The 56,448-nt window shown below is 33.3% G+C and carries 68 protein-coding genes (2 of these 68 only partly in view); 54 read left to right on the plus strand and 14 right to left on the minus strand.

What is annotated here, in order from left to right:
- Together OEW74_RS05565 and OEW74_RS05570 are read left to right on the plus strand one after the other, a co-directional pair.
- Nucleotides 1-616, plus strand: partial view of a rhodanese-related sulfurtransferase gene (locus tag OEW74_RS05565; RefSeq protein ID WP_265427557.1) — the 3' portion only. The gene continues 740 nt to the left of window position 1, outside the view; 616 of the gene's 1,356 nt are visible here — the last part of the coding sequence; its start codon lies beyond the left edge, outside the window; it ends in the stop codon at nt 614-616.
- A 206-nt stretch (nt 617-822) separates the two neighbouring features.
- Entirely contained in the window at nt 823-1,398 is a 576-nt protein-coding gene (locus OEW74_RS05570; RefSeq protein ID WP_265427558.1) for a 5-formyltetrahydrofolate cyclo-ligase, read from the plus strand.
- On the opposite strand, the gene OEW74_RS05575 is transcribed toward OEW74_RS05570, so the two are convergent.
- Entirely contained in the window at nt 1,347-1,928 is a 582-nt protein-coding gene (locus OEW74_RS05575) for a hypothetical protein (protein ID WP_265427559.1), read from the minus strand. The two genes, OEW74_RS05570 and OEW74_RS05575, sit on opposite strands and share 52 nt — an antisense overlap.
- Nucleotides 1,912-3,078 (minus strand): hypothetical protein, encoded by a 1,167-nt coding sequence (locus OEW74_RS05580; RefSeq protein ID WP_265427560.1) that lies wholly within the window; start codon nt 3,076-3,078, stop codon nt 1,912-1,914. Before OEW74_RS05580 ends, OEW74_RS05575 begins: the two co-directional genes overlap by 17 nt.
- A gap of 184 nt (nt 3,079-3,262) precedes the next feature.
- Between OEW74_RS05580 and OEW74_RS05585 the strand changes: the two genes are divergently transcribed.
- Nucleotides 3,263-3,493, plus strand: coding sequence for a hypothetical protein (locus OEW74_RS05585; protein ID WP_102978820.1), 231 nt, complete (start codon nt 3,263-3,265; stop codon nt 3,491-3,493).
- 78 nt (nt 3,494-3,571) lie between these two features.
- Here OEW74_RS05585 and OEW74_RS05590 read toward each other — a convergent pair whose 3' ends face one another.
- The 6 genes from OEW74_RS05590 to OEW74_RS05615 all read right to left on the minus strand — a co-directional run bounded on the left by OEW74_RS05590 (nt 3,572) and on the right by OEW74_RS05615 (nt 9,232).
- Complete coding sequence (locus OEW74_RS05590) at nt 3,572-4,339, minus strand: TrmH family RNA methyltransferase (RefSeq protein ID WP_265427643.1); 768 nt, start codon at nt 4,337-4,339, stop codon at nt 3,572-3,574.
- 166 nt (nt 4,340-4,505) lie between these two features.
- Nucleotides 4,506-5,996: a DNA recombination protein RmuC gene (rmuC, locus tag OEW74_RS05595; protein ID WP_265427561.1), complete on the minus strand. Its 1,491-nt coding sequence runs from the start codon at nt 5,994-5,996 to the stop codon at nt 4,506-4,508.
- 169 nt (nt 5,997-6,165) lie between these two features.
- Nucleotides 6,166-6,897: a hypothetical protein gene (locus OEW74_RS05600; protein WP_265427562.1), complete on the minus strand. Its 732-nt coding sequence runs from the start codon at nt 6,895-6,897 to the stop codon at nt 6,166-6,168.
- Nucleotides 6,898-6,908: 11 nt separating this feature from the next.
- Nucleotides 6,909-7,412, minus strand: a complete 504-nt coding sequence (locus OEW74_RS05605; protein WP_265427563.1) for a YciI family protein — start codon at nt 7,410-7,412, stop codon at nt 6,909-6,911.
- 68 nt (nt 7,413-7,480) lie between these two features.
- Nucleotides 7,481-8,659 carry a nicotinate phosphoribosyltransferase gene (pncB, locus tag OEW74_RS05610; protein ID WP_265427564.1) on the minus strand — a complete coding sequence of 393 codons (1,179 nt, stop codon included), beginning with the start codon at nt 8,657-8,659 and terminating at the stop codon, nt 7,481-7,483.
- A 96-nt stretch (nt 8,660-8,755) separates the two neighbouring features.
- Nucleotides 8,756-9,232, minus strand: coding sequence for a Dps family protein (locus OEW74_RS05615; RefSeq protein WP_074230950.1), 477 nt, complete (start codon nt 9,230-9,232; stop codon nt 8,756-8,758).
- Nucleotides 9,233-9,626: 394 nt separating this feature from the next.
- Between OEW74_RS05615 and rpsL the strand changes: the two genes are divergently transcribed.
- The 8 genes from rpsL (at nt 9,627) to OEW74_RS05655 (ending at nt 18,153) form a co-directional block, all read left to right on the plus strand.
- Complete coding sequence (gene rpsL, locus OEW74_RS05620) at nt 9,627-10,040, plus strand: 30S ribosomal protein S12 (RefSeq protein ID WP_031503575.1); 414 nt, start codon at nt 9,627-9,629, stop codon at nt 10,038-10,040.
- 23 nt (nt 10,041-10,063) lie between these two features.
- Nucleotides 10,064-10,540, plus strand: coding sequence for a 30S ribosomal protein S7 (rpsG, locus tag OEW74_RS05625; RefSeq protein ID WP_034677991.1), 477 nt, complete (start codon nt 10,064-10,066; stop codon nt 10,538-10,540).
- A gap of 6 nt (nt 10,541-10,546) precedes the next feature.
- Entirely contained in the window at nt 10,547-12,664 is a 2,118-nt protein-coding gene (gene fusA, locus OEW74_RS05630; protein ID WP_265427565.1) for an elongation factor G, read from the plus strand.
- A gap of 17 nt (nt 12,665-12,681) precedes the next feature.
- Complete coding sequence (gene rpsJ, locus OEW74_RS05635) at nt 12,682-12,987, plus strand: 30S ribosomal protein S10 (protein ID WP_002661363.1); 306 nt, start codon at nt 12,682-12,684, stop codon at nt 12,985-12,987.
- 185 nt (nt 12,988-13,172) lie between these two features.
- Nucleotides 13,173-14,000 carry a GLPGLI family protein gene (locus OEW74_RS05640; RefSeq protein WP_265427566.1) on the plus strand — a complete coding sequence of 276 codons (828 nt, stop codon included), beginning with the start codon at nt 13,173-13,175 and terminating at the stop codon, nt 13,998-14,000.
- Between the two features lie 136 nt (nt 14,001-14,136).
- A complete protein-coding gene (locus tag OEW74_RS05645; protein WP_265427567.1) occupies nt 14,137-16,323 on the plus strand; it encodes a TonB-dependent siderophore receptor in 2,187 nt (728 codons plus the stop codon).
- A 128-nt stretch (nt 16,324-16,451) separates the two neighbouring features.
- Nucleotides 16,452-16,937, plus strand: a complete 486-nt coding sequence (locus OEW74_RS05650; RefSeq protein WP_265427568.1) for a low affinity iron permease family protein — start codon at nt 16,452-16,454, stop codon at nt 16,935-16,937.
- Between the two features lie 376 nt (nt 16,938-17,313).
- Nucleotides 17,314-18,153 carry a GLPGLI family protein gene (locus OEW74_RS05655; RefSeq protein ID WP_265427569.1) on the plus strand — a complete coding sequence of 280 codons (840 nt, stop codon included), beginning with the start codon at nt 17,314-17,316 and terminating at the stop codon, nt 18,151-18,153.
- Nucleotides 18,154-18,196: 43 nt separating this feature from the next.
- On the opposite strand, the gene OEW74_RS05660 is transcribed toward OEW74_RS05655, so the two are convergent.
- The 3 genes from OEW74_RS05660 to OEW74_RS05670 all read right to left on the minus strand — a co-directional run bounded on the left by OEW74_RS05660 (nt 18,197) and on the right by OEW74_RS05670 (nt 22,481).
- Entirely contained in the window at nt 18,197-20,899 is a 2,703-nt protein-coding gene (locus OEW74_RS05660) for a hypothetical protein (protein WP_265427570.1), read from the minus strand.
- 197 nt (nt 20,900-21,096) lie between these two features.
- Nucleotides 21,097-22,068 (minus strand): hypothetical protein, encoded by a 972-nt coding sequence (locus OEW74_RS05665; RefSeq protein ID WP_265427571.1) that lies wholly within the window; start codon nt 22,066-22,068, stop codon nt 21,097-21,099.
- The gene (locus OEW74_RS05670) at nt 22,068-22,481 is read right to left on the minus strand and encodes a hypothetical protein (RefSeq protein ID WP_265427572.1); all 414 of its coding nucleotides are present in this window, start codon (nt 22,479-22,481) and stop codon (nt 22,068-22,070) included. The genes OEW74_RS05665 and OEW74_RS05670 overlap by 1 nt, the downstream gene beginning before the upstream one ends.
- 241 nt (nt 22,482-22,722) lie before the next feature.
- On the opposite strand from OEW74_RS05670, the gene rplC reads away from it, so the two are divergent.
- The 30 genes from rplC (at nt 22,723) to OEW74_RS05820 (ending at nt 37,981) form a co-directional block, all read left to right on the plus strand.
- Nucleotides 22,723-23,349 (plus strand): 50S ribosomal protein L3, encoded by a 627-nt coding sequence (gene rplC / locus OEW74_RS05675; RefSeq protein ID WP_265427573.1) that lies wholly within the window; start codon nt 22,723-22,725, stop codon nt 23,347-23,349.
- Nucleotides 23,340-23,969 (plus strand): 50S ribosomal protein L4, encoded by a 630-nt coding sequence (rplD, locus tag OEW74_RS05680; protein ID WP_265427574.1) that lies wholly within the window; start codon nt 23,340-23,342, stop codon nt 23,967-23,969. The genes rplC and rplD overlap by 10 nt, the downstream gene beginning before the upstream one ends.
- A gap of 3 nt (nt 23,970-23,972) precedes the next feature.
- Nucleotides 23,973-24,263 (plus strand): 50S ribosomal protein L23, encoded by a 291-nt coding sequence (gene rplW / locus OEW74_RS05685; protein WP_047442263.1) that lies wholly within the window; start codon nt 23,973-23,975, stop codon nt 24,261-24,263.
- Nucleotides 24,264-24,285: 22 nt separating this feature from the next.
- Nucleotides 24,286-25,107 (plus strand): 50S ribosomal protein L2, encoded by an 822-nt coding sequence (rplB, locus tag OEW74_RS05690; protein WP_265427575.1) that lies wholly within the window; start codon nt 24,286-24,288, stop codon nt 25,105-25,107.
- A 2-nt stretch (nt 25,108-25,109) separates the two neighbouring features.
- Nucleotides 25,110-25,388: a 30S ribosomal protein S19 gene (gene rpsS / locus OEW74_RS05695; protein WP_055861765.1), complete on the plus strand. Its 279-nt coding sequence runs from the start codon at nt 25,110-25,112 to the stop codon at nt 25,386-25,388.
- 2 nt (nt 25,389-25,390) lie between these two features.
- Nucleotides 25,391-25,789, plus strand: a complete 399-nt coding sequence (gene rplV, locus OEW74_RS05700) for a 50S ribosomal protein L22 (RefSeq protein ID WP_066679843.1) — start codon at nt 25,391-25,393, stop codon at nt 25,787-25,789.
- An 8-nt stretch (nt 25,790-25,797) separates the two neighbouring features.
- A complete protein-coding gene (gene rpsC / locus OEW74_RS05705) occupies nt 25,798-26,535 on the plus strand; it encodes a 30S ribosomal protein S3 (RefSeq protein ID WP_265427576.1) in 738 nt (245 codons plus the stop codon).
- Between the two features lie 104 nt (nt 26,536-26,639).
- Complete coding sequence (gene rplP / locus OEW74_RS05710) at nt 26,640-27,065, plus strand: 50S ribosomal protein L16 (RefSeq protein ID WP_265427577.1); 426 nt, start codon at nt 26,640-26,642, stop codon at nt 27,063-27,065.
- 12 nt (nt 27,066-27,077) lie between these two features.
- A complete protein-coding gene (gene rpmC, locus OEW74_RS05715) occupies nt 27,078-27,263 on the plus strand; it encodes a 50S ribosomal protein L29 (protein WP_265427578.1) in 186 nt (61 codons plus the stop codon).
- 14 nt (nt 27,264-27,277) lie between these two features.
- A complete protein-coding gene (rpsQ, locus tag OEW74_RS05720; protein WP_065400323.1) occupies nt 27,278-27,532 on the plus strand; it encodes a 30S ribosomal protein S17 in 255 nt (84 codons plus the stop codon).
- Between the two features lie 2 nt (nt 27,533-27,534).
- The gene (gene rplN, locus OEW74_RS05725; RefSeq protein ID WP_034684837.1) at nt 27,535-27,903 is read left to right on the plus strand and encodes a 50S ribosomal protein L14; all 369 of its coding nucleotides are present in this window, start codon (nt 27,535-27,537) and stop codon (nt 27,901-27,903) included.
- 22 nt (nt 27,904-27,925) lie between these two features.
- Entirely contained in the window at nt 27,926-28,252 is a 327-nt protein-coding gene (gene rplX, locus OEW74_RS05730; RefSeq protein ID WP_062650905.1) for a 50S ribosomal protein L24, read from the plus strand.
- Between the two features lie 13 nt (nt 28,253-28,265).
- Nucleotides 28,266-28,817 (plus strand): 50S ribosomal protein L5, encoded by a 552-nt coding sequence (rplE, locus tag OEW74_RS05735; RefSeq protein ID WP_265427579.1) that lies wholly within the window; start codon nt 28,266-28,268, stop codon nt 28,815-28,817.
- Between the two features lie 3 nt (nt 28,818-28,820).
- The gene (gene rpsN, locus OEW74_RS05740; protein ID WP_047442254.1) at nt 28,821-29,090 is read left to right on the plus strand and encodes a 30S ribosomal protein S14; all 270 of its coding nucleotides are present in this window, start codon (nt 28,821-28,823) and stop codon (nt 29,088-29,090) included.
- A gap of 149 nt (nt 29,091-29,239) precedes the next feature.
- A complete protein-coding gene (gene rpsH / locus OEW74_RS05745; protein WP_034678025.1) occupies nt 29,240-29,638 on the plus strand; it encodes a 30S ribosomal protein S8 in 399 nt (132 codons plus the stop codon).
- A gap of 17 nt (nt 29,639-29,655) precedes the next feature.
- Nucleotides 29,656-30,201, plus strand: a complete 546-nt coding sequence (gene rplF / locus OEW74_RS05750) for a 50S ribosomal protein L6 (protein WP_265427580.1) — start codon at nt 29,656-29,658, stop codon at nt 30,199-30,201.
- A gap of 14 nt (nt 30,202-30,215) precedes the next feature.
- Nucleotides 30,216-30,569, plus strand: a complete 354-nt coding sequence (gene rplR / locus OEW74_RS05755; RefSeq protein ID WP_074230967.1) for a 50S ribosomal protein L18 — start codon at nt 30,216-30,218, stop codon at nt 30,567-30,569.
- An 18-nt stretch (nt 30,570-30,587) separates the two neighbouring features.
- The gene (rpsE, locus tag OEW74_RS05760) at nt 30,588-31,109 is read left to right on the plus strand and encodes a 30S ribosomal protein S5 (protein WP_034678028.1); all 522 of its coding nucleotides are present in this window, start codon (nt 30,588-30,590) and stop codon (nt 31,107-31,109) included.
- A 10-nt stretch (nt 31,110-31,119) separates the two neighbouring features.
- A complete protein-coding gene (gene rpmD, locus OEW74_RS05765; protein WP_265427581.1) occupies nt 31,120-31,296 on the plus strand; it encodes a 50S ribosomal protein L30 in 177 nt (58 codons plus the stop codon).
- A gap of 95 nt (nt 31,297-31,391) precedes the next feature.
- Nucleotides 31,392-31,841 (plus strand): 50S ribosomal protein L15, encoded by a 450-nt coding sequence (gene rplO, locus OEW74_RS05770; RefSeq protein ID WP_265427582.1) that lies wholly within the window; start codon nt 31,392-31,394, stop codon nt 31,839-31,841.
- 9 nt (nt 31,842-31,850) lie between these two features.
- Nucleotides 31,851-33,230, plus strand: a complete 1,380-nt coding sequence (gene secY / locus OEW74_RS05775; protein WP_265427583.1) for a preprotein translocase subunit SecY — start codon at nt 31,851-31,853, stop codon at nt 33,228-33,230.
- 3 nt (nt 33,231-33,233) lie between these two features.
- Complete coding sequence (infA, locus tag OEW74_RS05780) at nt 33,234-33,449, plus strand: translation initiation factor IF-1 (protein ID WP_029297754.1); 216 nt, start codon at nt 33,234-33,236, stop codon at nt 33,447-33,449.
- Nucleotides 33,450-33,562: 113 nt separating this feature from the next.
- Complete coding sequence (rpmJ, locus tag OEW74_RS05785) at nt 33,563-33,679, plus strand: 50S ribosomal protein L36 (protein WP_007839480.1); 117 nt, start codon at nt 33,563-33,565, stop codon at nt 33,677-33,679.
- Between the two features lie 3 nt (nt 33,680-33,682).
- Nucleotides 33,683-34,060: a 30S ribosomal protein S13 gene (gene rpsM / locus OEW74_RS05790; protein ID WP_034678036.1), complete on the plus strand. Its 378-nt coding sequence runs from the start codon at nt 33,683-33,685 to the stop codon at nt 34,058-34,060.
- A 12-nt stretch (nt 34,061-34,072) separates the two neighbouring features.
- Nucleotides 34,073-34,462, plus strand: a complete 390-nt coding sequence (rpsK, locus tag OEW74_RS05795; protein WP_066679832.1) for a 30S ribosomal protein S11 — start codon at nt 34,073-34,075, stop codon at nt 34,460-34,462.
- A gap of 19 nt (nt 34,463-34,481) precedes the next feature.
- Nucleotides 34,482-35,090, plus strand: coding sequence for a 30S ribosomal protein S4 (rpsD, locus tag OEW74_RS05800; RefSeq protein WP_265427584.1), 609 nt, complete (start codon nt 34,482-34,484; stop codon nt 35,088-35,090).
- A gap of 33 nt (nt 35,091-35,123) precedes the next feature.
- Nucleotides 35,124-36,119, plus strand: a complete 996-nt coding sequence (locus OEW74_RS05805; RefSeq protein ID WP_074230972.1) for a DNA-directed RNA polymerase subunit alpha — start codon at nt 35,124-35,126, stop codon at nt 36,117-36,119.
- Nucleotides 36,120-36,125: 6 nt separating this feature from the next.
- On the plus strand, nt 36,126-36,653 hold the full coding sequence (gene rplQ / locus OEW74_RS05810) for a 50S ribosomal protein L17 (protein ID WP_265427585.1): 528 nt from the start codon (nt 36,126-36,128) through the stop codon (nt 36,651-36,653).
- A 277-nt stretch (nt 36,654-36,930) separates the two neighbouring features.
- The gene (locus tag OEW74_RS05815; protein ID WP_265427586.1) at nt 36,931-37,146 is read left to right on the plus strand and encodes a bacteriocin-like protein; all 216 of its coding nucleotides are present in this window, start codon (nt 36,931-36,933) and stop codon (nt 37,144-37,146) included.
- Between the two features lie 10 nt (nt 37,147-37,156).
- On the plus strand, nt 37,157-37,981 hold the full coding sequence (locus OEW74_RS05820) for a GLPGLI family protein (protein ID WP_265427587.1): 825 nt from the start codon (nt 37,157-37,159) through the stop codon (nt 37,979-37,981).
- Between the two features lie 204 nt (nt 37,982-38,185).
- Here the strand turns inward: OEW74_RS05820 and OEW74_RS05825 are convergent, their stop codons facing one another.
- Nucleotides 38,186-38,614 carry a hypothetical protein gene (locus OEW74_RS05825; RefSeq protein WP_265427588.1) on the minus strand — a complete coding sequence of 143 codons (429 nt, stop codon included), beginning with the start codon at nt 38,612-38,614 and terminating at the stop codon, nt 38,186-38,188.
- A 178-nt stretch (nt 38,615-38,792) separates the two neighbouring features.
- Between OEW74_RS05825 and OEW74_RS05830 the strand changes: the two genes are divergently transcribed.
- The 13 genes from OEW74_RS05830 (at nt 38,793) to OEW74_RS05890 (ending at nt 53,271) form a co-directional block, all read left to right on the plus strand.
- Entirely contained in the window at nt 38,793-39,425 is a 633-nt protein-coding gene (locus OEW74_RS05830; RefSeq protein ID WP_265427589.1) for a response regulator transcription factor, read from the plus strand.
- A gap of 5 nt (nt 39,426-39,430) precedes the next feature.
- A complete protein-coding gene (locus tag OEW74_RS05835; RefSeq protein ID WP_265427590.1) occupies nt 39,431-40,258 on the plus strand; it encodes a hypothetical protein in 828 nt (275 codons plus the stop codon).
- A 5-nt stretch (nt 40,259-40,263) separates the two neighbouring features.
- Nucleotides 40,264-40,893 carry a hypothetical protein gene (locus tag OEW74_RS05840; RefSeq protein WP_265427591.1) on the plus strand — a complete coding sequence of 210 codons (630 nt, stop codon included), beginning with the start codon at nt 40,264-40,266 and terminating at the stop codon, nt 40,891-40,893.
- Nucleotides 40,890-41,675, plus strand: a complete 786-nt coding sequence (locus OEW74_RS05845) for a sensor histidine kinase (protein ID WP_265427592.1) — start codon at nt 40,890-40,892, stop codon at nt 41,673-41,675. Before OEW74_RS05840 ends, OEW74_RS05845 begins: the two co-directional genes overlap by 4 nt.
- 137 nt (nt 41,676-41,812) lie before the next feature.
- Nucleotides 41,813-42,139, plus strand: coding sequence for a hypothetical protein (locus OEW74_RS05850; protein WP_265427593.1), 327 nt, complete (start codon nt 41,813-41,815; stop codon nt 42,137-42,139).
- Nucleotides 42,140-42,163: 24 nt separating this feature from the next.
- Nucleotides 42,164-42,478 carry a hypothetical protein gene (locus OEW74_RS05855; RefSeq protein WP_175620701.1) on the plus strand — a complete coding sequence of 105 codons (315 nt, stop codon included), beginning with the start codon at nt 42,164-42,166 and terminating at the stop codon, nt 42,476-42,478.
- Nucleotides 42,479-42,519: 41 nt separating this feature from the next.
- On the plus strand, nt 42,520-43,617 hold the full coding sequence (locus OEW74_RS05860) for a hypothetical protein (RefSeq protein ID WP_265427594.1): 1,098 nt from the start codon (nt 42,520-42,522) through the stop codon (nt 43,615-43,617).
- A 237-nt stretch (nt 43,618-43,854) separates the two neighbouring features.
- On the plus strand, nt 43,855-45,147 hold the full coding sequence (gene eno, locus OEW74_RS05865) for a phosphopyruvate hydratase (RefSeq protein ID WP_265427595.1): 1,293 nt from the start codon (nt 43,855-43,857) through the stop codon (nt 45,145-45,147).
- Nucleotides 45,148-45,236: 89 nt separating this feature from the next.
- Nucleotides 45,237-46,523: a citrate synthase gene (locus OEW74_RS05870; protein WP_265427596.1), complete on the plus strand. Its 1,287-nt coding sequence runs from the start codon at nt 45,237-45,239 to the stop codon at nt 46,521-46,523.
- Nucleotides 46,524-46,802: 279 nt separating this feature from the next.
- A complete protein-coding gene (locus OEW74_RS05875) occupies nt 46,803-47,717 on the plus strand; it encodes a dimethylarginine dimethylaminohydrolase family protein (protein ID WP_265427597.1) in 915 nt (304 codons plus the stop codon).
- A 64-nt stretch (nt 47,718-47,781) separates the two neighbouring features.
- Nucleotides 47,782-48,705, plus strand: coding sequence for a citrulline utilization hydrolase CtlX (gene ctlX / locus OEW74_RS05880; protein WP_265427598.1), 924 nt, complete (start codon nt 47,782-47,784; stop codon nt 48,703-48,705).
- A gap of 10 nt (nt 48,706-48,715) precedes the next feature.
- Nucleotides 48,716-51,142 carry a WG repeat-containing protein gene (locus OEW74_RS05885; protein ID WP_265427599.1) on the plus strand — a complete coding sequence of 809 codons (2,427 nt, stop codon included), beginning with the start codon at nt 48,716-48,718 and terminating at the stop codon, nt 51,140-51,142.
- Nucleotides 51,143-51,510: 368 nt separating this feature from the next.
- Nucleotides 51,511-53,271 (plus strand): discoidin domain-containing protein, encoded by a 1,761-nt coding sequence (locus OEW74_RS05890; protein ID WP_265427600.1) that lies wholly within the window; start codon nt 51,511-51,513, stop codon nt 53,269-53,271.
- Nucleotides 53,272-53,401: 130 nt separating this feature from the next.
- On the opposite strand, the gene OEW74_RS05895 is transcribed toward OEW74_RS05890, so the two are convergent.
- Together OEW74_RS05895 and OEW74_RS05900 are read right to left on the minus strand one after the other, a co-directional pair.
- Nucleotides 53,402-54,271, minus strand: a complete 870-nt coding sequence (locus tag OEW74_RS05895; protein WP_265427601.1) for an alpha/beta hydrolase — start codon at nt 54,269-54,271, stop codon at nt 53,402-53,404.
- Nucleotides 54,272-54,345: 74 nt separating this feature from the next.
- On the minus strand, nt 54,346-56,448 hold the 3' portion of the coding sequence (locus OEW74_RS05900) for an outer membrane beta-barrel family protein (RefSeq protein WP_265427602.1). Its footprint extends 180 nt past the window's final position; only the last 2,103 of its 2,283 coding nucleotides appear in the window; the start codon falls outside the window, past its right edge; it ends in the stop codon at nt 54,346-54,348.

The following is a 56,448-nucleotide window of genomic DNA, read 5'->3' on the forward strand; positions in this document are numbered from 1 at the left end:
CTTTGTGTTTGATCATAGATTAGGAGAAAGAATTACTGACGATATTATTTCTCAGTGTCACCAATGTGGAAAACCTTGTGATAATCACACTAACTGTGCTAATGATGCTTGTCATTTATTATTTATACAATGTGATGATTGTAAAACGGCGATGGAAAACTGTTGTTCTACAGAATGTTTAGAAATAACCCATTTGCCTGTTGAAGAGCAAGTGACATTAAGAAAAGGATTGCAGGTTGGAAATAAAGTCTTCAGAAAAGGAAAATCTGATGCTTTAACCTTTAAAAAGTCAGGTGATTTGCCAAATAAACCTTTAGCAAAAGTTGATTCTAAAAATATTCGTCAGAAAATTGCCGTTAAAAAAACATTGATTGGGAAAGCCGAACATTACTATACAAAATCAAAGATTGCACAATTTTTAATTGAAAATAATGAAGTTTCAGTTGGTGATAAAGTTTTAATCTCTGGTCCTACTACAGGTGAACAGGAAATTACAATTACAGAAATGTTTGTTGATGGAAGCTCTTGCGAAATAGCACAAACAGGGGATCAAATTACTTTTGAACTTCCGTTCAGAGTTCGTTTGTCAGATAAAATATATAAAATTTTAGGATAGTTCATTCTTAGATTTATGATGATATAAGGTTGCGCTCCTCCGGAGCGCAACCTTTTTTTTGCTGAATTAAATTAAATGTCGTTAGAAAACTCCGTAGGAGTTTTATCTGTGTAGAATAAAGTATTATGGCTAAATTTTGCGCTCCTTAGGAGCGCTATCTCTTTAGCAGTCTTAATTCTATAACGTTATTTTTTATAAATTTGAAAATGAAAAAATCAGAACTCAGAAAAATATATCTTGAAAAAAGAAAGGGATTGTCGCAAGATGAAGTTTCCCATTTGTCTGAAAGAATTTTTCAAAATTTCATCAATTATTTTAAACCAGTTTCTGATCAAAAAATCCATATTTTCATTCCGATTGAAAAGTTTAAAGAAATTGATACCCAGATTTTTATTGATTACTTTTTAAGCCGAAATATCAAAGTTTTTGTTCCTAAAATCGTCGATACAAAATTAATTTCTGTTGAGATTTTCTCTGATACCCAATTTGAAACGAATAATTGGGGGATTTCTGAACCTGTTTCAAACGAAGATTCTAAAGTTTTAGATTTCGATTTTGTGATTACTCCTTTACTTTACTGTGATTTTAAAGGAAACAGGGTAGGGTATGGAAAGGGTTTTTATGACCAATTCTTTGAAAATATTTCAAAAGATTCAAAAAAAATCGGAGTTAATTATTTTAACTCCGATGATATGATTGATGATGTCTGGGAAAATGATATTCCCTTAGATTACCTTGTCACTCCTACAGAAGTGCTGTCTTTTTCCAGCAAGTCTGAATAAAATTTAATAAAATAAAACTTAAATTCTTTATTCTTTTCTGTGGCTTTAGAAACAAGCGTATATTGTGCGCTTCTTTCAAAGTTGCCAATCGATTTATTTTTGTCGCCAATATATTCTACATTAAATTTTGCGAAATCTAAAGTGTCTTTATCGTTGATTTTCTTAAAAACATTAATGTTACTTACCTTTACCTTTTTCACTTTTAGGCTTTCAAGTTCTTTAAATAACCCTTGAAAAGTGGTAGAATCTGATTTTTGAAAATACTTCTCAATTTTAGAATAAATAGCGGTGTCTATTTCGGTCTTTTTATTTCCGGAAAGATAAAGTGTAGACAAATCAAGCACGTCCTGTACTTTTTGTAAAGTAATAGAATTAATCGCTTGTGTACTGTCCATTTGTACAGTGATATTGTTTGTATTTCTTAGCTTTTCAAGATCGCTTACGTTGTTGTTTTCTTCTTTTTTAGTACAGGCAATCATGATAACGCCCAGAAGTATCGTTAAAAACAAAAAGTTATTTATTGTTTTCATGGTTTGAGATTTTAAATTTGATAGATACTATTTTTCCTTTATCTTTTTTCATTTCAATAACGTTCAGGTTTTTTAATGAAGTGGTCGGTGTGGTTACCAAAGTAATATAATCCTGCTTATCTAAAGTTTCAAGACCATAAATATCACTGTCATATACCTGCGTTATAGTAGCTGTGTTGCTGATGAGGTTTTCCAGCTGTTTTCTTTTCTGTTTAATGAGCTGCTCAGAATTTTCTCCGTTAATATCTTTTATAGAAAAATAATAGAGCGCCATCTTATAATCATCCGGTTTTAGCTCTATGGTTTCTTCTTCAGGTGCATTTTCAAGATTTCTGTTGACTTCAAGATCTTCATAAACTGTAGAACTGATTTTCATTTTTAAAGTTTTATCCTTTGTTGGATAGATGAAACATTCTCCAGGTTTAATTCTGTATAGAATAGGTGATTCGTTTTCTTTAATCACTTTAATTTCAATATCACGCTGAACATTTAAGTTTCTGTCGGCATCCGTAAAACAATATTTATAAGTTTTTTGAAAAATTTCATCCTTAAAACCTAAAAGACCCAATAAAATAACAAAAACTGATGCTACGGCAATCCACGCAGTTCTTTGATAGTTCTTTTTAGGAGGTTTTATTTCTGATATTTTAGAAGATTCTGAAATAATTTGTTTTTTTTCAATTATCTGATTTTCAGTGTTGTTTTTTTGTAAAACGGTATTTTCCTCGCTGTTGGGTTCGGTTTTTTTAACTTCTTCTTCGGTTTTAGGTAAGTTTAATGCACTTGAAACTGTTTTTTCTAATTCTTTCAATTCATCATCGCTCAAATCCTTGTCTTCACTTAATAATTCTCCTGCAAAAAGGTGGTTCTTTTTAAAGTCATACCATGAGTCGTAACCCGCATAAATACTCAATAAATTAAGCATATCAATACGTGGTAATTTTGACACCGGAGAAGATTTAAAATAAGTGTAAAAAGATTTTTCACTGATGTTACCTTTGGCCTTTTTTCTAAGATCTTCCTGAAAATAGATAATATCAATACCCTTCCACTTAGATATTTCATCATAAGAAGGGGTGTATTCTTTCAAATATTGAGCTTGAACGTCCTTTTTGAGCTGCTCAAAATGTAAGAGGTCTAAATCTGTCACTTTATAAAAAAGTAGTTAAATTGTTGATTATCAGTATCTGTTATTTGTAAAACTGTTTTACAAAGTTATTACAATTATTTTTCATAAACAAATTTTACATCTGCTATACCTTTGTCTTGTTCAAATAACCGAACAGAGAAAAAGATTTAAAAAACAATATTAACAAAATTAAATTTAATTTATTATGAAAAAGTCATTATTCGTAGCTGCTATCGCTGCAATCTCTTTAGTTGCTTGTAAAAAAGGTGAAGCTACAACTTCTACTGATTCAATCGAAGCTAACAAAGATTCAGTTGTTGCTAACATCGATTCTACTGCTAACGCTGCTGGAGATTCAATCAAAGCTACTGCTGATTCTGCTAAAACTGAGGTTAAAGCTGCTGCTGATTCTGCTAAAACTGCAGTTAAGCACTAATCAGTTACTACTGAAAATAAAAGAACCGTTTCGCTCAGCGAGACGGTTTTTTTATGTCTTATTATTTAAAAAAAACTTCTAAGATTTTTTCTGTCTTAAAGCTTCGTAACATGTAATGGCTACAGCATTACTCAAATTTAATGAGTCAATACTTCCGGTCATAGGTATCAATGTATTCTGACCTTTACCATACCAGAAATCACTCAATCCCGAATGTTCTGTACCAAATAAAACTGCAGAACGTTTTGTGAAGTCTCGCTCAAACATATCTTTGGATGTCTCATCCATAATAGTTGTATAGATATTGAAGTTGTTTTTTTGTAGAAATTCGTGAACATCGTTATTATCAGCCTGAAAAACTTCCATTCCGAAAAGGCATCCTACGCTAGATCGGATAACATTAGGGTTATAGAAATCTGTTTTTCCATCCGCAACAATTAAAGCATCAATTCCAAAAGCTTCACAGCTTCTTAAAATTGCACCTAAGTTTCCTGGTTTTTCAACACCTTCAACGATAATAACTGTTGAATTTTCTTTTGGCTGAAAACTGTTTAAATGGGTTTCTTTGGTTTTATAAACACCGATGATGCCTTCTGAAGTTCCACGATAAGCAATTTTTTCGTAGACTTTATCACTCACCAAATGAATCTTCTCTTTAGGAGTGCTTCCTTTGAAAATGTTTTCACAGATATAAAATTCTACAGCTTCAAAATTATATTTCTGAGCTCTTTCGTTTTCCTGTTGTCCTTCTACTACAAATACGCCTGATTTTTTACGAAAACGGTTGTCTGTAAGAAGTTTGGTAATGTGTTTTATCTTTTCGTTTTGAAAACTTTCGATGATCATAAATGGGGAATGATTGATAATTGATGCAAAAATAAGATTTACATCAGACTTATCAATCATTGATCACCTATAATCGTTTAAATGTAAATTGTGAATGGTCAATTCGCTTCGCTCATTAATTTTAATTCAAAACAAAACTGACAATTGACAATTAACTATTAGTAATTTATTCATCACTTATACCATTGATTAAACTTTGTGGGAGTTCTTTTTTATTTTTAATTCCTAAAGATTTTAGTTTCTGAGTTTGAATAATGAGATTGTCATTTCCTGTATATAGTTGCTTGTAAGCATCATTGTAAACACTTTTTGCCAAGTCTAAATTTTTTCCAACCTTTTCAAGATTTTCTACAAAACCTGCGAATTTGTCGTATAATTTAGCACCACGCTCGGCAATTTCCAGGGAATTTCTGTTTTGATATTCTCTTTTCCAAAGGTCAGCGATCAATTTTAATGAAGTAATCAGGTTACTCGGATTTAAAAGTAGAATTCTTTTTTCGTAAGCAAAATTCCAAAGATTTTGGTCAGCCTGCATTGCAGCGATATAAGCGGGTTCACTTGGAATAAACATCATGACAAAGTCTAAAGATTTTCCGTAATCGTCATACGCTTTTTGACTCAATTGACTGATGTGGGTTTTAATAGAAGATAAATGTTGACTGACTTTTATTTGATAAATATCCGAATCTGTTTCATCAACCAGTTCCGTAAAAGCAGTAAGAGAGACTTTAGAATCGATAATTACATTTCTTTCGTCGGGATATTTTACAACCGCATCTGGACGCATTTTTTTACCTGAAAACTCCGAAAACAAAGCTTTGTTGTCTTCGTCACGAAGTTCATGCTCCAGAAAATATTCCCTTCCTTTTACCAATCCTGATTTTTCTAAGATACTTTCCAGAATCATTTCGCCCCAATTTCCCTGAGTTTTACTTTCGCCTTTCAATGCCTTGGTGAGTTTTTTGGCATCTTCAGAAATTTGTTGGTTGAGCAAAGCCAGTTCTTTCACTTTTTCAGCAAGAGAAAAACGTTCTTTATTTTCCTTTTCATAAGCTTCATTGACTTTATTTTTTAAATCATTGATTTTCTCCTGAAAAGGTTCAAGGATATTTTTAAGATTATTTTGATTGACGGTTGTGAATTTTTCTGTTTTTTCTTCTAAAATTTTATTTGCTAAATTTTCAAACTGCAGTTTTCCTTCTTCCTGAATTTTTTTAATTTCTTCTTTCTGGGTTTCTAAAGATTGTTGTAAACCTTCATTTTGAGCAGATAATTCTGAATTTTTAGCATGTAAATTCTGTTTTTCATTTAAAACCAATTCAATTTGAGTATTTTGCTTCTGATTTAAAAACTTTTGCTCATCTAATTGATTTTGAAGAATAGTGTTTTCTGCGGAAATTTTGGAGAATTCATTTTTAAGATCATTTAATAAATCAGATTGTTGAAGGTTTACATCTTTTTCGTTTTTGATGATTTGATCTAAATCTTGAATCTTCAGATTTAAATTTTCTAAATCGGCTTTAGTTTTAATATGTAAATAATTCAATTCATCATAAGAACTTCTTGAAACCATAGAAGATTTCAAAACAAAATAAATTAAGATAGCGCCGATAATTCCCCCGGCAAAACATCCAATGATGAGATAAGTGATTTCCATTTTTCAAAAATACAAAAACAAAAAAAAATCTTTACGGGAAACCTTAATGTTTTATCTAACTCAGAAAATAATTTCGTCTAATTTTTTAAGACTTCTTCGATGGTTTTCATATCAGATTAGTTTTAATTAAAGATAGGAAAAAACCTCGCAGATTTGCGAGGCTAAGCTTTTAGTCATTCTTGTAAAATGTAAATTTTATTTTGTTGTCTTTAATATCTAAAACTCCTGATGTGAAATTTTGGAAATAAAGTTTTTGATGAGTTTCTGATTCTTTTAAAATCTGTGGAGAATCATTTAATATTAATCCGTGTAATGTTTGTGCTGTTTTGAATTTATTATTCTCAACTTTTGAAATAGTTATTATGTCGTTTTTGTAGCTTTTTAGTACTGAATATAAATTATTCTTATAAATAAAACTTGTCAAAATAGATACACCTACAGAATCGACAATTGTCTTTGTTCCTAAATTGCTTTTGGTTTCATATTCTCTTGTTTCAATTTCCGGATGAAAAGGAGGTAATTTTAAAGTCAATTCCATTTTCTCAGGATTTATGATTTCGAAGATAGAGGATCTTTCATACAAATGAGTAGATACGTTTGAAATATAATATCTATCACCAATTTTATTTACTGAAACTACACAAGTAGATTGTGCATAACGAATTTCTCCATTGTGTTTATTTTTAAAATAAATTGTTCCGCCCCATTCTCCAGAACAGCTACTCCAGACTTCATACTTTTCATCTTGAAAAAGTAAGCCGTAAGGTTTCTGGTTTTTTATTTGTTTTAATTCTTGTACAATATTTTTATCAACAGTTTTTGTGGTAAATTCAAAAACGTTTGATTCTTTATTGCAATTAATTAAAACCAACAGAAATAATAGGATGCAATAAGATCTCATCGAAAAAAAAATTAAGGATTTTCTTTTGAAATCTCATCATGATGTTTCAAATACAAAGGTAAAGCTGCAGAGCCGTACCAAGGGAAAATTTCATAACTGAAAATTCCGGCTGCAACGGCGGGATCGGTTTTTACCCAAGATTCGGCTTCTTCTTTTGATTTGGTGTTGAAGATAAACATTCCGCGGTAATTTTCTTTATTCTTTTCTAAGAACGGACCAGCCACAATAATTTTTCCTTCGTCGGCTAATTTTCCGATGTTGGTCATGTGACCCTTCATTAATTCTGCTTTTTTCTCTTTATCATCAATTTTTGCAGAGCCGGTTGTCAACATTACGATGGTGTAAGCTTTCATGCCATATTTATCTGCACCTAAAGAGTCTGCTAATTTTTGATTGAAACCTATTTTTGAATCACCAGAAGTTCCATCTTTTCCTGGATTTCCATTTTTTTTAGAATGAATTGCGCATGAAATTAATATTGAACAAGCAGGTAAAATAAAGATTAGTTTTTTCATGATTTATTTATGTTTTTTTAGAAACCTAACAGGTTTTCAAAACCTGTTAGGTTTGAGTTGTTCTACAATTAATCTTTTATCCTCAAAAACTCTTTTGCAAGCTCAATCATTTTAGGATCACCGGTGTATTTTCCTTTTTCGTCAGAAAGTTTTACGGTAGGTATCCATTCTTTATTTGGAGCTTGTACGCCGATAAGTTTCATGACAATGTTCATTGGTTTTAAACCTACATCATTCGTAAGATTAGTTCCTATGCCAAAAGAAACACCTATTTTTCCTTTGCAGTAATTGGTGATTTCTTCTACTTTTTCAAGATTTAAAGCATCAGAAAAAATAATATATTTAAATAAGGGATTAATCCCATGTCGTTTGTAATGAGCAATGGTTTTGTCGGCAAATTCTAATGGGTCACCACTGTCATGACGAACACCGTCGAAAAGTTTTGCGAATTTTTTATCGAATTGTTGGAAGAAAACTTCAGTGGTATAAGTATCTGAAAGGGCGACTCCCAAATCGCCGCGATAAACATCAACCCAATGTTCAAGGGCTAATTCGTTGGCCATTTTAAATCCAAACTCAGCTCCATGAAACATAAACCATTCGTGGGCATGAGTTCCAATTGGCTTTACACCATATTTCATTGCAAAATGCACGTTGGAACTTCCTATAAATGTAGAGTCTTTTTTCTGGGTTAAAGCTTCCATGACCAGATTTTGTACTTTATAAGAATGTCTTCTTCTTGTGCCAAATTCTGCGAAATTAACTCCCAATTTGTTTAGTGAATCTGCTTTTTCCAGAGTTTTTGTCATTACGACTTCGTTTGAATCTCTTTCCATGTGATTCATTTCGTAATGCAGTTCACTGATTAAAGCCAGCAATGGAACTTCCCAAAGAATCGTTCTGTACCAAAGTCCTTCAACAATGACCGATAAATCATTTCCTGTTTGTACAATTTTTACTTCAGACGGATCGTAATGATAACCTTCGAGAAAATCAAGATAAGGCAAGTCTAAGTAGGGACAGGTTTTAGCTAAAAACTTTTTCTCATCTTTAGTCAGTTTAAGTTCTGCCATTTTATTAACAGTTTCTCTTAAAGCATGATCAAAACCTTCCGGAAAATGATGTTTCCCTCGATTGATAAATTCGTATTTTACGGTTTGGCTTGGGAAAAGTTTTACCACCGCATTTTGCATGGTGATTTTATAGAAATCGTTGTCGAGAATGGAGTTGAAAGTCATATTTTGCATATTGTGTAATTTTAACACAAATTTAGTTTATTTAAAATAAAAATCGTCTAAATGTAAGACGATTTTTTAAATATTGTGATGATTTTTGTCTTGTTTTTACTTCCCTAAATAAGAATTGTACATCCAAACTTCTTTTTCCTGCTCTGTAATATAATCGCTCATTTGTGAGTTTGTACCTTCGTCGCCTGCTTTGTCTGTAATGTCTAAAAGCTCTCTTTGTAAATCGATGACTACTTTAAAAGAATTTAAAATGATTTCTACGCTTTTATTACCGTCGCTTACTTCTTTGCTTTCTTTAATGGTGGAAACCTGAAGGTAATCTGAATAATTATGCGCCGGAGTTGCTCCTAAGGTCAATATACGTTCTGCGATTTCATCAATTTTTAAAACTAAACTATTATACAGTTCTTCAAACTTAGGATGCAGCGTGAAAAATTGTTCTCCTTTAATGTTCCAGTGAGAGCCTCTTGTATTCTGATAAAACACAGAATAGTTGGCAAGAAGGATATTCAGTTTTTCTGAAATGTTTTGACAGTCGGCTTCTTTTAAACCGATAATGTTGGCATTTTTCATAAGTTTATTTTTTTTTGATACTTCTAATGCAGGAAATATTGTGCCGAAATCAAGATGATTCCATAGAAGATAACTATTGCGTATTTTTTTAATATAATTTGGAATAATTGGTTTGATGTTGCAGTGAGTTTAATTATGCTATTATATTATTGGGTAGATTAAAATTGAGTTAATAAATATACAATTAATTAAAAAATTGATGCTTCAATGGTAAAATTGGGCAGACGTTTTAAAGCTGTAAAATTTTCTATAATTTCCTGTGCATCCTTATTGAATGTAAATTATATGTAATCATAAGGTTAGTTTAAATTAAATAAAGATTATTATTTCTGTATAACTACTTGTCAATTAAAAAATTATTATTATTTTTGCACCCTAAAATAAAAGCAATTAAATGCCTACTATTCAACAATTAGTTAGAAAAGGAAGAGTCGCACTTACCAAGAAGAGTAAATCGGCTGCCCTTGATTCTTGTCCACAAAGACGAGGTGTATGTACGAGAGTATATACTACCACACCTAAGAAACCTAACTCTGCACTTAGAAAAGTTGCAAGGGTAAGACTTTCAAACGGTAAAGAAGTTAACGCCTATATCCCAGGTGAAGGACATAATCTTCAAGAGCACTCGATAGTATTGGTACGCGGGGGGAGAGTAAAAGATTTACCAGGAGTTAGATACCACATCGTAAGAGGTGCGTTAGATACTGCTGGAGTAAACGGAAGAACACAAAGAAGATCTAAGTACGGAGCTAAGAGACCTAAACCAGGACAAGCTGCTGCAGCACCTGCAAAAGGAAAGAAAAAATAATCATTAAATAAGGTACAGAAACAATGAGAAAGACAAAAGCGAAAAAAAGACCGTTGTTACCAGATCCAAAGTTTAATGATCAATTGGTGACTAGATTCGTAAACAACTTGATGCTTGATGGTAAGAAGTCAATCGCATTCAAAATATTCTATGATGCATTAGATATCGTAGAAACTAAAAAAGGAGAAACTGAAAAGACTGCCCTTGAAATCTGGAAAGATGCATTAACTAACGTTATGCCTCACGTAGAAGTACGTTCTAGAAGAGTAGGTGGAGCAAACTTCCAGATTCCTATGCCAATCAGAGCTGATAGAAAAATTTCTATGGCAATGAAATGGTTAATTAGCTACTCTAAAAAGAGAAATGATAAGTCTATGGCTTTGAAATTGGCTAATGAAGTAGTTGCCGCTTCAAGAGAAGAAGGTGCTGCTTTCAAAAAGAAAAGTGATACTCACAAAATGGCGGAAGCTAACAAAGCGTTTTCACACTTTAAATTCTAATCTGAAATGGGTAGAGATCTTAAATTTACAAGAAATATTGGTATTGCTGCGCACATTGATGCAGGTAAAACTACCACTACAGAAAGAATTTTATTCTATACTGGTGTAAACCACAAAATTGGTGAAGTTCACGATGGTGCTTCTACAATGGACTGGATGGAGCAGGAAGCTGAAAGAGGTATTACTATTACTTCTGCTGCTACTACTTGTTCTTGGAACTTTCCAACAGACCAAGGAAAACCTTTAGCTGATACTAAACCTTACCACTTCAACATCATCGATACACCGGGACACGTTGACTTCACAGTAGAAGTAAACAGATCTTTGAGAGTATTAGATGGATTGGTATTCTTATTCTCTGCAGTAGATGGAGTAGAGCCTCAGTCTGAAACAAACTGGAGACTTGCTGACAACTACAAAGTTGCAAGAATGGGATTCGTAAACAAAATGGACAGACAAGGTGCTGACTTCCTTAACGTGGTAAACCAGGTTAAAGATATGTTAGGATCAAATGCAGTTCCAATCGTTTTACCAATCGGTGCTGAAGAAGATTTCAAAGGTGTTGTAGACTTAATTAAAAACAGAGCGATCATCTGGGATGAAGCTGGACAAGGTGCTACTTTCGAAGTAGTTCCAATTCCGGAAGATATGAAGGATGAAGTTCTTGAATATAGAGAGAAATTAGTAGAAGCTGTTTCTGAATATGACGAAACTTTGATGGAGAAATTCTTCGAAGATCCAGATTCAATTACAGAAGAAGAAATCAATGCTGCATTGAGAGCTGCTACTATCGATTTATCTATTATCCCAATGACTTGTGGTTCTTCATTCAAGAACAAAGGAGTACAGTTTATGTTGGATGCAGTATGTAAATACTTGCCTTCTCCATTGGATAAAGATGACATCAAAGGTACTGACCCAAGAACTGACGCTGAAATCACAAGAAAACCTTCTGTAGATGAGCCTTTCGCAGCTTTAGCATTTAAGATTGCTACTGACCCATTCGTGGGAAGATTAGCATTCTTCAGAGCTTACTCTGGAAGATTAGATGCTGGTTCTTATATCTTGAACACTCGTTCAGGTGATAAAGAAAGAATCTCTAGAATCTATCAGATGCACGCTAACAAACAAAACCCGGTAGAATATATTGAAGCTGGTGATATTGGTGCTGCTGTAGGTTTCAAATCTATCAAAACTGGTGATACTATGTGTGATGAGAAAAACCCAATCGTTCTTGAATCGATGGTTTTCCCTGATCCTGTAATTGGTATCGCTGTTGAGCCTAAAACTAAAGCTGACCAGGATAAAATGGGTAACGCTCTAGCTAAATTGGCTGAAGAAGATCCTACATTTACTGTAAGAACTGACGAGGCTTCAGGACAAACGATCATCTCTGGTATGGGTGAGCTTCACTTAGATATCATTGTAGACCGTATGAAGAGAGAGTTCAAGGTTGAAGTAAACCAAGGACAACCTCAGGTAGAATACAAAGAAAACTTAACAAAAGTTGCTAGCCACAGAGAAGTTTACAAAAAGCAGTCTGGTGGTAAAGGTAAATTTGCTGATATTGTATTTGAACTAGGACCTGCAGACGAAGGTAAAGTTGGTTTAGAATTCATCAATGAGATCAAAGGTGGTAACGTTCCTAGAGAATTTGTTCCTGCAATTGAAAAAGGCTTTAAAGCTGCAATGAAGAACGGTCCTTTGGCTGGTTTCGAAGTTGAAGGTATTAAAGTTACTCTTAAAGACGGATCTTTCCACGCAGTGGATTCTGATGCACTTTCTTTTGAATTAGCTGCTAAATTAGGATTTAAAGAAGCTGGACGTGCTGCTAAGCCAGTAATTATGGAGCCTATTATGAAATTGGAGGTTGTAACTCCGGAAGAATATATGGGTAACATCATTGGTGACCTTAACAAGAGAAGAGGTACAATCAGTGGACAAGAAGAAAAGAACGGTGCCGTTGTTATCAAAGGTTCAGTTCCATTGTCTGAAATGTTTGGTTATGTTACTACTCTTAGAACACTTTCATCAGGAAGAGCTACTTCTTCTATGGAATTAGAGAAGTACCAAGCTACTCCACAAAACGTTGCTGACGATATCATCGCTAAAGCAAAAGGTTAATTTTTTAAAGTAAAGAAATGTCACAAAGAATCAGAATAAAACTAAAATCTTACGATTACAACTTGGTAGACAAGTCTGCTGAGAAGATCGTAAAAACGGTAAAGGCTACTGGTGCTGTTGTAAACGGTCCTATTCCATTGCCAACGAACAAGAGAATCTTCACAGTGTTGAGATCTCCGCACGTAAACAAGAAAGCTAGAGAGCAGTTCCAATTATCAGCTCACAAGAGATTGATGGATATCTACTCTTCTTCTTCTAAAACTGTTGATGCTCTAATGAAATTAGAACTTCCTTCAGGAGTTGACGTTGAAATTAAAGTGTGATAAATATGCTGGAAGATGGATGATGGAAGTCGGAAGTTTTTTAGCAACACCTTAAATATAAATCCCTTTTCGAAAGAAGAGGGATTTTTTTGTTTTAAATTTTTAAAAAAATATTTTAACTAAATAGTTAGTGATAAATTAATGTTAATTCAAACAATATTGATATTTTTGATAAAAATAAATACATGAAAAAACTGATACTCCTATTATTTCCATTCATCTTATCGGCACAAACACATCGTTTTATTTATCAGTTTCAATATAAATTAGATTCAACAGCAAAAGAATTTGCAAAAGAAAATATGATTTTGGATGTCAACCCGGACGATGTTAAATTTTATCCTTATTCTTATGCCGAAACCGACTCTTTAAATATTATTCGTGGCCAGAGAAGATCAAGATGGGACGATCATCTTCCTGCTCTTGTCAGAAAAAAAGATTCTTTTGAAAACACCTCATTGATTTTATTAAATGATTTTTTCTCTTTAAAATCAACCGACAAAATGAATTGGAAACTTCTGAATGATACAAAAATTGAAGGACAATATACATTACAAAAAGCAACCACAACTTTTGGCGGAAGAAATTGGATCGCATGGTTTTCCAAAGACGTTATTCTGAGTGAAGGTCCATACAAATTCCGTGGACTTCCCGGATTGATTTTCGAGATTGAAGACGACAAAAATAACTTTATGTTTAAGCTTTCAAAAAGTATGAAATTTCCTAAAACTTACGAAGCCAAATTCCTTGAAAGTTTTGCTGGGAAAAAACCACTTTCTGTTTCTGAAAAAGTCATTGCTAAAAAACAATTAGAAATTTACAACAATCCTTTACAGGATATTGCAGAAGCATTTAAATCTAATACCAATCCTGAGAATACATTCTATGTAATGGGAGTGCAAATCAAAAGTTTAGACCAGTTAAAAGTAATGTCTGATGAAAGAAGAAAAACAATACTTAGAGAAAATAATCCAATTGAAATTGATAAAGCCATAAAATATCCGCTAAATTAAAATACAACCCTTAATTTTTAAACATTCTCTAAAAACTAGATGTTTTTTGGCATAAATTTAACATAAGTGACAATTGTCACTTGATATAATTTATTTAGAATCAATAAAAATAATATTTTTGTTTCAAATTTATGAAATGAAAAAAACGGTATCTGTATCATTACTAATTTTGGGAGTAGCTTTTTCTAAAGCACAACAAAAAGCAAATGATACAATCAGAAAAGAGACCACGATTGAAGAGGTAGAACTTTTTGGAGAGAGAAACAAACAGCCTGAAGGTTTGGAAGTAATTACAAGATTACCTCTTAAACCGAGAGACCAAATTCAAAGCATCTCTGTAGTTTCTCACAAGGTAATCGAAGATTTGGGTGGACTTACCGTAACTGATGTTGCAAAAAATATTCCTGGTGTTACTCAATTCGGAAGCTATGGCGGAACCAGAGAAAGTATGTCTATAAGAGGATATCGTGGAGTTCCTGTTTTGAAAAACGGAGTCATGATGGATTCTGATTTCCGTACCGGAGGTATGCTTACCGATATGCAGGGTGTAGAAAGTATTCAGGTGATTAAAGGTTCAGCTGCAGTTACGCAGGGAATTGGTGATGGTCTTGGTTCTGCAGGTGGAGTAATCAACGTGGTGACTAAAATTCCAAAATTTATTAATGAAACTAATATTGGTTTCAGATACGGAAGTTGGGATTTTTACAGACCGACTGTAGACTTTCAGAGAGTTTTAGACAATAAAGGGAAGATTGCAGTTCGTTTGAATGCAGCTTATCAAGACAATAATAGTTTCAGAAGATTTGTAAATACAGATCGCATTTATGTAAATCCATCAGTAGCTTTCCGTCCGGACGATAAGACGGAAATCGTTGCCGAAATGGATTACATGAAAAATAATACAACTCCCGATAGAGGAACAGTAAATTTAGCAAAAGGAGATACTGAAGCTATTTACCAAATGCCGGGAAGAAAATTTTTAGGTTTCTCAACAGACAATGCAGCGACAGAGACTTTTAATTTCTCTACCACTGCAACAAGAAGACTGACTGATAAATTGAAAGTAAGAGCTGCGTTTATGAGCTCTTCTTATAACACCAATATTGTAGGTGCAGCTTTGGCTCCAATTGATCGAAATAATCCGAATGAAATTAGAAACAGAACTTTAGCAAAATCTGAACGAGAAGATTTAAATAAAGTTTTTCAATTTGATTTTATTGGTGCAGATGTAATGACAGGTTTTATAAAGCACACTTTTCAGGTTGGTTTTGATTGGAAAGAATCTGATGTAACTACAACTTCTTATGATTCAAAAGCTGTTGACCAGATCAATGTTTTGAATGATATTAATAATATTCTTCCTTCAAATATTGATGCCGGAAACTTTACTTTGGTTAAAAAAGATCCTATAATAAATACTTTAACGCCAACAATGGGTTTAATGGCTCAGGATGTAATTACTTTTAATAAATACTTAAAAGCACATTTAGGATTGCGTTACAGCAGATTAAATGGTTCAGATAAAGACAAAAATTATGCTTGGAATCCATCTTTCGGATTGATGGTTTCACCTATTGAAAATATGAATATTTTTGGTTCATATACTACCACTACAGGATTACGAAGCGCAAATAATGTTTTGGCTACCGGAGGAACTGTAGGTGCTTCAACCACAAAACAATGGGAAGCGGGAATTAAATCTGATTGGTTAAATGAAAAATTGCGTTTCAATCTTACCTTCTTTGATATAAAAACGGATAATTTATCTTACGAAATTTTGAACGGTAACAATGGGACAGGAACTTATGCTTTGGCTGGAGAATTGAAAAGAAGAGGGATGGAGGTAGAATTGATTGGAAAAATTCTTCCCAACTTGCAAATCATGACAGGTTGGGCTTATGTAGATGCTCAATATCAGGATAGCCCTTCATTCGTTAATGGTTCTGCGCCGATCAATACTCCGAAACATTCTGCTAATGGATGGTTAAACTATAAATTCAATCAAGGAATTTTAGATGGTCTTGATATTGGAGCGGGTATTTATTATGTAGGATTAAGACCAGTGGATGATTATAAGCAAGATTATTTCAACTCTGGAACAGGGCACGTAAATGGTACGCAGCCTAAAGAAAAACCATTCAATATGCCAGATTATACAACAGTAGATGCTCAAGTAGGTTACAAGTTTAAAAACGGTTTAGGTCTAAGAGTTTTCTTCAATAATATCTTTGATTCTGTAGGATACAATTCTTATTTCAGAGGTGGATATATCGACCAAATCCAGCCACGAAATTTCTCGGCACAAATCAATTATAAGTTTTAATAGATAATTTTCAAGTAATAGTTTTATCTATATCGGGAGAGTCTCTGAATTTTTTCAGAGGCTTTCCTTTTTATTGAACACTTGGCTTTATAGATGCTTGTTTTTTGCTATTTTTAATAAAAAAAATAATGGTCAAATCAGATAGCAGTATTTTTGAGAGATTTTCAAACTGGGCAACAAAATTTACGGGCAGTTCGTATGCGTTTTTGGGAGCGGTTGCCATTGTGGTAATTTGGGCTGGTTCGGGTCCGATTTTTAAATATTCCGAAACTTGGCAATTGGTCATCAATACCGGAACAACCATTATTACTTTTTTGATGGTTTTCCTGATTCAGAAATCTCAAAATAAAGACTCTAAAGCAATACAAATAAAATTGAATGAGCTGATTGCCGCTAATGAAAAAGCGAGTAACCGAATTGTGGACATCGAAGAACTCACAGAAAAAGAGCTCGACCAACTTCACTGTTATTATGAAAAATTAGCTCACTTTGCCAAAGATGATGCAGATATTCACACTTCGCATTCTATAGATGCCGCCAAAAGAAATCAGGATTATAAGCATGAATTTTTTAAAAGAAAGCACGAAGAATGGTTATCTAAACAAAGCAAATAAGCTTAATTTAAGGTGAATTCGGCTTAAGCTGTAAAAGTAAACTAACTATTGCGAAATTGTTATGCATTTAACGCAAAGCTTAATTTTTGCAAATCTTATTTTAAAAGAGCAAAGATAGGAATCAATAAATTGATTTTTATGAAGCTCTCGTTTATTCAAGCTTCATCAGCGACTTTGTCGCTATTCTCTGCTCCTTAAAATAATAAGCTTAAAAATTAAAATCTTTACGAGATAAAAGATCCTACTTAATTTCTTATATCGAACTTTGGTTTTCAATTTAAAATGAGATCATTTATCACTCTAAAGTGTGTTTTTTTTGTAAAGAATTAGTGCGAACTAATTTTTCATCTTACTTTTGTGCCTAAAGTTATTTTATATGTTGAAGGTTTTTATTTCAATTTTAATTTTTTGTTCGGCTTTAATTTATGCTCAGGGAACTAAAATTCTCGGCAATTTTTCGATGAAAGCATCATCTTACAATGCAAAGGTTTTTGAGAAAAGCAATCTTAATATTTATTATCGGTTTAAATTTTTAAAAGACGAAAAGATTTCTGAAAACCCGAGAGAAGGGTTGTGTGTTTTACAAATTGGCGAAAACTATTCAAAGTTCAGCGATACAAAAACAATACAGAGAGATTCTCTTTTCGAAAAATTTTCTCATCTCGAAAGTATCGGTGCGAAAGAAATGAATCAACTCTTCATGTACAATCCTTTATGGGAAACAGAAAGTTTAAAATCGGTAACCGATAAAAAAGTTACTTATCAAAAAAGGTACAAAACAAAATACGAATATGAAGAAATTCAGCCGGAACTAAAGTGGCAACTTCATAACGAATCGAAAAAAATTCTTGATTATAGCTGTAAAAAGGCAACCGTAAAACACCGAGGAAGAAAATTTGTCGCTTGGTACACGCCGGAAGTTCCCATAAACAACGGACCGTATATTTTTGAGGGATTGCCGGGTTTAATTTTAGAGCTTGAAGATTCACAAAATAAGTATCATTTTACAGCAGTTGGAATTGATAAAAAACCAATGGATATTTATCTACGAAACGATAAAGAAATTCTGAAAATAAGCAGAGCAAAATTTAGAGAAGTTGAGAAAACGTATCACGATAATCCGGGTGCTTTTCATGGTAAAGCTGTAAATGAAGATGGTTCACCGATAGTTGTTAAATCAAAACCTCTTCTTTACGACCCTTTTGAATTAGAATAAAAACTAAAGCCTTACAAATTTTGTAAGGCTTTAGTTTTATAATTTATCGCTTCATAAAATAATCAAAATAAGAACAGCTTCCCAAGAGTTCTCTGGCAGTTTCCGTATTTGAATATTGAGATTTGAGCTGAATAAAATAGGTTCTGTATTTCTGGTTTTTCAGATCACCCATTTGTTTTTCGTGAGCATCGTTTTTCTCAGACCATTTAGGATCTGCATAATCAATGTTTGCCTGGTTTTTAGCTTCATATTGATAATATTTTCCTTGTTCTGCACTTGCCATCTGGAAAAGTACTCTTGCTTTCTGTTCTCTGTCATTAGAAAGGTCGTACGCTTTTTTATAATAATTGATAGCTAAGTCAAAATTATCAGGTTCTATAAAAATCGTGTAGGTGAAATTTTTGTAATAATACTGATACGGATTTTCTCTTTTTGTATTCCAGAAATTATATTTTCCGCCGTTGCTGTTGTCGACATCCATCACAAAAAGTTGTCTATAATAGCCAAGAACCGAAGTGTTATACAAAAGATTTCCGATTAACTGATTGGCTTGAGCGGCTTTTGCATCTTTTCCGTTTCCTATTTTTTTAAGCTGAATTAATGCATCTGCCAATTCCAGTTTATTCATTTTGTTTTTGATGAATGGAAATGAGGTATAATCTTCTGCTTTCATACTTTCTTCTTCAGGGCTCTCGAAGCTTTCCCAAACATTATGTCCGAAAACCAGATTCGGAATATTTTTGTAACCATCATAATCTCCATCGTAGATTCTTTTTTCATATTTTTCGGTTAATGGATCATATTTTTCATAAACATTTCTTGGGATTCCTGAAAAATTTTGGGCTTTTTGATAATACGATTTTGCCTTATCAAAATCAGCAAGTCTCATCGATCTGTCACCGTAAATATTGGCAAAAAAGGCGTCAATATTTCCTACGTCATCAAGGTTTTTGGCAATAATTTGTTGTTCAAATTGGGTTTTATTCGGTTTTCTGTAAAACTCTTCAACACTTTTTACCAGGCTTGAATTTGGGTTGTACTGAAGATCAGAAAGTTTATTATTCATCAGGTAAGATTTTCCGTCTTCGCCTTGAAGGAAATAACGGTTGGCTAAAACATCTTTCAGGAAATCTGCAGTTGACGGAGCTTCACCATAATAATCGTAATCATTGATTTCTGTGCTGTCTTTTTTTACAGGTACTTTTTCCACAAAATATTCAGTGTAATCTTTCATTAAATGATCTTCATAATCTGCATCAATTTTGGGTTGTGAAACAATATCATTCAGCACTTTCATTCTCTTGATTTCTTCAAGATATTCAGGATTTGTGGTTTCTATATCGGCTAATATATCGCTGCTTTCTTCATAATCTTTTTTAAGGAATTTCAAATAAGCATCTGCAATCTGCCAATATTCATCTTTAGATTTTTCTTTTGTTTTGGCGGTGAATTTTTCCAGATCATCTAAGAAATCTTTCTGATTTTCATCCTGAGAATAATAGTAAGCATTGTTTTTTACATAAGTTGGAATCCTGTCTGGATTTTCAAACAATTCGTCATTGCTTTGCTCAGATTTATCATTGGTTTTATCAGATTTCTTTCCACCAAAAAGGTTTTTAAAGAAAAGAACTATTTTTTGCCAGAAGCTAAGTTCCTTTTTCTTGACTTCCGGTTTTTCGGCTGTTACGTTCCCTTTTTTATCTGAAGTTGATTGAGAATCTTTTGAAGCATAATAATAGGTGGGAAGATAATTTCTTTCCAGTTCATTGATGCTTCTTGCTGCCATTACTTTCAGAATTTCAGAATCGGGATCAATGTCATACATCTTTTCCATCATCGGAATAGGGTTGGTAAAATCTTCATAGCCTAAAAGAAAATAAGCCATGTTTTTTTCCTCATTCGTTCCGGCTCGTTTCATAATGTTGTTGAAAGAAGCCGTGTCTGAAAGTTTCATCGATATAAATGCAGATTCTTTACGGCTTTTAGATTTCATAAAAACCTGAAAAAAATTCCAGTTGGCTTCACTTCCCATTTCCAGACCTCTTTGCGCTCCCGCCAACTGGTCGAGCGCCATATAATAAGCTGCGCCTTTTAACGAAATGGGCTGCACATATTTTTTAAACGCATCTAAAGCTGCATCAAAATTTCTCGTATAATGATTAAATCTTACCAACTGATAACCGTAACGCTGTTTGATTTCGGGATTTTTGGCTGCGTTGTATAAAGAGGTTAAAGCTGAAATTGTTTTGTTGTAATCTAATTGAGTCGCGTTTTTATCACTTTCATTTTCACGATAATAAAAAGAATCTGGACTTTCTACATAATTGATTTTCATGTAAGGCTCCAGATATTTTGCTTCTATTAAATAATCTATTGCTTCACGGTATTTTGTATAAAAGCCAGATCCTAATTTTTTTAGAAACTGATTATTGGGATTGCCTTTTTTTAAATCATTCAAATCTGCCATTGAGATTTTGTTGACCAGATAACTGGTTTCTGTATAGCTGATTTGATTACCGAAAAATTTTCTCCATGATTCTATATTTTCATTAGGAATCTGAGACAATTTGTAATTAGTGTAAAATCGATCAGAATAATTATGTAAAAAAGGAAGATACGATTTGTCTTTTATAATACTTTGCGTGAAAAGATTAAAATAATCATGATCCGGATCAGACCACGCACAAGCTTCGGTCTTGGTGTAGAAAAGTGATGCAACCGTAAGTGAAATGATATACTTTTTCATATTCTTAGTGTTTTATTTGTTTTTTTTGAAAGCCTTGTCAAGGTTTTAAACCTTGACAAGGCTTCTTCATAATTTTTAAAGTTTCATCTGTGTAAATCTGTGTGATCCGCGGGAGGAAAATATCCCCACAAATTACACAGATTTGCACAGATTTTTTATCCGAATCTAAACTTCTGGCATCCATCATCCAGCGTCCATCAGAAAATCCGTCCTTCTACAAATTTACTATCTAATTGATAATATATAATATTGTAAGAGCTGATTTTTTTATCTAAAAATTCTATTGCGCTATTAAGTTGTTCTGGTGAAATTTCTTCCACTTTTATTTTGAAACCCTTATTAAGGAAATTTCCAAAATAAAAACCGTCTTTTAAAATTTCAATTTCGTTATGGGAAATTTTTTTGAAAGCTGGATTATCCAAATTTTTTGCAGAAAGTGCATTGATGAGTTTGTGCTTTCCTAAATGATTGGTAACAATTCCCCATGAATAGATTGGGAGCGCGACTTCAATTTTTTTAACAGGATACTCTTCCAGCTTCGATAAGTAGCTTTTCATAACATTCAAATCTAAAATCGAATTTTTATCTGAATTTTCCAAAGGCGAAGAAGTAGAGTAGCACATTAAGTATACTTTTTCAACGGGCGGAATTCCGGTAAGAATTTTATCTTTCACCTGATGAAGTCTCAAAGTGCAGGTAATTTCTTTTTGTGAAATCTTTTTTAGCTGTTTTAAAAATTCAAAATAATCATCTTTTGTTCCTGCCGTCCAATCACAATCGATTTGAATTTCGTTATTGATTTTTAATTGATAATCCTGAGCTTTCTTTTGAATGAGTTGATGAATGCTTTCAGCCAGAAAATGTATTTCTTCTTTTTTGATATGTAAAAAAGTCTGATTGGTTATAAAAATTGTTGGAACAATCTGCTTGTCCGTTTCAAAACTTTTATCTTTTGTAATCACTGCAACAGGCTGAAACTTTTCCCCGACTTTATCAACATCAAAAAATCGAGTGTACAAAACCGGGTTTGTAGATTCATTCAACGATTTTTTTTCAGTTTCGTTTAATTTAAGATCAGTTTTCCAGTAGTAAAATGAATAAGGATGCTTTTGTTTCTCGCTGCATGAAATTACCAAAAGACAAACGAAAAGAAGTTTTAAGATTTTCATTATTTGTAAAGAATACTTTCGCAGTTACAATTCATTTCTGCCATTTCAGAAACAGGGCAGCAATCGTCTGATTTTTTGATATTCCCTTTTTCATCGGTAAGGTAGATTTTTTCTTTATTGAATTTTACATAAAAAGTTTCATTGTAGGTTTTGAAATGTACTCTCATTACTTTAGGATTGTATTTTCCTGCATTGATTTCTTCTTTGGTTTCTTTTCCGTCTGCCTGATTGATTTGAAGAAAGCCAAAATGTACGTTTCCGTTTTTCTTTACATCTAAATAATAAGCAGGAGTTCCGGATCCGCTGGCTCCGTCTTCGATATTAAAATCTCTTTTTCCTGTGAATGGAACGGCAGTCTGTGCAAAAGAAATGACTCCGAAGAATAAAATGAATGTGGTGAAAATATTTTTCATATTACTTTTTTCTCAAAATTAAAAAATTATTCAGAAGAAATTCTTTTCAAAATCTGTGCAAATCTCTAAATGATTAAAAATCAAAATATTTTGCAAGAAATATTTGTCAAATTAAATTTTATTCATACATTTGCACACTCATTTTAGGGGAGGGATATGCCCAATTCAAACTTGGTAATTATTTGAGTACTCGAAAAATGAAAGTGAATACAAGAAAATTTTATAACATATTATATAAATAATGTCAGGTATTATTGGTAAAAAAATCGGTATGACATCTTTGTTTGATGAGGCTGGGAAGAATATTCCTTGTACTGTTATTCAAGCAGGTCCATGCTCGGTTTTACAGGTCAGAACCATTGAAAAGGACGGATACAAATCTGTTCAGTTAGGTTTCGATGACAAGAGTGAAAAGAACGTTGGTAAAGCGTTAGCTGGCCATTTTAAAAAGGCTGGTTCTGCTCCTAAAGCTAAGTTGGTAGAATTCTACAGAGAATTCGTAGACGAAGTAAAAGTAGGAGAAGAAGTAAAAGTTGATCTATTCATGGAAGGTGAATATGTTGACGTAACAGGAACTTCTAAAGGTAAAGGTTTCCAAGGTGTTGTTAAAAGACACGGTTTTGGAGGTGTAATGCAAGCTACTCATGGTCAGCACAACAGACTTAGAGCTCCAGGTTCTATCGGTGCTGGATCGGATCCTTCAAGAGTATTCAAAGGAATGAGAATGGCAGGTAGAATGGGAGGTAAGCAGGTAACTGTACAAAACCTTCAAGTATTAAAAGTGGATCAAGAACAAAATCTTTTAGTAGTAAAAGGTGCTGTTCCGGGAGCTAAAAATTCTTATGTAATTATCAGAAAATGGAATTAGTAGTATTAAATACATCAGGAAAAGAAACCGGAAAAAAAGTAACTCTAGACGAATCTGTATTCGGTATTGAGCCAAATAAGCACGCGGTTTACTTAGAAGTAAAACAATATCTTGCTGCTCAGCGTCAAGGTACTCATAAATCAAAAGAAAGAAGCGAAATTACTGCTTCTACTAAAAAACTTAAGAAGCAAAAAGGATCTGGTTCTGCTAGATACGGTGATATTAAATCTCCAACTTTCAGAGGTGGGGGTAGAGTATTCGGTCCTAAGCCAAGAGACTACAGATTCAAATTGAACAAAGCTCTTAAGAGATTAGCTAAAAAATCTGTTCTTTCTCAGAAAATGAGAGACAACAGCATTAGAATCGTGGAAGGTTTGAGCATTGCTGCTCCTAAAACTAAAGATTTCGTTACTATCTTGAATGCATTGGCATTGAACGATACAAAATCTTTATTCATTCTTCCTGATACTAACAAGAATGTATATTTATCTTCAAGAAACTTGCCTAAGACTAAGGTGATGAAATTCAACGAAATTTCTTCTTATGACTTAATCAACGCAGGTGAGATCGTTTTCTTAGAAGGTGCAGTTGAAAAATTCCAGGAAAATTTAAAGAAATAAATCATGTCACTAATTATTAAACCAGTTATTTCAGAAAAAGCAAACTATCTTACAGATTTAAGAGGTGCTTATTCTTTCTTAGTGCAACCTAAGGCGAATAAAATCCAGATTAAAAATGCAATAGAGCAAGCTTACGGTGTGAAAGTAGCAGACGTTAGAACCATGATTTATGCGCCTAAAGTTTCTTCGAAATACACGAAAAAAGGTCTTCAAGTAGGAAAGACAAACAAATTGAAAAAAGCGGTTATCACTCTTGCTGAAGGGGAAGTAATCGATATTTTTGCTGTAAATTAATTATTAATTATAAATAATAGTAATGTCTGTTAGAAAATTAAAACCTATCACCCCAGGACAGAGATTCAGAATTGTAAACAATTTTGAGGAAATTACTACCAACAAACCAGAGAAATCTCTAACTGTTGGTATTAGTAAGTCAGGTGGACGTAACCAAACTGGTAAAATGACCATGCGTTACACCGGAGGTGGACACAAAAAGAAATACAGAATTATCGACTTCAAAAGAAACAAGCATGATGTTGAAGCAACGGTAAAAACTGTAGAGTACGATCCAAACAGAACTGCTTTCATCGCTTTAGTGGAGTATGCAGACGGAGAGAAGAGATATATCATCGCTCCAAACGGAATCAAAGTTGACCAAAAAATTATTTCTGGCGAAAGCGTAGAACCGAACATCGGTAACGCAATGAAATTGAAAAACATTCCATTGGGTACTGTAATTTCTTGTGTTGAAATGAAGCCTGGTCAAGGTGCTATTTTAGCAAGAAGTGCTGGTTCTTCAGCTCAGTTAACTTCAAGAGACGGAAAATATGCAATCATCAAATTGCCTTCAGGAGAATCTAGAATGATCCTTACTGAGTGTTATGCAATGATTGGATCTGTATCTAACTCTGATCACCAGTTAACTGTATCAGGTAAGGCTGGTAGAAGCAGATGGTTAGGTAGAAGACCTAGAACAAGACCAGTAGTAATGAACCCTGTAGATCACCCAATGGGAGGTGGTGAAGGACGTTCTTCTGGAGGTCACCCAAGATCTAGAAACGGTAAACCAGCTAAAGGTTACAAAACTAGAAAGAAAAACAAAGTGTCTAACCGTTACATCGTATCTAAAAGAAAATAATTATGGCAAGATCACTTAAAAAAGGACCATTCATTCATCATACTTTAGATAAGAAGGTTCAGGCAAATGTAGAGTCTGGTAAAAAGACTGTTATCAAAACTTGGTCTAGAGCATCTATGATCTCTCCAGACTTTGTAGGACAAACTATTGCTGTACACAACGGGAAATCTTTTATCCCGGTTTACGTTACAGAAAACATGGTTGGTCATAAGCTAGGCGAATTTTCTCCAACAAGATCTTTCAGAGGTCATGGTGGTAACAAAAACAAAGGAAGCAGATAATCATGGGATCAAGAAAAAGAGAAAGTGCATTAGCACGTAAATTAACAAATCAAGATGTAGTAAAAGCATTACACAACGATTGCCCTTCATCTCCAAGAAAGATGAGATTAGTAGCTGATATCATCAGAGGGGTAGAAGTTGAAAAAGCTTTAAGCATCCTAAAATATTCGAAAAAAGACGCTTCAAACAAATTAGAGAAAGTACTTCTTTCTGCGATGGCTAACTGGCAATCTAAGAACGAAGGTGCAGATATCGAAGAAGCTAACCTTATCGTTAAAGAAATTTTTGTAGACAGTGCAAGACAATTGAAGAGACTAAGACCAGCTCCACAAGGTAGAGGGTACAGAATCAGAAAAAGATCAAACCACATTACACTAATCTTAGGAACAAAAGAAAATTAATTCAAGGTATGGGACAGAAGACAAATCCAATTGGTAACAGATTAGGTATCATCAGAGGATGGGATTCTAACTGGTTTGGCGGAAACGATTATGGAGACAGAATCGCGGAAGACTACAAAATCAGAAGATACCTTGAAGCAAGATTATCTAAAGGTGGAATTTCAAAAATTTATATTGAAAGAACACTTAAATTAGTAACCGTAACAATCACTACTGCTAGACCGGGACTTATCATCGGTAAAGGAGGTCAGGAAGTTGACAAGTTAAAAGAAGAATTGAAGAAACTTACTAAAAAGGATATTCAAATCAACATTTTCGAAATCAAAAGACCTGAGCTTGATGCAGTATTAGTTGCAGACAGTATCGCTAAGCAAATCGAAAACAGAATCTCTTACAGAAGAGCTGTGAAAATGGCTATCGCTTCTACAATGAGAATGGGTGCTGAAGGTATCAAAGTTCAAATCTCTGGTAGATTGAACGGTGCCGAAATGGCAAGATCTGAGTCTTTCAAAGACGGAAGAATCCCATTGTCTACTTTCAGAGCAGATATCGACTATCATATCGGTGAGGCATTAACTCAGTACGGTAAGTTAGGAGTTAAAGTTTGGATCATGAAAGGTGAAGTTTATGGTAAGAGAGAGCTTTCTCCTCTAGTAGGACAACAGAAAAAAGGTCCTTCAGGAGGTGGAAACAGAGGAGATAGAGATAACAGAAGACCTTCAAGAGATAAAAAAAATAATAATTAATTAGAAGTTAGGAGATAGAAATTAGAAATTAGATCTTCCGTTACAAGAACTGATTTAAATTTTATCTAACATCTAACATCTAACATCTAACATCTTATTAAATTATGTTACAACCAAAAAGAACCAAATTCCGTAGAGTTCATAAGATGAAAATGAAGGGGATTGCTCAAAGAGGTAATCAACTTGCTTATGGAACTTTCGGAATCAAAGCAACAGAAGGTGCTTGGATCACTGCAAGACAAATTGAAGCTGCACGTATCGCTGCTACAAGATATATGAAGAGAGAAGGTCAACTATGGATCAAAATCTTCCCAGATAAGCCAATTACTAAAAAACCAGCGGAAGTACGTATGGGTAAAGGTAAAGGTGCTGTGGAATATTGGGTAGCTGTAGTAAAACCTGGTAAAATTATGTTTGAAGTTGGAGGTGTACCTTACGATATCGCTAAGGAAGCTTTAAGACTTGCTGCACAAAAACTACCGGTAGTTACCAAATTTGTAGTTGCTAACGATTTTGTTAAACCTCTTTAATCTCTGAATACAATGAAACAAGCTGAAATTAAAAATCTAAGCCTTGAAGATGTTCAAGCTAAATTGGCTGAAGCTAAAGCTGCTTTCTCTAAAATGAAATTGGCTCACAAAATCAGTCCACTTGAAAATCCGATCCAAATCAGAGATTTAAGAAAAACAATCGCAAGATTAAATACTGAGTTAACTAACAAACAATAATATTCCTTTTTACAATGGATAGAAATTTAAGAAAAGAAAGAATCGGAGTGGTTTCCAGCAATAAAATGGAAAAAACTATTGTTGTTAGTGAAACGACTAGAGTAAAACACCCGATGTACGGTAAATTCGTTTTGAAAACGAAAAAATATACTGCACACGACGAGAACAACGAATGCGCAGAAGGAGATACAGTTCTTATCCAAGAAACTAGACCTTTAAGCAAGAGTAAGAGATGGAGATTAGTAAGAATCATTGAAAAAGCTAAGTAATAATGTTACAAACAGAATCAAGATTAAAAGTTGCTGATAACACAGGTGCAAAAGAAGTACTAGTTATTAGAGTTCTGGGAGGAACCAGAAGAAGATATGCTTCAGTTGGTGATAAAATCGTAGTTACTATTAAAGATTCTACACCATCAGGAAACGCAAAAAAAGGTCAGGTATCTAAAGCAGTTGTAGTAAGAACTAAAAAAGCAGTAAGAAGAAAAGATGGTTCATACATCAAATTCGAAGACAATGCTTGTGTATTACTAAATGCTGGAGGAGAAATGAGAGGAACACGTGTTTTCGGACCTGTTGCTCGTGAGTTGAGAGACAAAGAATATATGAAAATCATTTCATTAGCTCCTGAAGTACTTTAATATTTAAAATTTTTTAAAAAAAATGTCAAAGTTAAAAATAAAAAGAGGAGATAACGTAATCGTAACTACAGGTAAGAAAGGTCTTAAAGGTAGTACTGGTGAAGTTATTGAAGTGATCAAAAAAGAAGGAAGAGACCCTAGAGTTATCGTTGCAGGACTTAACATCGTTAAAAAACACGTTAAGCCTTCAGCTTCTAACCCTCAAGGAGGAATCACTGAGAAGGAAGCTTCTATTCATATCTCAAACGTAGCTTTAGTTGGTAAAGACGGAAAAGCTATCAAAATCGGTTACAAAATCGAAGGAGATAAGAAAGTAAGAATCAACAAAAAAACGGGTGAAACTTTATAATTTTAAATAACACATGGAATATATAGCAAGACCCAAAAAAGCATATAAAGAAACGATTGTTCCAGCAATGATGGAAGAATTCGGATACAAATCAGTAATGCAGGTACCAAGACTAGAGAAAATTATTTTATCTCAAGGTTTAGGAGACGCTACTGCTGATAAAAAGATCATCGATTATGCTGTAGAAGAACTTACAAATATCACAGGTCAAAAGGCTGTTGGTACTATCTCTAAGAAAGATGAAGCTGCTTTCAAATTAAGAAAAGGTATGCCTGTAGGAGCTAAAGTAACTCTTAGATCTACAAAAATGTACGAATTCTTAGACAGACTTACTTCTTCTGCTTTGCCACGTATCAGAGATTTTTCTGGTATCAAGGCTGATGGTTTCGACGGTAGAGGTAACTATAACTTAGGGATTACTGAGCAGATTATCTTCCCAGAGATCGTAATCGACAAAGTAAAGAAAATCCAAGGTATGGATATCACTTTCGTTACAACTGCGAAAACAGATAAAGAAGCTAAAGCATTATTAACTCACTTCGGTTTACCATTCAAAAAGAACTAAGAAATGGCTAAAGAATCAATGAAAGCGCGTGAGCGCAAAAGAGAAGCTACTGTAGCTAAATACGCTGAAAAAAGAAAAGCTCTTAAAGAAGCAGGTGATTATGAAGGACTTCAGAAATTACCTAAAAACGCTTCTCCGGTAAGACTACACAACAGATGTAAACTTACAGGTAGACCAAGAGGATACATGAGAACGTTTGGTATTTCCAGAGTAACTTTCAGAGAAATGGCAAACAACGGTCTTATCCCGGGAGTTAAAAAAGCTAGTTGGTAATAATTACTAATTAAAAAATCGGGACAATTAAGTTGTCGAGATACTAAAGAATAAAAATATCAGACCTAAGATTTTCTGAAGTCTGATATTTTAATCTTCAAGTCTTTTCAAAACTGATTGTTCTTTAACCAATAATTTAAAACAAAGAAATGGTAACAGATCCAATTTCAGATTTCCTAACTAGAGTAAGGAACGCACAAAGCGCAGGCCACAAAGTGGTGGAAATTCCTGCATCGAAAATCAAAAAGGAGATTACTAAGATTTTATTTGATCAAGGGTATATCTTAAACTACAAGTTTGAAGATAACGCTGTTCAAGGAAACATCAAAATCGCTTTGAAGTACGATAAGCAAACTAACAAACCAGCTATTAAGTCTATCCAAAGAGCTTCTAGACCAGGTTTGAGACAGTACAAAGGTTCAGGTGAACTTCCAAGAGTACTAAACGGTTTGGGTATTTCTATCATCTCTACTTCTAAAGGAGTAATGACTGACAAGAAAGCAAGAGAAGAAAAAGTAGGCGGTGAAGTAATCTGCTATGTTTATTAATTTTTAATCAAAGGAAAATGTCAAGAATTGGTAAAGCAATTATAACAATTCCTGCTGGTGTTACAATCACTGAAAAAGAAGGTGTAGTAACAGTAAAAGGTCCTAAAGGAGAACTTTCTCAGGAGCTTACAGAAGGAATTACTATTGAGCAAAAAGATGGAGAACTTAACGTTAACAGACCATCTGATGCTAAACAACACAAAGCGCTTCACGGTTTATACAGAGCGTTGATCAACAACATGATCACTGGTGTTAATACAGGTTTCGAAAAGAAACTAGAATTAGTAGGGGTAGGATACAGAGCAGCTCATGCAGGTCAAAAACTTGAGTTGGCTTTAGGATTCTCTCACGGTATCGTTTTAGAACTTCCTAACGAAGTAAAAGTTGATACATTGACTGAAAAAGGTAAAAACCCAATTATTACTTTAACGTCTCACGACAACCAACTTCTAGGGATGGTAGCTGCAAAGATCAGATCTTTCAGAAAGCCTGAACCATACAAAGGAAAAGGTGTGAAATTCGTAGGAGAAATTGTAAGACGTAAAGCTGGTAAATCTGCTTAATAAAATTTAAGAAAATGGCACTAAGTAAATTAGAAAAAAGAATAAGAATCAAAAGAAGAGTAAGAGGAAAAATCTCTGGATCTGCTGATTTGCCAAGATTATCTGTATATAAGAGTAATAAGGAAATTTACGCTCAGTTAATCGACGATAAAGACGGAAAAACTTTAGCATCAGCTTCTTCTAGAGAGAAAGGTGTAGATGCTAACGGAACAAAAAGTGAAGTTTCTGCTGCTGTAGGTAAAGCAATCGCTGCTAAAGCCCTTGCTGCAGGAATTGAAAATATTGTATTTGATAGAAACGGATTCGTATACCACGGTAGAGTGAAAGCTTTAGCTGACGGTGCGAGAGAAGGTGGACTTAAATTCTAATCATTAAATTTCGGAAATATGTTAGGACTAGATAATATAGAAAGAGTAAAACCGGGAGGATTAGAACTTAAAGATCGTCTCGTAGCTGTTAATAGAGTAACAAAAGTAACTAAAGGAGGTAGAGCTTTCGGATTTTCTGCAATTGTTGTTGTAGGAGACGAAGCTGGAACTATCGGTTTTGGTTTAGGAAAATCTAAGGAAGTTGCTTCTGCTATTGCTAAGGCTGTAGAAGATGCTAAGAAAAACTTAGTAAAAGTTCCTGTAATGAACCATACTATCCCTCACCAAACTACTGCTAGATACGGTGGTGCAGATATCTTCTTGAGACCTGCTTCTCACGGTACAGGGCTTATCGCAGGTGGTGCGGTAAGAGCGGTACTAGAATCTGCTGGTATCCACGATATCCTTTCAAAATCTAAAGGATCTTCAAACCCTCACAATGTAGTAAAGGCTACTTTCAAAGCATTGTTAGACATCAGAAGACCAGAAGAAATTGCAAGAATGAGAGGAGTTTCTCTAACTAAAGTGTTTAACGGTTAATAAATAAACAATGGCAACAATTAAAGTAAAGCAAGTAAGAAGCGCTATTGGTAGAACAAAAAACCAAAAGAGAACGCTTGAAGCATTAGGATTTAAGAAACTTCACCAAGTTGTAGAACACGAAGCTACGCCTTCTATCTTAGGAATGATAGCTACAGTTAGCCACTTACTTGAAGTTCAGAAATAATTAAAAAATTCAAAGATTAAAAGATTAAAATATTCTTTCTATCTTAGGCGGAATTTTTAATCTTTAAATTATTAATCTTTAAATCAATAAAAAAAATGAATTTAAACAACATAAAGCCTGCTGCAGGTTCTACATTCAGTTCAAAAAGAATTGGTAGAGGACAAGGTAGTGGAAAAGGAGGTACTTCTACAAAAGGTCACAAAGGTCAGAAAGCAAGAGCTGGTTATTCTCAGAAAATCGGTTTTGAAGGAGGTCAGATGCCTTTGCAAAGAAGATTACCTAAATTCGGATTCAAAAACGTAAACAGAAAAGAGTTTAGAGGTATTAATCTTGATACAATCCAAATTTTAATTGAAAATAAATCTATTACAGGAGATATTACAAGAGAAGTTATGATTGAGAACGGATTAATCACTAAAAACGAATTAGTGAAAATTATGGGGAGAGGTGAATTGAAATCAGCGGTTTCAATTTCTGCAGACAAATTCACTAAATCTGCTGAAGAGCTTATTGCTAAAGCAGGTGGAAAAGCAATTACCTTATAATAATTACTAATGAAAGAATTTATACAAACCCTCAAAAATATTTGGAGCCTTAAAGAACTTAGAGATAAAATTCTCTTCACTTTAGGTATTATCCTTGTGTATAGATTCGCATCTTTCATCTCACTTCCTGCGATTAACCTTGCAGAAGTAGGTGATCTCTTAGAGCATTATAAAAATCAAGGCGGTAACAAGCAAGGAGCAGGTCTCCTTGGCTTGCTTTCGTCGTTTACAGGAGGAGCTTTCAGCCACGCTTCTGTAATGGCGTTGGGTATCATGCCTTATATTTCTGCTTCTATTATTGTTCAGTTGATGGGGATGGCAATTCCTTATCTTCAGAAACTTCAAAAAGACGGAGAGTCTGGTAGAAACACATTGAATCAAATTACTAGATGGTTAACGATTGGGGTTTGTCTTGTACAGGCACCTTCTTATTTAACATCTATTACTCAGTTGTTCCTTCCTTATGCTCAGTTCCAGTCTGCATATTTTGTAGATCCAAACTCTATTATGTTCTGGTTACCAAGTATTGTTATCTTGGTTGCAGGTTCTGTATTTGCAATGTGGTTAGGTGAAAAAATTACCGATAAAGGTATTGGAAATGGTATTTCTATCCTTATTATGGTTGGTATTTTATCTAGATTACCAGAAGCATTTGTACAGGAAATTGCAGTACAGAACGGAAAAGGAGGATTAGGTTCTATCATGATTATGATTGAAGTAATATTCTGGATGTTGGTGGTTCTTTTAGCAGTAGTATTATCTGTTGCAGTAAGAAAAATCCCTATTCAGTATGTAAGCAGAGCTCAGGCAAGAGGAGGTGTAAATAGAAATCTAATGCAGGGAGCAAGACAGTGGATCCCGCTAAAAGTTAACGCAGCTGGTGTAATGCCAATTATCTTTGCTCAGGCATTGATGTTTGTACCTGGTTTGTTGACCAAAGTAGACGAGTCTAATACTTTTCTTGCAGGTTTCAAAAATGTTTTTAGCTGGCAATACAACGTATTGTTTGCGCTATTAATTATTATCTTTTCATTTTTCTATACCGCAATTACAATTCCGGTAAACCAAATGGCCGATGATCTTAAGAGAAATGGTGGTTTGGTACCTAAAGTAAGACCCGGTAAAGAGACTGCTGATTATCTAGATGATATTTTATCAAAAATTACTTTGCCAGGTGCAATATTTTTATCTATCTTTGCAGTCCTTCCGGCAATAGTGCATGGAAGTCTTGTTCAGACAGATGCGTTCGCCCTATTTTTCGGGGGAACTTCGTTGCTAATTATGGTTGGAGTAGTATTAGATACCGTTCAACAGATTAACACTTATCTGCTGAATCATCATTATGATGGCTTAATGCAGTCTAAATTATCAAGATCGACTGGATATTAATTTATGGCAAAACAAAAACATATCGAACAAGATGGCGTTATAACGGAAGCACTTTCGAACGCTCAGTTCCGTGTAGAGCTAGAAAACGGGCATGTACTTATTGCTCATATCTCTGGCAAAATGCGTATGCATTATATTAAACTATTACCTGGTGATAAGGTAAAATTAGAAATGTCTCCTTACGATCTTTCGAAGGGGAGAATTACATTTAGATATTAAAACAAATGCCAAATGGAATCTTCGGATCTCCATTTGGCTCTTGTTGAAAATAAATATTTTCAAACGGAATCTTATGATTTTGTTTGATTATTGAAAAAATATAAATATTTCAAATGAAAGTTAGAGCATCAATTAAAAAAAGAAGTGCTGATTGCAAAATCGTTCGTAGAAAAGGCGTTCTATTTGTAATCAACAAGAAAAACCCAAAATTTAAACAAAGACAAGGCTAAATTATGGCGAGAATTTCAGGTATTGATTTACCAAAAAACAAAAGAGGTGTTATCGGTTTAACTTATATCTATGGAGTTGGAAGAAGTACTTCTTCTGAAATCCTTAAGGCTGCCGGTATCAGCGAAGACAAGAAAGTCAACGAATGGAATGACGATGAATTGGCTGCAATCAGAACTTATATCTCAGAAAACATTAAAGTTGAGGGAGAGCTTAGATCTGAAGTGCAATTGAACATCAAGAGATTGATGGACATAGGATGCCAACGAGGAATACGTCACAGACTAGGACTACCTTTAAGAGGCCAGAGAACGAAAAACAACTCTAGAACCCGTAAAGGAAAGAGAAAAACTGTTGCTAACAAGAAAAAAGCAAGTAAATAATCGTTAGGAATTATGGCAAAACAAACTAAAGTAGTTAAAAAAAGAAAAGTAAAAGTTGAGGCTATAGGAGAAGCGCATATTCAAGCTTCTTTCAATAACATCATCATTTCTTTAACAAATAAAAGCGGAGAGGTTATCTCTTGGGCATCTGCCGGTAAAATGGGGTTCAGAGGTTCTAAAAAGAACACTCCTTTTGCTGCTCAAATGGCAGCAGAAAATTGCTCTACTGTAGCTCACGAAGCTGGTCTTAGAAGAGTAAAGGTGTATGTGAAAGGTCCAGGTGCAGGTAGAGAATCTGCGATCAGAACTATTCACAATTCAGGTATCGAAGTTAGCGAAATTATTGACGTTACTCCTATGCCACACAATGGATGTAGACCACCGAAAAGAAGAAGAGTTTAATTTTTAGAATTTACCCATTATGGCAAGATATATTGGACCTAAAACTAAGATTGCTAGAAAGTTTGGTGCTGCAATCTACGGAGATGATAAAAACTTCGAGAAAAGAAAAAACCAACCGCCAGGACAACACGGTCCTAACAAAAGAAGAGGTGCTAAAAAATCAGAATATGCAGTTCAGTTAGCTGAAAAACAAAAAGCTAAATATACTTACGGTATTTTAGAAAGACAGTTTGCTAATTTATTTGAAAAAGCACACAGAAGTAAAGGTGTAACAGGTGAAGTTCTATTACAGCTTTGCGAATCAAGATTGGATAACGTTGTATACAGATTAGGTTTTGCTAAAACCAGATCTGGTGCAAGACAGTTAACTTCTCACAGACACATCACTGTGAATGGTGAGATCCTTAACATTCCATCTTATTTAGTGAAAGCTGGTGATGTAATCGCTGTAAGAGAAAAATCTAAATCTCTAGAGGTTGTTGCTGATGCTTTGGCATCAAAATCAAACTATGAGTGGTTACAATTCAACGACGAGAAAAAAGAAGGTACCTTCATTTCTGCTCCTGAAAGAATCCAAATCCCGGAAGACATCAAGGAACAGCTTATCGTCGAACTTTACTCTAAATAATTTTTTAATCAATTTTTTGCTCAACCCAACAATATGGCAATTTTACAATTCATAAAACCCGATAAAGTAATTCTACTTAACTCTGATGAATTTAAAGGTCAATTCGAATTTCGTCCTTTAGAACCAGGTTTCGGGCTTACAATCGGTAATGCTTTGAGAAGAGTGTTGCTTTCTTCTCTGGAAGGATACGCTATTTCATCTATCAAAATAGAAGGTGTAGAGCACGAATTTTCAACTATCCCAGGAGTAATTGAAGACGTTACCGAAATTATTCTTAACCTTAAGCAGGTAAGACTTAAAGCTACAGCAGAAAACCAAGCTTCAGAGCAGGTGGTTGCTAAAGTTTCTGGTCAAACTGTTATTACTGCTGGAGATTTAGGACAGTCTATCAACGGATTTGAAATCTTGAATCCAGACTTGATGATCTGTAATCTAAACTCTGACGTTACTTTTGAAATTACGTTTAATATAGAAAAGGGAAGAGGATATGTTCCTTCTGAACAAAACAAATCAAACAATGCACCTGTAGGTACTATTGCTATTGATTCTATCTTTACGCCGATCAAAAAAGTACAGTATAGTATTGAAAATTACCGTGTAGAGCAAAAAACAGACTACGAAAAACTAGTATTAGATATAGAAACTGATGGCTCAATCAGCCCTCAGAATGCTTTAACTGAAGCTTCTAAGATATTAATTTATCACTTCATGTTGTTCTCTGATGAGAGAATCACTTTGGAGACTGAAGCGGTGAAAGCATCTATCCAATACGATGAAGAAACTCTTCACACAAGACAACTATTGAAGTCTAAATTAGCAGATATGGATCTTTCTGTAAGAGCCCTAAACTGTCTGAAAGCAGCTGAAGTAGAAACTCTAGGTGAGCTTGTTTCTTATAGTAAGTCTGATTTGATGAAATTCAGAAATTTTGGTAAAAAATCTTTGACAGAACTAGAAGAATTGGTGCATTCAAAAGGTCTTAACTTCGGTTTCGACGTTGCAAAATATAAATTAGACGCTGATAATTAAATAATAATGAGACACGGTAAAAAATTCAATCACTTAGGAAGAACTTCTTCTCACAGAAGCGCGTTACTTTCTAATATGGCTTGTTCTCTAATTGAGCATAAAAGAATCAACACTACTGTAGCTAAAGCAAAAGCTTTAAGAGTATATGTTGAGCCTCTATTAACTAAAGCAAAAGAAGATACTACTCACAACAGAAGAATTGTTTTCGCATATCTTCAAAATAAAGAAGCGGTTACTGAATTGTTCAGAACTGTAGCTCCGAAAATCGCTGAAAGAAACGGTGGTTATACGAGAATCATCAAAACTGGTTTCAGACCTGGTGATGCTGCAGATACTGCTTTGATCGAGTTAGTTGATTTCAACGAGCTTTACAACCCTAATGCTGAAGAGAAGAAGACTACAAGAAGAAGCAGAAGATCTACAACAGCTACTAAAAAAGAAGCTGTAGTTGCTGAAGCTCCTGTAGTAGAAGAAAAAGTAGAAGAGCCAAAAGCTGAAACTACTGATTCTACAGAAGAGAAAGCTGGAGAATAATATTCATCCGGATATAAATAAAAAAACCGTTCAGATTTCTGAGCGGTTTTTTATGTTTAAAAAATTAAACTTTCATTTTTCTGTAACTTTTTAAAGTATTATAATATGTATTTCAATATTTTTTTGTTAAATATATTTAACAAATTGAATTAATAAGTGGTTGAAAATGTTAATTATACGATTTTTCTAAATTAAATTTGGAAATGATAATCTTATTTTTTAGTTTTGAAAAACACTTTTCAACGAGAAAAGTATAAACAAATTAAAATTATTATTTATGAAAAATTTAAAAAAAATTTCGAGAAAAAATTTAAAAGAAATTTATGGCGGTGGAGGCGCAGAGTTTGATTTAGGATTTGATGATGGAACTGGTGGAGGTGAGAGTTGTAAACAATGTGTAGCATGTTCTAACAGACAAGGAAGCCAATCTTGTTATACTGATCCAGGAGGAGACTGTGGAAAAGCATTGAGTATGGCAAAAGAATTATGCTAATATCTTGTGAATGTATAAATATTTTCTTTTTTTCTTTTTTTTAATTCAATATTCTTATTCTCAAAACTATAGAATAATGTATGACTTCAGTTATAAACTGGACTCGTTGAAACAAAACAGTGATAATATTGAAATGGTACTTGATGTGCAAAAAGATTACTCAAAGTTTTATTATAAAAAACTAATTAAACTAGATTCTTTATTGAAAAATGGAGGTGTTATTTCTTATACTTTTCCTATACAGCAAGTCTTAAAAAGAAAAATAGGTTCTTTTAAGAACGAAAATTTTGTAAATTTAGAAGATAAATACTACAATTATATTTCTTTAGATGAGATCAACTGGAAAATACTATCTCAAACAAAATTTTCAAATAATTATAAATTACAAAAAGCTGAGACTATTTGGGGCGGGCGAAAATGGATAGCTTGGTTCTCTCCTGAAATACCTGTTTCAGAAGGACCATATAAATTTAGAGGACTACCGGGTTTAATATTTGAAGTTAAAGATTCAAAAGATAATTTTAATTATAAATTAACTTCTATTAATAAAATATTGTCAAAGTATGATACTTCTAATATTGTTGAATCTAATTTAGGTGTAAATCCAATATCTATTACATTACAGCAATATCAGAAATTATTAATAGATAACTATAATAATCCATTCAGTGAATATTATACAATGAAAGAAGGAACTTGGGGACTAACTATATTTGATAAGCATATTAGCAATTTAGAAGGTTTAAAAAGTATTAAAAAAGATTATCAACTTCAAATTATAAATAATTATAATCCTATAGAATTAGATAAAGCTGTCAAATATAAAGTAGATTAATGCATAAAAACCGTTCAGATTCTGAAACGGTTTTTTTTTGCAAATGATTCTTTGGAAATTAATTAGAGGATTATAACAAAAACTCTTGTCATTTGCAAAAATCCACGATAGCTTTTATAAAATGTAGGCGTGCAATTTTAAAAAGCTCTCCTGCTTTTTATTTTTCGTTACTTAGCTTTTCAAGACAAGATTAAAAAGGTGTTTTTAAATTTTTGTTCTTTCCAGTTCGATGATGTTATCACCTTGATGAATAATTAAGCTGTCTCCTTTTACAGTAGCAGTCATATCATCTTTTTTATAAATCGTTTCGTTTACTTTTGCTTCCGATTTTTCCAACACAAATGTTTTATTGTTATTGGTGATAGAAACGGTTCTGTTTTTAGGATCATAGTTGAAGACCACTTTTACCAAAGATTTATCGGTCGCTTTGTAAACAAAGTCTGTTTTTACACTTTTTTTTCCGTTGATGTCGGTGTTATAAGCAATCGTAGAATCTACGGCTCCGTTATCGGCAAGAATTTCTTTGTTTGCAGAATCAGCTTTTATTATCCCTTTATTTCCTTCTGCCGATTTTTTGCAACTTGATAACGAAAACATCAAAATGCCTATCGAGAGGATAAGTTCTTTTTTCATTGAGTTTATTTTTGATATTATTAATCTAAATTAATTTCTTAATTCCTAAATTTTCTTTAAATTTAATAAAAACAAAAAACAAACCAATAACCCGAGCTCAAAAATCTATTATTACACAAAAGTGTAATTGTTTCTGTTTTGTTTTCTGTTGAAATTTGTCTTTACAAAAACAAACAATATGAGCATTTCTATCGCCATAGTAGAAGACGAAAAAAACTACAACAATGCGTTGAAGAAAGTCATCGATTATCAAAATGATATGAAGGTGATTGCTCAGTTTTTTGACGGAAATACGGCTCTTAAAAAACTTTTGAATATTTCTCCGGATGTAGTGATGATGGATATCCAGCTTCAGGATATGCTCGGTATTGATATTATCGGAAAACTGAAGAAAGATATGCCAACAACCCAATTCATCATGTGTACTAGCTTTGAAGATGAAGAAATGATTTTTAATTCTCTAAAAGCCGGAGCAATGGGCTATCTCATAAAAGGCGAAAGCATGGATAAAATTCTGAGTTCTATTCGTGATGTCTACAACGGAGGCGCTCCTATGAGTTTTTCAATTGCAAGAAGAGTTTTAGCTCATTTCGAAAAGAAGACGATTGAAATAAAAGACTTGGAAGAACTTACGAAACGCGAAACCGAAATCGTAGAACTTTTATCACAAGGTCTTTTGTATAAAGAAATTGCCGATAAAATATTTGTAAGCATTGATACGGTAAAAAAACACGTCGGAAATATTTACAGAAAGCTTCACGTCAATAACAAAGTGGAGGCTATTAATAAATTTAACCATTTTAAAAACTAAGAGTTATGAAAAAAATTAAACTTCTTTTGAGTGTAATAATTCTTTTATTACTCACAAATTGTGATGGAAATCAAAAATTTCTAAAAGAGTTACAAGAGATTACCAAATTAAAACCACAATATGATCCTGTACCTCCTGAAGTTGCTGCAAGAATGCAAAGTTCATTTAAAGGCAAAACATTTCTTGAACTAAATAAACAACAATTATTGAATGGGGATGAATTTATTTTAGAGAAAAAAGAATGGCTGGAAATCTGTACTTTTCTTCAAAGTAATAATAAGGTGTCAGTAATTCGGCTTTATTTTGTTCAATTTGATAGTAATTTAAATAGTAAATACACCTCTTTAAAATCTTATGATGGAAAACTTTATATTTTGTTAGGTTATTTTGATGGTAGTGGGCAATTAATTAATAACAAATATTATGGAATGATGTCTGTTAATTCTGGAACGATAGAAATAACTCCGGATGATTTTCTTATCATGCACGAAAATTACAAGAAAAATATTAAATTCCATATCAATCAATACTGCATTACAAAAAATAATACAGAATATTTAAGTATTGATGTTATAGACTTTGGGATACAGCAAGGAATAATTAAATCTCATGATAGATATGAAAATGTTAAGTTTAAAAATTTAAAGTTTAAATTGGCTGAAGTAGTAGATCCAAATAGTATTACAATCGCAAAAAATAAAAGTTATTATGTGAAAAAGTATAATCAGGAAATTGGGCAGCTAGCTACTTTAACCGATGCGATTGATTCAGATGGTAAAGTAATTCCAGAATTAGAAAATTACGATCTAAATTCACTTTCACCTCCAAATTAATAGAATTGAAAATTTTAAATATAACTTATGAAATTGTAGTTCTGATTAATCTTTTAGTTTCAATATATATGTTGGTAAAAGGTAAATCTGAACAGCAGTTTCATTTTTATATTTATCTATCAATGGTGACTGTACTAGATATTATATTCCCGATTATCAAATTGAAAGAGGTAATAAATTCTAACTATTTATTTTTCATTTTTATCCTGATATCGTATTTGTATTTTTTCTACTTTTTTAGAGAGAATTTTCCAGAAAAAATTTACAGAAATATTTGGACATTAGTTTTTAGTGTATTTTTTGGTATTACTTTTATTCTTCAAACCAAATATAACTTTGCAGAGTTGAGCTCTTTCACCCTTGCTTTGTTGCCTCTGTTTTACATTTTTGGAAGCATGGGCTGGTTTGTATATATTTTAAATCAAAAAGTTGAGGGGGCAATTTTTGATAAAATGTCATTTTGGATAAGTTGTGGTCTCTTAATTTGGTCAGTCTTCTTTTTATTTAGAGGTCTTCCAATGTATTATTTCAATAATTTTGATCCTGCTTTTTTAAAAAGTATTTCAATGATATTCACTATGGTAAATATTATTACTTATTCTCTTTTTCTTCGTAGCCTATTTTGTAAAAAATGAAAAATCTTCCTGATGAAATAAAAATTGTTTACATTATTGCAATTGTAGTAATGATGCTATTCGTGGGTTTTATAATTTTTGTGGTATTAATTTACAACAGAAAACAACTCCTTTATTTTAAAGAAAAACAACTTCAAGAATCAGAATACCAAAACCAGCTCCTCCAAAAAGAACTTGAAAAGCAAAAATCCATAGAAAAAGAAAGAGAAAGAATTTCTCACGATATGCATGATGATCTCGGAGCAGGAATTTCAGCGTTAAAACTTCAGGCAGAATTTCTAAAACAACGAGCCGAAGATGAAGATTTAAAAAGTGACATCGCTGAACTTTTGAAAACTTCTGAAGAAATGAATATCTCGATGCGGGAAATGCTTTGGAGCTTAAATTCCGGAAATGATACGTTGGGAAGTTTTATAGACTATTCAAAAATATATGCACAGAATTTTCTTAAGAAAACAAAAATTCAATTGAGCATTGAAGATGAAAATGTAATTTCTGAAACTACCATTACTACAGAACAAAGGAGAAATTTATTCCTATGTTTAAAAGAAGCATTGAATAATGCTTATAAACACAGCCAATCGAACCAACTAAAACTTTCGTTTGTTCAAAAAAACAAAGAATTCATGATGGAAATTTCCGATAATGGAATAGGTATCAATCATGAAAAACCAGAAGGAAACGGTCTCCGAAATATGAAAAAAAGAATGGAGGAACAAAACGGACATTGTGAAGTGACCACCGAAAACGGAACTCATTTGTTTTTCAGAATAGATTTATAACTATTTTTTTAAGCTAAATATAACAGCATCATTTTTTAATGATGCTGTTTTTTGTTGTGAGAATCACCCGTTTGTGTAATTGACATGGGGCTTTTTTAGAAGGAACTTTGAAGTATAAATTTTAAAAGCGAGTAACCATGAAAACTATTATCAATGACAGCATTCAAGATTTAGAAACAGCTTTGAAAAACAACGATGACCTTCAGCAGAGATTTAAAATTAATCCTATAGAAGCAATAAAAAATGTAGAAACGACCAATCCAAAAGATACAGATTCATGGATTTATAGAATTATTGTGATGATGCTTGGTATTGCCATTATTATGATAATTATCGGGCTCGTTGTTTTAGCATTAACGGGAAATCACGATAAGGATAGTCAATTAGTAACAATTTTCGCAACAATTTCTTCTGGTGCAATTGGTGCTTTAGCCGGGCTTTTATCGCCTTCTCCAAAAAAATAAATCAACAATCAAAAATAATTAATCATGGCAAATTTTAGAATTAATGTAAAAATAGAAGGTGGAAAATCATTTATGGGCTTTTATTGCCTTTTATATAGAAACGGATTACTTATGGAAGAATTTATAAGTGAGTACGGATTTGAAAAAAATTATGAAGGTTTAAATGGAAGTTATATGTTGTGTGTTTTTGGAACTAATCCAATTGCCCCAAATAGAAAAACAACCATTAGAGTTTACTTTAATAATGATCAGATAGAAGTAAGCAATATCTCGACTGCGACGCCATCTATTCAACAAGGGAATAGAGTTAATGCAACATATTATTTTAGAACAAGATAATGAGAACAATACGATTTATAATATTAAGTTTGACATTAGGAATGTCATTGTGTAAGGGGCAAGTTATTCACTCGGAAGAAAATAGATCGGCACAAATTTTAAAAGAAGTAAATAAATCTAAGACAGGAAACTGGAAGGATGTTTTTGCAGACTTTGGACAATTGGCTTTTAAGGATTTAACGGGTGAAAAGAAAGCATTTCAAATAAAAACGAGTCTATATGCTCTAAAAGTGAGAGCAGATAGCAGTCAGTTTACGGATGTTAATTATGAACAGGCAAATTTTACGAGAAATTTTCAAATCGAAATAGGAGCAAACGTGGATAATGATTATAAATTTAAAGGCTTTACTTACGGTGCCGATTGGACAATAATCAATAAACGAGATTTATCAGTAAATACTCTTTACGGATCTAATGAGCAAAATTTGTATACCACTTATTCACGTGTTTTGATAGAGTCCAAAGCAAAATATTATTTTCATTTAGTAGATACAAAAGATAGCGAATTGGAGGCTAAAATGAAAAAACTAGATGAAGCAATTGCTATGAATTCTGATAAATATGTTATTCCGATTGATAATTTTCCTAAAGATTTTGTTACTTTCCTTCCGGATAATTTCTCGGAGACAAGCATTGAATTAGAAAAAACAATATTAGAAAAAATTGAGGAAATAAAATTACAACCATTGCTATCAGTTGGCTTTAGAAATACCATTCAAGAAAAATCTAAACTGTTTGACGAATATAAATTCAATCTTGTTTACTTGCATGGTTTGAAATCCCCAAAAAATATGTTTGAATTAGATGTAAGAAGCGAATTTAATGCAAAAGACAGTATAGGAGTAAATCAGTATATCAAACGTAGAGAATGGAATAGCCAAATAGGATTAAATATTCAGCTCTTAAAGCAAAAAGAAGTTTCTCTTGTCGAATTCAAACCCAACTTCGAATTTAAAAGAATTTTCTCAGGATTAATGGATGAAGAAAAAAACAATCAATTTTTAGCAAATGCAGATTTAAGAGTAAGAATCTTAAAAAATCTCTGGATTCCTCTAATATTAAAGTATGATATTAAAAATAATAATTTCTTCGGATTTTTAAATGTCAGCTTCAATTTCGATGCAGTAAAAAATCAATAGGTAAATAAAACTATATGAACGAAAACCTTTTTTGAAGTAATTTCAAAGAAGGTTTTTTGTTGTTTTAAATATAATTGAAAATAAAATTTGCTTGATCTTTTTTATTTTCAAATCTAAAATTATCATAATCTTAAAATTAACTAAAATTTAACTCAGATAAATACAGAAATTACCTCTTCAATTCGCTCAAAATTTAAATTTTGATTAAATTTGTATAAACTATAAAATAGATAAAAAATGAGTTACATTTCTTACATAGAAGCGAGACAAATTTTGGATTCCAGAGGAAATCCTACAGTTGAAGTTGATGTATTTACGGAAGGTGGTGCGATGGGTCGTGCAGCTGTTCCTTCAGGTGCATCTACGGGAGAGCATGAAGCAGTTGAATTGCGTGATGGTGGTTCAGAATGGATGGGAAAAGGGGTTTCTAAAGCTGTAGAAAATGTAAGAGAAGTAATCGCACCAGAATTGGTGGGTCTTCCAGTTTTTGATCAGAATCTTATCGACCAGATTATGATCGAACTGGATGGTACAAAAAATAAAGGAAAACTAGGAGCAAACGCAATTCTTGGAGTTTCTTTAGCTGCTGCAAAAGCTGCTGCAAACGAATTAAAATTACCTTTATACAAATATATTGGTGGTGTAAATGCAAATACACTTCCGGTTCCGATGATGAATGTAATCAATGGTGGTTCTCACTCAGATGCGCCGATTGCTTTCCAGGAATTTATGGTAATGCCGGTAAAAGCAGATTCTTTCTCTCATGCATTGAGAAAAGGAACTGAGATTTTCCATAACCTGAAATCTATTCTTCATTCAAGAGGTCTTTCTACTGCAGTAGGTGACGAAGGTGGTTTCGCGCCAACTTTCAAAGGAACTGAAGATGCTTTAGATACTTTACTTCAGGCAATTGAAAAAGCAGGTTACAAACCTGGTGACGATGTAATGATCGCATTAGACTGTGCAGCTTCAGAATTCTATAAAGACGGAGTTTACGATTACAGAAAATTCCAGACTGCAGATGCGCCTCAGTTCTCAAGCAGCGAACAGGTTTCTTACTTAGCTGAATTGGCAAACAAATATCCGATCATCTCTATCGAAGACGGTATGCAGGAAAATGACTGGGAAGGTTGGAAAATGTTAACTGATAAAATCGGTGACAGAGTACAGTTAGTTGGTGATGATTTATTTGTAACCAATGTTGAAAGATTATCAAGAGGGGTAAAAGAAGGAATTGCAAACTCAATCTTGGTAAAAGTAAACCAAATTGGTTCTCTTTCTGAAACAATGGCAGCGGTACAAATGGCTCAGCACAACAAGTTTACATCAGTAATGTCTCACAGATCTGGTGAAACTGAAGATTCTACTATTGCTGATCTTGCGGTTGCTATGAACTGTGGTCAGATCAAAACTGGTTCGGCTTCTAGATCAGACAGAATGGCAAAATACAACCAATTATTAAGAATCGAAGAAGCTTTAGGAGATACTGCTTATTTCCCAGGATTAGATGCTTTTAAAATCAAAAGATAATTCATTGAATTTATAAATAACGGCAAGCGAAATTTTTTGTTTGCCGTGTTTTATAATAAATAGTATATTTAAACAAAATAAATTAAATAATGTCAGACAACAAAGTGGTATTGAATTACGACGGTAATTCGTATGAATATCCAATCGTGGATAGTACAATCGGAGACAGAGGAATAGATATTTCAAAATTAAGAGACCAAACCGGTCTAATTACCTTAGATTTAGGGTACAAAAATACAGGAGCTACTTTAAGCGACATCACTTATCTTGATGGTGACCAAGGAGAATTGTTCTACAGAGGTTATCCTATCGAGCAGATCGCTGAAAAATCAAACTTCACAGAAGTAATGTATCTTTTACTTCACGGTGAATTGCCTACAAAAGAACAATTTGATACCTTCAATGGTAACATCAAAAAATATAACTTCGTAGCAGAGGAGATGAAAAAAATCATCGATGCTTTCCCTCGTTCTGCTCATCCTATGGGAGTTTTGTCTACTCTTACTTCTGCTTTAACAGCATTTAACCCTAAAGCGGTTGATGTAAGCTCAAAAGAAGAAATGGATGTTGCTGCAGAATTATTGATCGCTAAATTTGCTCACCTTGCAGCTTGGACTTACAGAAAAACTTTAGGTTTACCATTAAATCACGGAGATAACAGCCTAAACTATGTAGAAAACTTCTACAAAATGGCGTTCAGATTACCAAATGAAGAGTTTGAAATCAACCCTGTGGTAACTGCTGCTTTAGATAAATTATTAATTCTTCACGCTGACCACGAGCAAAACTGTTCTACATCTACTGTAAGAATGGTAGGTTCTGCTCACACAGGTCTTTTTGCTTCAGTTTCTGCTGGTATTTCTGCACTTTGGGGACCACTTCACGGTGGTGCAAACCAAGCAGTTATAGAAATGCTTGAATTAATCGAAAAAGATGGTGGTGATGTATCTAAATATGTTGCTAAAGCTAAAGACAAAAATGATAGCTTCCGTTTGATGGGATTCGGACACAGAGTTTACAAAAACTTCGATCCAAGAGCAAAAATCATCAAAAAAGCTGCTGACGATTTATTAGAAGCTTTAGGGATTGAAGATAAAGCGCTTGATATTGCTATGCAGTTAGAAAAAGTAGCTCTTGAAGACGAATACTTCATCGAAAGAAAATTATATCCAAACGTAGATTTCTATTCTGGAATCATCTACAGAGCGTTAGGAATTCCTACAGAAATGTTCACAGTAATGTTTGCATTGGGAAGACTTCCGGGATGGATCGCTCAATGGAAAGAAATGAGACTAAAAGGAGATCCAATCGGAAGACCAAGACAGGTTTACCAAGGAGCTCAAAAAAGAGATTACATCGATATTGCAAACAGATAATATTGTTTTCTCAAATAAATATAAATCCCAAAGTTTTTTGCTTTGGGATTTTTTTTGTTTTTAAACATAAATATTTATTTTTAAAAATTTAACAAAGATATTGTGCTTGAAATTAAGTTGATTATCATTAATTCTATCTGTAAGTTTTCACTTCATTAGATGAAATGATTAGAGATTCACCAATGTACAAAAGTTCTTAGAAATGCTCTGTTTATTCTGGGTTACAAAAATTTTCAGCATCACATCGGTTTGATTATATTTGCTTAATTCTCATTATTTATGAAATTAAATATTAAAAACGAAACCGGAAGACTGAGGTCTGTGGTTTTAGGTCAACCCAACTCTATGGGCGGTGTTCCTACTTTGGAAGAAAGCTATGATGCAAAATCATATTATACCATAGAGCACAACATGTATCCGAAAGAAGCAGATATCGTCAACGAAATGAATGCTTTTGAAGCGGTGCTGAAAAAATATGATGTAGAAGTTCTTCGTCCGGATATTATTGAAGATTATAATCAGGTCTTTGCAAGAGATGTTGCTTTTGTAATCGACGATAAAATGATTATTTCAAATGTAATTGCCGACAGAGCAGATGAGCAGGAAGCTTACAAAACGGTTTACGAAAAAGTAGCGTGGAGAAAAATTATCAACCTTCCGGAAACAGCTCACATTGAAGGCGGAGATGTAATTGTCTGGAATGATTTTCTTTTCATCGGAACTTGCTTTAGTGAAGATTACAGAAATTATAAAACGGCAAGAACCAACGAATACGCTATCGAAATTCTTAAAGAATATTTTCCTAAGAAGAGAATTATTGATTTGGAATTAAAGAAAAACGACAAAATTCCGTATGAAGGAATTTTGCATTTAGATTGTACATTCAATCCGATTGGTAAAGATAAATGCATTATTTACAAAGACGGTTTTGTAGACGAAAGCGATTATAATCTGATCATTGATATCTTCGGTGAAGAAAATTGTTTCCACGTTACAGACGAAGAAATGTTTGAAATGTTCCCGAATATTTTCTCAATTTCTCCGGAAGTCGTGGTTTCAGATAAAGCTTTTACAAGAATGAACAATCATTTAAGAGATATTTGGGGAATGACCGTTGAAGAAATTCCGTACAGAGAGATTTCTAAAATGGGTGGTTTGTTGAGATGCTCTACAATGCCATTGGTTAGAGATTAATTATGTTGGAGAGTTTTAGCGAATTTTTTTAATCTTTCAATCATTTAATTTTTAAATTGATAAAATGCAGACAACAGATACAGTATTAATGATAGAGCCGATTGCATTCGGTTATAATGCAGAAACGGCAGAGAATAATTATTTTCAGGTAGAGCAGAAAGGCGCAGATATTCAGTCAAAAGCTTTGGCAGAATTCAAAATTTTTGTTGAAAAACTGAGAAGTAAAGGAATTAATGTTATTACCATAAAAGATACCATCGATCCACATACTCCGGATTCTATTTTCCCAAATAACTGGGTAAGTTTCCACAAGGATGGAAAGGTAGTTTTATATCCGATGTTCGCTTCAAACAGAAGAGTAGAGCGAAGAGAAGATATTATTGAGAGTATCAAAAATCAAGGTTTTGAAGTTTCTGAAATTGATGATTGGTCATTGCCTGAAATTCAGGGACATTTTCTCGAAGGAACAGGAAGTATGATTTTCGATCATGACAACAGAATTGCTTACGGATCTGTTTCCTTAAGGCTTGATGAAGGTTTATTCAGAGAGTTTTGTACTAAATACAGATTTACACCTGTTGTTTTCCATTCGTTTCAAACGGTTGGTGAAGAGAGACTTCCAATTTATCATACCAACGTCATGATGTGTGTTGCCGATAAATTCGTAGTAATTTGCTTAGACTGTATTGATTCTGAATTGGAGAGAAGCAAAGTTATTGAAACCATTAAAAATTCAGGAAAAGAGATTATTGAAATTTCTGAAGAGCAAATGCAGCAATTTGCCGGAAATATGCTTCAGGTACAAAATAAAGATGGCGAAAAATATTTAGTAATGAGCCAGACTGCTTATCAGTCTTTGAATGCTGAACAAATTTCTAATATTGAAAAATATTGTGAAATCATTTATTCAGATTTAAATACCATCGAAGTAAACGGAGGTGGAAGTGCACGTTGTATGTTGGCTGAGGTTTTTTTACCTAAAAAATAACCTCTTGAAGATGAAATATTTTTCAGGCATTCTATCACTTTTTGTTTCAGTTTCGTTTTTTGCTCAGGTTCCTCCCAGATCTACAGGAGGAAATTATGAAGGGATCAAAGCACCGTCATATATGCCTCCTTCAGTTCCCAGAGGTGAAGGTGAGGGCATGACGATTTTTCAGGAAAACAAAAAATACGGCGTTCGTAATTTAGGTAAAGTAACCGTTACGCCACAGTATGATAAATTAGATTTTGCCAATACAGGTTTAATTGCTACAAAAGGAAATCTCAAAGGCGTTATCGAAGGAAACGGTAAGATTTTGCTTCCTTTGCAATATGATGATATAACGACCGACAGAGTATTTTACATTGCCAAAAAAGGGAAAAATACGGAAATTTTTAGACCAGATCTTAAGCTTTTTGCAAAAGGAGATTTCTCAAGAATTATCTTTTATAACAATGAAATTCTCATAACCGATGATTACGATGGTAAACAGAGTTTTATCTTTTCAAATGGAACGGTTGTAAAGAATAAATATACAGAAGCTACACTTTTCCTCAATCTTTTGGTGGTAAAACTCAATGATAAATTCGGAATTCTTAAAGACGGGAAAGAGGTTTCCGGTTTGGTCTACGATGATCTGTATTTTCAGAGAAATATGTATGATAACAAGCCTAAACCTTATAAAGGAATTGTAGAGATCAGAGAAAATGCAAAATACCTGATTGGCATCAAAGATAAAAAGTTTGGGATCTTAGATCATTCCGGGAAGACAGTTCTGCCTTTTGAGTATGAAAAAATAAATCTTGATTACGATAAAAAATCATACTATGTTTTTCAGAATAATTTGGTCGGAATTTTTCTTAATGAAAACAAAAAGCTGAGTCCACAATTCAAAAGTGTTGAGAAAAGAGATCAGAATTACAATGTTTCTAAAGCTGAAAAGTATGTACTTCTGAATGCTGACCTTCAGCAAAATCCCAACCTCGAATCTGAAGCTCCCATCGAAGCATTGCTTTCTTCCAAATATCTAAAAATTAAGAAAAACGGAAAGCTCGGACTTACAGACAGCAACGGAAACTTACTCATCCCTTTTGAATACGACGGGTTTGATTATTTGGATTATGACAGACAACATCTGATTACCGTAAAAAATAAAGATAAGACAGGTCTTTTTGATTTGAATCAAAAGAAACTGATAATTCCTGTTCAGTACGAGCATTTAAATGATAATGACGATTTTATCATCGGTTTTAATGATATAAAAAAGACATTGTTTAATTATAACGGACAGAAAGTTTTACCTGACGATTACGAAAGAGTAGCACCTTCCAATACCGAAAACAGTCCGATTTATTTTCTTGAAAAAGATAATCTTTATACGGTTATTACAAAAGATCAGAAGGTTTTGATGAAAGATATTTTGTCTTACCGATATATTTACGACGAAGATTTGCTGATCAATCCGTTTCACTCGGGTAGAAATTCAATCATGGCTCTTCAGAACAAAAACGGGAAATATGCTTTGTTCAGCGAGTTTGAAAAGAAGACCGTAAGCCCTTTTGAATACGACAATATCGTACAAAAATTTGATGGAGATAAATTGTATTTTGTGGTTGTAAAAAATAAAAAATACGGAATTGTTGATGCTCAGAATACCGTAATTGTAGATTTTTTATATGATGAAATCTCTCTCAGCAAACTCCATACAATGGCGAAACCTCTTAGTTTTGTTGCTAAAAAGAACAGTAAATATGGGGTAATAGATTTTAACAATACGGTTTTAATCCCTTTTAAATACAGCTATCTGGAAAAAATTTCAGTTGATAATCTGTTTAAAGCTAAAACAGGAAAAACCTACCAATTGATTTCTGAGAGAAATGAAGTTTTAAACCCAAATACTTTCGATGAGATCGCTCCTTTTGAAGGGAAAGAAGCGCTCACTTTTTCAAAAGAAAAGATGAAAGTCATCAATAATAAAGGTGTTTTCATTGGTGTGGAAGAAGAAATGCAACCTCACGACGGCTATAAAACTTTTGATGAAATGAAGTTTGCGCTTATACAGGCTTTCGATAGCAAAGATGATGAAGCGTTGAAAGTTTTTGTGAAAAAAGTTGCACCTTCAAAACACGTTTTCTACTTCCTGAAAAATAATATTTTCAATAGAAAGGAACTTTACTATAATGAAAGCGGTTTAGAATTTATCAACAAAAAATATTTTGAAGATCTGCGTGAATTCAAATATAATATGTGGAATTCTATTTACCATAAAACTTCCCTTACTGACGTTACAGATTTTACCATCCACAAACGTGGAATTGTAACCAATGCAAGAACGCAAGATCATGCCTTTGGCGATACCCGTTTTCTTGAAATGGTTCTCAGGGACGCCATCAAGATCAACGGTTTTTGGATTAGTTCGTATTTCATGAGTGGCAGATTTTAAATTTTTAATAATAAAGTTAATACAAGCAAACGGAGGCAGAAGAACATGTTGTATGTTAGCTGAGGTTTTTTTACCTAAAAATAAAATATTCTAATTCAAGTAGAATAATAACATCTGACTTTAGCTAAGGTCAGATGTTTTTTTATATTTTCTAAACCTAACAGGTTTTTAAAACCTGTTAGGTTTAATTTCTGAAGAATGAAACGCAAATTATATATTTGTTGAGTTTTTCTACCTAAAAATAAATTATTTTAAATTAAACAAAATAAAAACTTCTGGCTTTAACTAAGGTCGGAAGTTTTTTTATGCTTCAATCTTAAGCAACCATTAAAAAAACTTTAAATTTGTAGAAATATAAAGTTTTGATTATGAGTAAGAGATTATATTTCAGCATGGTAGTAATACTTCTGTGCTTTTTTTCAAATGCACAGCAGAAAACGTATTGCAACCCAATCAATATCGACTATGGTTACACCCCTTTTGAAGTTTTTTCAAAGCAAGGAAAACACCGTGCTACTGCAGATCCTGTAATTGTTAATTTTCAGAAAAAGCTTTTTCTTTTTTCTACCAATCAGGAAGGATATTGGTACAGTGACAATATGCTCGACTGGAAATTTATCAAAAGAAAATTCCTGAGAGATAATAAATATACTCACGATCTGAACGCTCCAGCAGTTTGGGCGATGAAAGATACTTTATATGTTTACGGTTCAACCTGGGAACAGGATTTCCCGATCTGGAAAAGCACCAATCCTACAAAAGATGATTGGAAAATTGCTGTAGATACTTTGAAAGTGGGAGCTTGGGATCCTGCTTTTCATTATGATGAAGACAAAAATAAACTCTATTTATATTGGGGATCGAGCAATGAATGGCCTCTTTTAGGAACTGAAGTAAAAGTTAAAAATTTGCAGTCTGAAGGTTTTGTAAAACCTATTTTACGATTAAAACCAGAAGATCACGGTTGGGAAAGATTTGGAGAATATAATGATAATGTTTTCTTGCAACCCTTTGTGGAAGGAGCTTGGGTAACCAAATATAAAGATAAATATTACATGCAATATGGCGCTCCGGCAACAGAGTTCAGCGGATATTCTGACGGAGTTTACGTTTCTAAAAATCCATTAGAAGGTTACGAATACCAACAGCACAATCCTTTTTCTTATAAGCCCGGAGGTTTTGCGAGAGGAGCGGGACACGGTGCTACTTTTGAAGATAATTATAAAAACTGGTGGCACGTTTCTACCATTTTTATTTCCACTAAAAATAATTTTGAAAGACGTTTGGGAATCTGGCCTGCAGGTTTTGATAAAGATGATGTAATGTACACGAACACTGCTTATGGTGATTATCCGACTTTGCTTCCTCAGTTTGCACAAGGAAAAGATTTTTCTAAAGGACTTTTCACAGGCTGGATGTTGCTAAATTATAACAAACCCGTTCAAGTTTCGTCTACTTTAGGAGGATATCATTCGAATAATGCGGTCGATGAAGATATTAAAACCTATTGGAGTGCAAAAACCGGGAATTCTGGTGAGTGGTTTCAGACCGATCTAGGTGAAGTTTCAACCATTAATGCAATTCAGATAAACTATGCAGATCAGGATGTTGAGTTTATGGGAAAAACTTTAGGCAAAATGCATCAGTATAAAATCTATGGCTCAAATGATGGCAAAAAATGGAAAGTAATTGTTGATAAAAGTAAGAATACCAAAGACGTTCCTCATGATTATGTAGAATTGGAGAAACCAGCCGAAGCAAGATTTTTAAAAATGGAAAATCTGAAAATGCCAACAGGAAAGTTTGCATTAAGCGGTTTCAGAGTTTTTGGAAAAGGTGCGGGTGCAAAACCTGCAAAAGTTCAGAACTTTGTTCCATTGAGAGCCGACCCGAAAAAATATGGTGAAAGAAGAAGCATCTGGATGAAATGGCAACAAAACTCAGAAGCCGATGGCTACGTTATTTATTGGGGAAAATCTCCGGATAAATTATACGGAAGCATTATGGTGTACGGTAAAAATGAATATTTTTTCACAGGAGCTGACCGAGTAGATTCTTATTATTTCCAGATTGAAGCGTTTAATGCAAACGGGGTTTCAGAAAGAACGGAAGTTGTTAAATCTGAATAATTTTGAAATAAATAATAGTACTTTAGAAACTCCTTTCGTGGAGTTCACAAAAAGCTGGCGTGCATTTACCTAAAAGCACGTCAGCTTTTTTTAATTGCAGGCTTGCTTTTTTAAAATCGACGCCTGCTTTTTATTTTTCGTCAGTATGCATTAGGAATTCATTGATTGAATTAATGATAAAAGGTGCATTTTTCTTATTATTCCAATCTAAATGACCTCCCGGAAACTCATAAGATTGATTAAAGACCTGATTTTTATTCAAAACAGAATCTAAAATTTTCTTCTGAGATAGCGGAATAACCTGATCATTATTCCCATAAAAAGAAATGGTGGGTGGAGAATTTTTATTGATCCAATAAACTGGATTTGGAATGTCTTGATTTGGAATGTCTGTTGGAGTTGGTTTAGTTAAATCGATCATATGTTTTTCAACAAAATCGTAATCAGAATAGTTTTTAAAATTGGGATCTGATAAATCTGCCGGACCTACAATATTTACAATTGCTTTTATTTTTGTTCTGTGCTTGTCATCAAAAAGTCTGTTGTAACCATATAACATGGATAAATGTGCACCTGCACTGTTTCCAAGCAAAATAAATTGAGGAATAAATTTCATTTCTACAGATTTTTTAACGAGAAAATCTAAAGCATTATCAATATCATCAGTTTGATTGGGTAGAATAAAAGAACTGTTGTTTGCCAATCTATAATTAATATTAGCAAAAGCATGATCAGGGAATTTCTCCATCATAGAAAGAGCAAAACGAGTAAGGTCAGATTTATCTCCCGCTTTCCAACCTCCTCCATGTACAATTACAAAAATACCTTTAATAGAATTTTTATTTTTAGGAAAATAGAGATCTAATTGTTGTGCAGAATTTTTTCCATAAGAAATATTCTTCTGTACATCGAAAGAAATATTATTATTGAGCCTAATCGTTTTTTCTTTACAGCTAAAAATAATTAAAATCAAAAATAAAAGTTTCAGATTTTTTTTCATACTCATAAATATAATCGAAACCCACCAATTTCTTGATGGGTTTCTTACAAAATAAAATATATGAAGATTGAATGTTAACGTGTTCTGCTTTTGATTGCGTCTGATGCGCCTTCGATGTCTCTTACTTTTTTCACTTTTTGGTTTCCGAAGTTATAAGTGATACTAAATGTTCCACCTCTTCTGAATTGGTCGTTTCTTACATAGTTGTAATTTCCGTTGGCTTGATAATCTTCAATTTCTACGATGTTTGTTCTTAAAACATCATTTAGATTTAAAGCAAAAGTCCAGTCGTTCCAGTTTTTCTTGATGCTTAAATCTAAACTCATTAAGTTTTTCAGCATTCCCAGTTCAATTTGCTGTTTGTCTACGAAGAAATAATTAACTCCCAAAAACCATGTTTTCTTTTTGTCTAAACGAATCGTGTTATTGGTTTGGATAAGGATACTTGTTGATTTGATATTATTACTGTACACAATTTCTTTTCCATCTTTATCAAGAAAAATATCTCCGTTGGTAGGATCTACAGCTAAAGAGCCATTGTTGACATTGTGCTGTACTCCCACGTTGAAATTCATCGTTAGATATTGTTTGAAGAAAGTTTTTTGAATTCCCACCATCGCAGACATTTCCTGTTTATCACCAAAATTTGTTCTTATGTAACGAAGTACATTCTGCTCGCTAATTGTACCATCCATAGATTTTGCATACCCTTGTAGCGGAACTTGGGTAATGACATCCTTAAAGTAAGAGTGATTTAAAATCAAGAAATAAGAACTTTTGTACATGTACGTTAATTCTTGATTATACGTTGACGAAGCTTTTACAAAAGGGTTGTTTTGGGTATAATTGTTTTCGGTAAGAATATTTCTTACGGGATTCAGCTCCCAGAAACTTGGTCTTCTCATTCTGCTTGAAAATGCGTAAGAAATGTTATTTTTATCATTGATCGCATAATTAACGCTCAGATACGGAAGTAAATTATTATAATTTCTTTCAATCTTTCTGTATTCCTCGGTAGCATTATCTGAAGTTCCCAAGCTGTTGGTAATTTCGTATCGGGTACCAATTTTTCCGGAAAGTTTATCAGAGAATTTCTTTTCTAATGTTAAATAGGCGCCATAAATATTTTCATCATAAATGAAGTGATTAGGATTATGCTCTTCTGCTTTTAATGGAGGTATTGGGTTTTCCCTGTACGTGTCATTCTTTGTGTCGTTATCAGTTTTTGTTTTATTAAAATTACCACCAACAGCTATTGTAAAATCATTCTTAAACTTCTGGATATAATCTACAGTACTGGAAAAATTATTGATGATTTGTGGCAGATTCTGAATAATGGTCTGGTTTGGGTTCAATTGTGTGTTATTTCCTGCATAATCTGCGAAAAAAGTTTTGTTGTCGGTAAACTGAAATCTTTTATAATTTAGATAAGCTGCATTTACATTTAATTTACTTCCCAATGAATCGGTTTTTAATTCATAATTTAAGTTAACCGAATTATTGTAAGAACGAGCATCTTCTTTGTTTCTAGAGTTGGTATAATTAGTCTTAAAAGATTGTGTGTTTTCATCAAATGCACGGATGGTATTAAATAAATTAACCGTAGAATTATAACTTTTATTGGCACTTGAGTTCCATGATAATGCTAAATTACTTTTTTCTGTCAATTGATAATCAAAATTCAGATAACCACCAATATATTGATTCGGATCATCAATGTTTCCTGTAGATTCGTTAGAAGATAGATCATTTCCGTTTCTCAGAACATAATGTTGAGCATCAATATTGTTTCCACCATACAAATTGGCACTGATTCCTAATTTATCTTTTCTGTAGTTGGCTGAAAAACTTGCAGAGCTTCCGTTGTATTTGTTTTGAGAATTAGACATTCTCATGTTTCCATTCAGACCGTCGCTCATTTTCTTTTTAAGAATGATATTGATAATTCCATCTGAAGCTTCTACCTGAAACTCACTTCCGGGAACAGTAATTACTTCAATTTTCTGAATGTTTTCTGCGGGAGTATTTTTTAAAAACTGAGTTACAGATTCAGCATCCATATTGGTTTTTCTACCGTTGATGTAGATTAGGGCATTATTTTTTCCTGCAATTTTTAATGTTTTATCATCTGTTGTAGAAAGTAGGGGAGTCTGTCTCAATAGATCGAAAGTTGTATT

It is taken from the genome of Chryseobacterium sp. YIM B08800 (genome assembly GCF_026163565.1).
Lineage (GTDB): Bacteria > Bacteroidota > Bacteroidia > Flavobacteriales > Weeksellaceae > Chryseobacterium.

Bases quoted from the DNA above. Each gene is read 5' to 3' on its own strand.
- OEW74_RS05570 (WP_265427558.1), top strand. From the start codon at position 823: ATGAAAAAATCAGAACTCAGAAAAATATATCTTGAAAAAAGAAAGGGA.
- OEW74_RS05575 (WP_265427559.1), bottom strand. From the start codon at position 1,928: ATGAAAACAATAAATAACTTTTTGTTTTTAACGATACTTCTGGGCGTT.
- OEW74_RS05585 (WP_102978820.1), top strand. From the start codon at position 3,263: ATGAAAAAGTCATTATTCGTAGCTGCTATCGCTGCAATCTCTTTAGTT.
- OEW74_RS05590 (WP_265427643.1), bottom strand. From the start codon at position 4,339: ATGATCATCGAAAGTTTTCAAAACGAAAAGATAAAACACATTACCAAA.
- rmuC (WP_265427561.1), bottom strand. From the start codon at position 5,996: ATGGAAATCACTTATCTCATCATTGGATGTTTTGCCGGGGGAATTATC.
- OEW74_RS05600 (WP_265427562.1), bottom strand. From the start codon at position 6,897: ATGAGATCTTATTGCATCCTATTATTTCTGTTGGTTTTAATTAATTGC.
- OEW74_RS05605 (WP_265427563.1), bottom strand. From the start codon at position 7,412: ATGAAAAAACTAATCTTTATTTTACCTGCTTGTTCAATATTAATTTCA.
- pncB (WP_265427564.1), bottom strand. From the start codon at position 8,659: ATGCAAAATATGACTTTCAACTCCATTCTCGACAACGATTTCTATAAA.
- OEW74_RS05615 (WP_074230950.1), bottom strand. From the start codon at position 9,232: ATGAAAAATGCCAACATTATCGGTTTAAAAGAAGCCGACTGTCAAAAC.
- rpsL (WP_031503575.1), top strand. From the start codon at position 9,627: ATGCCTACTATTCAACAATTAGTTAGAAAAGGAAGAGTCGCACTTACC.
- rpsG (WP_034677991.1), top strand. From the start codon at position 10,064: ATGAGAAAGACAAAAGCGAAAAAAAGACCGTTGTTACCAGATCCAAAG.
- fusA (WP_265427565.1), top strand. From the start codon at position 10,547: ATGGGTAGAGATCTTAAATTTACAAGAAATATTGGTATTGCTGCGCAC.
- rpsJ (WP_002661363.1), top strand. From the start codon at position 12,682: ATGTCACAAAGAATCAGAATAAAACTAAAATCTTACGATTACAACTTG.
- OEW74_RS05640 (WP_265427566.1), top strand. From the start codon at position 13,173: ATGAAAAAACTGATACTCCTATTATTTCCATTCATCTTATCGGCACAA.
- OEW74_RS05645 (WP_265427567.1), top strand. From the start codon at position 14,137: ATGAAAAAAACGGTATCTGTATCATTACTAATTTTGGGAGTAGCTTTT.
- OEW74_RS05650 (WP_265427568.1), top strand. From the start codon at position 16,452: ATGGTCAAATCAGATAGCAGTATTTTTGAGAGATTTTCAAACTGGGCA.
- OEW74_RS05655 (WP_265427569.1), top strand. From the start codon at position 17,314: ATGTTGAAGGTTTTTATTTCAATTTTAATTTTTTGTTCGGCTTTAATT.
- OEW74_RS05660 (WP_265427570.1), bottom strand. From the start codon at position 20,899: ATGAAAAAGTATATCATTTCACTTACGGTTGCATCACTTTTCTACACC.
- OEW74_RS05665 (WP_265427571.1), bottom strand. From the start codon at position 22,068: ATGAAAATCTTAAAACTTCTTTTCGTTTGTCTTTTGGTAATTTCATGC.
- OEW74_RS05670 (WP_265427572.1), bottom strand. From the start codon at position 22,481: ATGAAAAATATTTTCACCACATTCATTTTATTCTTCGGAGTCATTTCT.
- rplC (WP_265427573.1), top strand. From the start codon at position 22,723: ATGTCAGGTATTATTGGTAAAAAAATCGGTATGACATCTTTGTTTGAT.
- rplD (WP_265427574.1), top strand. From the start codon at position 23,340: ATGGAATTAGTAGTATTAAATACATCAGGAAAAGAAACCGGAAAAAAA.
- rplW (WP_047442263.1), top strand. From the start codon at position 23,973: ATGTCACTAATTATTAAACCAGTTATTTCAGAAAAAGCAAACTATCTT.
- rplB (WP_265427575.1), top strand. From the start codon at position 24,286: ATGTCTGTTAGAAAATTAAAACCTATCACCCCAGGACAGAGATTCAGA.
- rpsS (WP_055861765.1), top strand. From the start codon at position 25,110: ATGGCAAGATCACTTAAAAAAGGACCATTCATTCATCATACTTTAGAT.
- rplV (WP_066679843.1), top strand. From the start codon at position 25,391: ATGGGATCAAGAAAAAGAGAAAGTGCATTAGCACGTAAATTAACAAAT.
- rpsC (WP_265427576.1), top strand. From the start codon at position 25,798: ATGGGACAGAAGACAAATCCAATTGGTAACAGATTAGGTATCATCAGA.
- rplP (WP_265427577.1), top strand. From the start codon at position 26,640: ATGTTACAACCAAAAAGAACCAAATTCCGTAGAGTTCATAAGATGAAA.
- rpmC (WP_265427578.1), top strand. From the start codon at position 27,078: ATGAAACAAGCTGAAATTAAAAATCTAAGCCTTGAAGATGTTCAAGCT.
- rpsQ (WP_065400323.1), top strand. From the start codon at position 27,278: ATGGATAGAAATTTAAGAAAAGAAAGAATCGGAGTGGTTTCCAGCAAT.
- rplN (WP_034684837.1), top strand. From the start codon at position 27,535: ATGTTACAAACAGAATCAAGATTAAAAGTTGCTGATAACACAGGTGCA.
- rplX (WP_062650905.1), top strand. From the start codon at position 27,926: ATGTCAAAGTTAAAAATAAAAAGAGGAGATAACGTAATCGTAACTACA.
- rplE (WP_265427579.1), top strand. From the start codon at position 28,266: ATGGAATATATAGCAAGACCCAAAAAAGCATATAAAGAAACGATTGTT.
- rpsN (WP_047442254.1), top strand. From the start codon at position 28,821: ATGGCTAAAGAATCAATGAAAGCGCGTGAGCGCAAAAGAGAAGCTACT.
- rpsH (WP_034678025.1), top strand. From the start codon at position 29,240: ATGGTAACAGATCCAATTTCAGATTTCCTAACTAGAGTAAGGAACGCA.
- rplF (WP_265427580.1), top strand. From the start codon at position 29,656: ATGTCAAGAATTGGTAAAGCAATTATAACAATTCCTGCTGGTGTTACA.
- rplR (WP_074230967.1), top strand. From the start codon at position 30,216: ATGGCACTAAGTAAATTAGAAAAAAGAATAAGAATCAAAAGAAGAGTA.
- rpsE (WP_034678028.1), top strand. From the start codon at position 30,588: ATGTTAGGACTAGATAATATAGAAAGAGTAAAACCGGGAGGATTAGAA.
- rpmD (WP_265427581.1), top strand. From the start codon at position 31,120: ATGGCAACAATTAAAGTAAAGCAAGTAAGAAGCGCTATTGGTAGAACA.
- rplO (WP_265427582.1), top strand. From the start codon at position 31,392: ATGAATTTAAACAACATAAAGCCTGCTGCAGGTTCTACATTCAGTTCA.
- secY (WP_265427583.1), top strand. From the start codon at position 31,851: ATGAAAGAATTTATACAAACCCTCAAAAATATTTGGAGCCTTAAAGAA.
- infA (WP_029297754.1), top strand. From the start codon at position 33,234: ATGGCAAAACAAAAACATATCGAACAAGATGGCGTTATAACGGAAGCA.
- rpmJ (WP_007839480.1), top strand. From the start codon at position 33,563: ATGAAAGTTAGAGCATCAATTAAAAAAAGAAGTGCTGATTGCAAAATC.
- rpsM (WP_034678036.1), top strand. From the start codon at position 33,683: ATGGCGAGAATTTCAGGTATTGATTTACCAAAAAACAAAAGAGGTGTT.
- rpsK (WP_066679832.1), top strand. From the start codon at position 34,073: ATGGCAAAACAAACTAAAGTAGTTAAAAAAAGAAAAGTAAAAGTTGAG.
- rpsD (WP_265427584.1), top strand. From the start codon at position 34,482: ATGGCAAGATATATTGGACCTAAAACTAAGATTGCTAGAAAGTTTGGT.
- OEW74_RS05805 (WP_074230972.1), top strand. From the start codon at position 35,124: ATGGCAATTTTACAATTCATAAAACCCGATAAAGTAATTCTACTTAAC.
- rplQ (WP_265427585.1), top strand. From the start codon at position 36,126: ATGAGACACGGTAAAAAATTCAATCACTTAGGAAGAACTTCTTCTCAC.
- OEW74_RS05815 (WP_265427586.1), top strand. From the start codon at position 36,931: ATGAAAAATTTAAAAAAAATTTCGAGAAAAAATTTAAAAGAAATTTAT.
- OEW74_RS05820 (WP_265427587.1), top strand. From the start codon at position 37,157: ATGTATAAATATTTTCTTTTTTTCTTTTTTTTAATTCAATATTCTTAT.
- OEW74_RS05825 (WP_265427588.1), bottom strand. From the start codon at position 38,614: ATGAAAAAAGAACTTATCCTCTCGATAGGCATTTTGATGTTTTCGTTA.
- OEW74_RS05830 (WP_265427589.1), top strand. From the start codon at position 38,793: ATGAGCATTTCTATCGCCATAGTAGAAGACGAAAAAAACTACAACAAT.
- OEW74_RS05835 (WP_265427590.1), top strand. From the start codon at position 39,431: ATGAAAAAAATTAAACTTCTTTTGAGTGTAATAATTCTTTTATTACTC.
- OEW74_RS05845 (WP_265427592.1), top strand. From the start codon at position 40,890: ATGAAAAATCTTCCTGATGAAATAAAAATTGTTTACATTATTGCAATT.
- OEW74_RS05850 (WP_265427593.1), top strand. From the start codon at position 41,813: ATGAAAACTATTATCAATGACAGCATTCAAGATTTAGAAACAGCTTTG.
- OEW74_RS05855 (WP_175620701.1), top strand. From the start codon at position 42,164: ATGGCAAATTTTAGAATTAATGTAAAAATAGAAGGTGGAAAATCATTT.
- OEW74_RS05860 (WP_265427594.1), top strand. From the start codon at position 42,520: ATGTCATTGTGTAAGGGGCAAGTTATTCACTCGGAAGAAAATAGATCG.
- eno (WP_265427595.1), top strand. From the start codon at position 43,855: ATGAGTTACATTTCTTACATAGAAGCGAGACAAATTTTGGATTCCAGA.
- OEW74_RS05870 (WP_265427596.1), top strand. From the start codon at position 45,237: ATGTCAGACAACAAAGTGGTATTGAATTACGACGGTAATTCGTATGAA.
- OEW74_RS05875 (WP_265427597.1), top strand. From the start codon at position 46,803: ATGAAATTAAATATTAAAAACGAAACCGGAAGACTGAGGTCTGTGGTT.
- ctlX (WP_265427598.1), top strand. From the start codon at position 47,782: ATGCAGACAACAGATACAGTATTAATGATAGAGCCGATTGCATTCGGT.
- OEW74_RS05885 (WP_265427599.1), top strand. From the start codon at position 48,716: ATGAAATATTTTTCAGGCATTCTATCACTTTTTGTTTCAGTTTCGTTT.
- OEW74_RS05890 (WP_265427600.1), top strand. From the start codon at position 51,511: ATGAGTAAGAGATTATATTTCAGCATGGTAGTAATACTTCTGTGCTTT.
- OEW74_RS05895 (WP_265427601.1), bottom strand. From the start codon at position 54,271: ATGAAAAAAAATCTGAAACTTTTATTTTTGATTTTAATTATTTTTAGC.